This is a genomic window from Notoacmeibacter ruber (assembly GCF_003668555.1).
GTDB lineage: Bacteria > Pseudomonadota > Alphaproteobacteria > Rhizobiales > Rhizobiaceae > Notoacmeibacter > Notoacmeibacter ruber.
Genome location: NZ_RCWN01000001.1, coordinates 1,311,785 through 1,369,455 on the forward strand (window position 1 = coordinate 1,311,785; position 57,671 = coordinate 1,369,455).

The 57,671-nt window shown below is 59.4% G+C and carries 51 protein-coding genes and 1 tRNA gene (2 of these 52 running past the window's edge); 11 read left to right on the plus strand and 41 right to left on the minus strand.

Annotated features, from left to right (window positions below; genetic code table 11):
• Window positions 1-2,268, plus strand: partial view of a bifunctional proline dehydrogenase/L-glutamate gamma-semialdehyde dehydrogenase PutA gene (gene putA / locus D8780_RS06215; protein ID WP_121644824.1) — the 3' portion only. Its footprint begins 1,185 nt before the window's first position; only the last 2,268 of its 3,453 coding nucleotides appear in the window; its start codon lies off the left edge, out of view; the stop codon is at window positions 2,266-2,268.
• An 88-nt stretch (window positions 2,269-2,356) separates the two neighbouring features.
• On the opposite strand, the gene D8780_RS06220 is transcribed toward putA, so the two are convergent.
• Together D8780_RS06220 and D8780_RS06225 are read right to left on the minus strand one after the other, a co-directional pair.
• Complete coding sequence (locus tag D8780_RS06220) at window positions 2,357-3,322, minus strand: DUF3137 domain-containing protein (protein WP_121644825.1); 966 nt, start codon at window positions 3,320-3,322, stop codon at window positions 2,357-2,359.
• Between the two features lie 244 nt (window positions 3,323-3,566).
• A tRNA-Ser gene (locus D8780_RS06225) sits at window positions 3,567-3,656 on the minus strand.
• A 254-nt stretch (window positions 3,657-3,910) separates the two neighbouring features.
• Between D8780_RS06225 and D8780_RS15995 the strand changes: the two genes are divergently transcribed.
• The 7 genes from D8780_RS15995 to D8780_RS06260 all read left to right on the plus strand — a co-directional run bounded on the left by D8780_RS15995 (window position 3,911) and on the right by D8780_RS06260 (window position 11,095).
• Window positions 3,911-4,861 (plus strand): septal ring lytic transglycosylase RlpA family protein, encoded by a 951-nt coding sequence (locus D8780_RS15995; protein ID WP_121646409.1) that lies wholly within the window; start codon window positions 3,911-3,913, stop codon window positions 4,859-4,861.
• On the plus strand, window positions 4,858-6,039 hold the full coding sequence (locus D8780_RS06235; RefSeq protein WP_121644826.1) for a D-alanyl-D-alanine carboxypeptidase family protein: 1,182 nt from the start codon (window positions 4,858-4,860) through the stop codon (window positions 6,037-6,039). Before D8780_RS15995 ends, D8780_RS06235 begins: the two co-directional genes overlap by 4 nt.
• A 64-nt stretch (window positions 6,040-6,103) precedes the next feature.
• Window positions 6,104-6,772: a dTMP kinase gene (tmk, locus tag D8780_RS06240; RefSeq protein ID WP_121644827.1), complete on the plus strand. Its 669-nt coding sequence runs from the start codon at window positions 6,104-6,106 to the stop codon at window positions 6,770-6,772.
• Window positions 6,769-7,830, plus strand: a complete 1,062-nt coding sequence (locus tag D8780_RS06245; protein ID WP_121644828.1) for a DNA polymerase III subunit delta' — start codon at window positions 6,769-6,771, stop codon at window positions 7,828-7,830. The genes tmk and D8780_RS06245 overlap by 4 nt, the downstream gene beginning before the upstream one ends.
• A 90-nt stretch (window positions 7,831-7,920) precedes the next feature.
• Window positions 7,921-9,486 (plus strand): methionine--tRNA ligase, encoded by a 1,566-nt coding sequence (gene metG / locus D8780_RS06250; RefSeq protein ID WP_121644829.1) that lies wholly within the window; start codon window positions 7,921-7,923, stop codon window positions 9,484-9,486.
• Window positions 9,483-10,277 carry a TatD family hydrolase gene (locus tag D8780_RS06255; protein ID WP_121644830.1) on the plus strand — a complete coding sequence of 265 codons (795 nt, stop codon included), beginning with the start codon at window positions 9,483-9,485 and terminating at the stop codon, window positions 10,275-10,277. Before metG ends, D8780_RS06255 begins: the two co-directional genes overlap by 4 nt.
• 26 nt (window positions 10,278-10,303) lie before the next feature.
• Window positions 10,304-11,095 carry an MBL fold metallo-hydrolase gene (locus tag D8780_RS06260; RefSeq protein WP_121644831.1) on the plus strand — a complete coding sequence of 264 codons (792 nt, stop codon included), beginning with the start codon at window positions 10,304-10,306 and terminating at the stop codon, window positions 11,093-11,095.
• A 259-nt stretch (window positions 11,096-11,354) separates the two neighbouring features.
• On the opposite strand, the gene D8780_RS06265 is transcribed toward D8780_RS06260, so the two are convergent.
• Both D8780_RS06265 and D8780_RS06270 read right to left on the minus strand, forming a co-directional pair.
• Entirely contained in the window at window positions 11,355-12,530 is a 1,176-nt protein-coding gene (locus tag D8780_RS06265) for a M20 aminoacylase family protein (RefSeq protein ID WP_121644832.1), read from the minus strand.
• Between the two features lie 17 nt (window positions 12,531-12,547).
• On the minus strand, window positions 12,548-12,904 hold the full coding sequence (locus D8780_RS06270) for a DUF423 domain-containing protein (RefSeq protein ID WP_245412278.1): 357 nt from the start codon (window positions 12,902-12,904) through the stop codon (window positions 12,548-12,550).
• A 125-nt stretch (window positions 12,905-13,029) separates the two neighbouring features.
• On the opposite strand from D8780_RS06270, the gene mazG reads away from it, so the two are divergent.
• Entirely contained in the window at window positions 13,030-13,878 is an 849-nt protein-coding gene (gene mazG / locus D8780_RS06275) for a nucleoside triphosphate pyrophosphohydrolase (protein WP_121646411.1), read from the plus strand.
• Here mazG and hflX read toward each other — a convergent pair.
• The 8 genes from hflX to D8780_RS06315 form a co-directional block, all read right to left on the minus strand.
• Window positions 13,867-15,252 carry a GTPase HflX gene (hflX, locus tag D8780_RS06280; RefSeq protein ID WP_425373622.1) on the minus strand — a complete coding sequence of 462 codons (1,386 nt, stop codon included), beginning with the start codon at window positions 15,250-15,252 and terminating at the stop codon, window positions 13,867-13,869. The two genes, mazG and hflX, sit on opposite strands and share 12 nt — an antisense overlap.
• Window positions 15,253-15,495 (minus strand): RNA chaperone Hfq, encoded by a 243-nt coding sequence (hfq, locus tag D8780_RS06285; protein ID WP_121644833.1) that lies wholly within the window; start codon window positions 15,493-15,495, stop codon window positions 15,253-15,255.
• 218 nt (window positions 15,496-15,713) lie between these two features.
• Entirely contained in the window at window positions 15,714-17,090 is a 1,377-nt protein-coding gene (gene trkA, locus D8780_RS06290; protein ID WP_121644834.1) for a Trk system potassium transporter TrkA, read from the minus strand.
• A 15-nt stretch (window positions 17,091-17,105) separates the two neighbouring features.
• The gene (ntrX, locus tag D8780_RS06295) at window positions 17,106-18,467 is read right to left on the minus strand and encodes a nitrogen assimilation response regulator NtrX (RefSeq protein ID WP_121644835.1); all 1,362 of its coding nucleotides are present in this window, start codon (window positions 18,465-18,467) and stop codon (window positions 17,106-17,108) included.
• Complete coding sequence (locus tag D8780_RS06300) at window positions 18,457-20,712, minus strand: sensor histidine kinase NtrY-like (RefSeq protein ID WP_121646413.1); 2,256 nt, start codon at window positions 20,710-20,712, stop codon at window positions 18,457-18,459. Before D8780_RS06300 ends, ntrX begins: the two co-directional genes overlap by 11 nt.
• A gap of 103 nt (window positions 20,713-20,815) precedes the next feature.
• Entirely contained in the window at window positions 20,816-22,270 is a 1,455-nt protein-coding gene (ntrC, locus tag D8780_RS06305; protein WP_121644836.1) for a nitrogen regulation protein NR(I), read from the minus strand.
• Window positions 22,267-23,406 carry a two-component system sensor histidine kinase NtrB gene (locus D8780_RS06310; protein WP_121644837.1) on the minus strand — a complete coding sequence of 380 codons (1,140 nt, stop codon included), beginning with the start codon at window positions 23,404-23,406 and terminating at the stop codon, window positions 22,267-22,269. Before D8780_RS06310 ends, ntrC begins: the two co-directional genes overlap by 4 nt.
• Entirely contained in the window at window positions 23,403-24,419 is a 1,017-nt protein-coding gene (locus D8780_RS06315; RefSeq protein WP_121644838.1) for a tRNA dihydrouridine synthase, read from the minus strand. Before D8780_RS06315 ends, D8780_RS06310 begins: the two co-directional genes overlap by 4 nt.
• A gap of 140 nt (window positions 24,420-24,559) precedes the next feature.
• On the opposite strand from D8780_RS06315, the gene D8780_RS06320 reads away from it, so the two are divergent.
• Together D8780_RS06320 and D8780_RS06325 are read left to right on the plus strand one after the other, a co-directional pair.
• The gene (locus D8780_RS06320; RefSeq protein WP_121644839.1) at window positions 24,560-25,759 is read left to right on the plus strand and encodes a bifunctional 2-C-methyl-D-erythritol 4-phosphate cytidylyltransferase/2-C-methyl-D-erythritol 2,4-cyclodiphosphate synthase; all 1,200 of its coding nucleotides are present in this window, start codon (window positions 24,560-24,562) and stop codon (window positions 25,757-25,759) included.
• Window positions 25,756-26,253 (plus strand): CinA family protein, encoded by a 498-nt coding sequence (locus D8780_RS06325; RefSeq protein WP_281004562.1) that lies wholly within the window; start codon window positions 25,756-25,758, stop codon window positions 26,251-26,253. The genes D8780_RS06320 and D8780_RS06325 overlap by 4 nt, the downstream gene beginning before the upstream one ends.
• Window positions 26,254-26,290: 37 nt before the next feature.
• Here the strand turns inward: D8780_RS06325 and D8780_RS06330 are convergent, their stop codons facing one another.
• From D8780_RS06330 to choX, 29 genes are all read right to left on the minus strand, one after another.
• Window positions 26,291-26,758 carry a type II toxin-antitoxin system RatA family toxin gene (locus D8780_RS06330; protein WP_121644840.1) on the minus strand — a complete coding sequence of 156 codons (468 nt, stop codon included), beginning with the start codon at window positions 26,756-26,758 and terminating at the stop codon, window positions 26,291-26,293.
• 14 nt (window positions 26,759-26,772) lie between these two features.
• A complete protein-coding gene (gene lipA / locus D8780_RS06335) occupies window positions 26,773-27,738 on the minus strand; it encodes a lipoyl synthase (protein ID WP_121644841.1) in 966 nt (321 codons plus the stop codon).
• Window positions 27,739-27,855: 117 nt separating this feature from the next.
• The gene (locus tag D8780_RS06340) at window positions 27,856-28,104 is read right to left on the minus strand and encodes a GlsB/YeaQ/YmgE family stress response membrane protein (protein WP_121644842.1); all 249 of its coding nucleotides are present in this window, start codon (window positions 28,102-28,104) and stop codon (window positions 27,856-27,858) included.
• A 96-nt stretch (window positions 28,105-28,200) separates the two neighbouring features.
• On the minus strand, window positions 28,201-29,643 hold the full coding sequence (gene lpdA / locus D8780_RS06345) for a dihydrolipoyl dehydrogenase (RefSeq protein WP_121644843.1): 1,443 nt from the start codon (window positions 29,641-29,643) through the stop codon (window positions 28,201-28,203).
• An 11-nt stretch (window positions 29,644-29,654) separates the two neighbouring features.
• Window positions 29,655-30,308 carry an SGNH/GDSL hydrolase family protein gene (locus tag D8780_RS06350; RefSeq protein ID WP_121644844.1) on the minus strand — a complete coding sequence of 218 codons (654 nt, stop codon included), beginning with the start codon at window positions 30,306-30,308 and terminating at the stop codon, window positions 29,655-29,657.
• Complete coding sequence (locus D8780_RS06355) at window positions 30,305-30,901, minus strand: GNAT family N-acetyltransferase (protein ID WP_121644845.1); 597 nt, start codon at window positions 30,899-30,901, stop codon at window positions 30,305-30,307. The genes D8780_RS06350 and D8780_RS06355 overlap by 4 nt, the downstream gene beginning before the upstream one ends.
• 2 nt (window positions 30,902-30,903) lie before the next feature.
• Window positions 30,904-32,325, minus strand: coding sequence for a pyruvate dehydrogenase complex dihydrolipoamide acetyltransferase (locus D8780_RS06360; protein ID WP_121644846.1), 1,422 nt, complete (start codon window positions 32,323-32,325; stop codon window positions 30,904-30,906).
• 4 nt (window positions 32,326-32,329) lie between these two features.
• Window positions 32,330-33,823, minus strand: a complete 1,494-nt coding sequence (locus tag D8780_RS06365; RefSeq protein WP_121644847.1) for a pyruvate dehydrogenase complex E1 component subunit beta — start codon at window positions 33,821-33,823, stop codon at window positions 32,330-32,332.
• Between the two features lie 100 nt (window positions 33,824-33,923).
• Entirely contained in the window at window positions 33,924-34,910 is a 987-nt protein-coding gene (pdhA, locus tag D8780_RS06370) for a pyruvate dehydrogenase (acetyl-transferring) E1 component subunit alpha (protein WP_425373645.1), read from the minus strand.
• Between the two features lie 275 nt (window positions 34,911-35,185).
• The gene (locus tag D8780_RS06375; RefSeq protein WP_158598453.1) at window positions 35,186-35,494 is read right to left on the minus strand and encodes an FtsB family cell division protein; all 309 of its coding nucleotides are present in this window, start codon (window positions 35,492-35,494) and stop codon (window positions 35,186-35,188) included.
• Between the two features lie 125 nt (window positions 35,495-35,619).
• A complete protein-coding gene (gene eno, locus D8780_RS06380; protein ID WP_121646415.1) occupies window positions 35,620-36,894 on the minus strand; it encodes a phosphopyruvate hydratase in 1,275 nt (424 codons plus the stop codon).
• Between the two features lie 146 nt (window positions 36,895-37,040).
• Window positions 37,041-37,394 carry a PRC-barrel domain-containing protein gene (locus D8780_RS06385; protein WP_121644850.1) on the minus strand — a complete coding sequence of 118 codons (354 nt, stop codon included), beginning with the start codon at window positions 37,392-37,394 and terminating at the stop codon, window positions 37,041-37,043.
• A gap of 113 nt (window positions 37,395-37,507) precedes the next feature.
• Window positions 37,508-39,139: an alpha-D-glucose phosphate-specific phosphoglucomutase gene (locus D8780_RS06390; protein WP_199699564.1), complete on the minus strand. Its 1,632-nt coding sequence runs from the start codon at window positions 39,137-39,139 to the stop codon at window positions 37,508-37,510.
• Between the two features lie 117 nt (window positions 39,140-39,256).
• Window positions 39,257-41,092, minus strand: a complete 1,836-nt coding sequence (gene ilvD, locus D8780_RS06395; RefSeq protein ID WP_121644852.1) for a dihydroxy-acid dehydratase — start codon at window positions 41,090-41,092, stop codon at window positions 39,257-39,259.
• Between the two features lie 68 nt (window positions 41,093-41,160).
• Window positions 41,161-41,472 (minus strand): lipid-A-disaccharide synthase N-terminal domain-containing protein, encoded by a 312-nt coding sequence (locus tag D8780_RS06400; RefSeq protein ID WP_245412279.1) that lies wholly within the window; start codon window positions 41,470-41,472, stop codon window positions 41,161-41,163.
• A complete protein-coding gene (locus D8780_RS06405; protein ID WP_121644853.1) occupies window positions 41,469-42,227 on the minus strand; it encodes a glycosyltransferase family 2 protein in 759 nt (252 codons plus the stop codon). Before D8780_RS06405 ends, D8780_RS06400 begins: the two co-directional genes overlap by 4 nt.
• Window positions 42,228-42,232: 5 nt before the next feature.
• Complete coding sequence (locus D8780_RS06410; RefSeq protein WP_121644854.1) at window positions 42,233-43,765, minus strand: ArnT family glycosyltransferase; 1,533 nt, start codon at window positions 43,763-43,765, stop codon at window positions 42,233-42,235.
• Window positions 43,766-43,775: 10 nt separating this feature from the next.
• Window positions 43,776-44,405, minus strand: coding sequence for a CoA transferase subunit B (locus D8780_RS06415; RefSeq protein ID WP_121644855.1), 630 nt, complete (start codon window positions 44,403-44,405; stop codon window positions 43,776-43,778).
• A gap of 3 nt (window positions 44,406-44,408) precedes the next feature.
• A complete protein-coding gene (locus tag D8780_RS06420) occupies window positions 44,409-45,113 on the minus strand; it encodes a CoA transferase subunit A (protein WP_121646417.1) in 705 nt (234 codons plus the stop codon).
• A gap of 193 nt (window positions 45,114-45,306) precedes the next feature.
• Window positions 45,307-46,050, minus strand: a complete 744-nt coding sequence (locus tag D8780_RS06425; protein WP_121644856.1) for an adenine nucleotide alpha hydrolase family protein — start codon at window positions 46,048-46,050, stop codon at window positions 45,307-45,309.
• Window positions 46,047-47,246 (minus strand): electron transfer flavoprotein subunit alpha/FixB family protein, encoded by a 1,200-nt coding sequence (locus tag D8780_RS06430; RefSeq protein ID WP_121644857.1) that lies wholly within the window; start codon window positions 47,244-47,246, stop codon window positions 46,047-46,049. Before D8780_RS06430 ends, D8780_RS06425 begins: the two co-directional genes overlap by 4 nt.
• Window positions 47,243-49,186 (minus strand): (Fe-S)-binding protein, encoded by a 1,944-nt coding sequence (locus D8780_RS06435; protein ID WP_121644858.1) that lies wholly within the window; start codon window positions 49,184-49,186, stop codon window positions 47,243-47,245. Before D8780_RS06435 ends, D8780_RS06430 begins: the two co-directional genes overlap by 4 nt.
• A gap of 5 nt (window positions 49,187-49,191) precedes the next feature.
• Window positions 49,192-51,231, minus strand: coding sequence for an oxidoreductase (locus tag D8780_RS06440; protein ID WP_121644859.1), 2,040 nt, complete (start codon window positions 51,229-51,231; stop codon window positions 49,192-49,194).
• 11 nt (window positions 51,232-51,242) lie between these two features.
• Window positions 51,243-52,352, minus strand: a complete 1,110-nt coding sequence (locus D8780_RS06445) for an FAD-binding oxidoreductase (RefSeq protein WP_121644860.1) — start codon at window positions 52,350-52,352, stop codon at window positions 51,243-51,245.
• 16 nt (window positions 52,353-52,368) lie between these two features.
• Window positions 52,369-53,631 (minus strand): aromatic ring-hydroxylating oxygenase subunit alpha, encoded by a 1,263-nt coding sequence (locus D8780_RS06450; protein WP_121644861.1) that lies wholly within the window; start codon window positions 53,629-53,631, stop codon window positions 52,369-52,371.
• 420 nt (window positions 53,632-54,051) lie between these two features.
• The gene (locus D8780_RS06460; protein ID WP_121644863.1) at window positions 54,052-55,068 is read right to left on the minus strand and encodes a GlxA family transcriptional regulator; all 1,017 of its coding nucleotides are present in this window, start codon (window positions 55,066-55,068) and stop codon (window positions 54,052-54,054) included.
• Window positions 55,069-55,091: 23 nt separating this feature from the next.
• Window positions 55,092-56,135: a choline ABC transporter ATP-binding protein gene (gene choV, locus D8780_RS06465; protein WP_121644864.1), complete on the minus strand. Its 1,044-nt coding sequence runs from the start codon at window positions 56,133-56,135 to the stop codon at window positions 55,092-55,094.
• A 9-nt stretch (window positions 56,136-56,144) separates the two neighbouring features.
• Window positions 56,145-56,978 (minus strand): choline ABC transporter permease subunit, encoded by an 834-nt coding sequence (gene choW, locus D8780_RS06470; protein ID WP_121644865.1) that lies wholly within the window; start codon window positions 56,976-56,978, stop codon window positions 56,145-56,147.
• Between the two features lie 52 nt (window positions 56,979-57,030).
• Window positions 57,031-57,671, minus strand: the 3' portion of a protein-coding gene (gene choX / locus D8780_RS06475; protein WP_121644866.1) for a choline ABC transporter substrate-binding protein. Its footprint extends 283 nt past the window's final position; 641 of the gene's 924 nt are visible here — the last part of the coding sequence; the start codon falls outside the window, past its right edge — the gene reads right to left on this strand; it ends in the stop codon at window positions 57,031-57,033.

Sequence of the window (57,671 nt, forward strand, 5' to 3'; positions counted from 1 at the left end):
TTTGCCACTCACAATGCCCATACCGTGGCGGCGATCATCCGTATGACGCGTAATATTGCCAAGAGCGAATACGAGTTTCAGCGTTTGCACGGGATGGGTGACCGGCTGCACGACATCGTCAAACGACAGGAAGGCACGCAGTGTCGGATCTATGCGCCGGTGGGGGCCTACCGCGATCTGCTTGCCTACCTGGTCCGCCGCCTTCTGGAAAACGGCGCCAATTCCTCCTTCGTCAATCAGATCGTCGATGAGCGGATTCAACCGGAAGACGTCGCAGCCTGCCCGTTCGAAACGCTGAAGAAGGCCGATACGGTCGAAAATGAACATATCCGGCGCGGCCCCGAACTTTTCGATCCGCAGCGTAGGAATTCGATGGGATTCGATATCAATCGGACAAGCGAACTCTCAACTATCGATCTGGCTCGACGCAGTGCACAGATCACAAATGCAATGCCCATTCTTTCTGGAGAAGCCTCTCCACAAGAGGCCCGGGATCGCCATAATCCTGCCACCGAAAGCGTCTTAGGGGCGGTTGCCAATGCCAGCGATGCGGATGTCCAGGCCGCACTCTCCGCCGCCTTGCCTTGGGCTACCTCAGCAGCAGAACGTGCCGCTGTCTTGCGGCGCGCTTCCGATCTTTATGAGCGCGATTTCGGAGCGATCTTCGCCATACTGCAGAAAGAAGGTGGCAAGACGATTCTCGACGCGATCGGCGAATTGCGCGAAGCGGTGGATTTCCTCCGCTATTATGCAGCGCAGGCGGAAACATCCGAGCTTCCGCCGAGAGGGGTCTTTGTCTGCATCAGCCCCTGGAATTTCCCGCTCGCCATCTTCACCGGACAGATTGCCGCGGCTCTGTCGACCGGAAATGGCGTCATAGCGAAGCCCGCGGAACAGACACCACTGATCGCAGCCCACGCTATTCGCTTGCTGCATGAGGCGGGCGTTCCGCGAACCGCGCTCCAGTTCTTGCCGGGTGAGGGCGCAACGGTCGGCGCAGCTCTTACCTCGGATCAGCGGATTGATGGCGTCGCCTTTACCGGATCGACGGAAACGGCTCTGGCCATCCGCAACGCGATGGCCGAACATCTCGCGCCGGATGCGCCGCTGATCGCGGAAACCGGCGGCCTGAATGCGATGATCGTCGACAGTACGGCTCTCCCGGAGCAGGCTGTTCGCGATATCGTTGCTTCGTCGTTCCAGTCGGCAGGTCAGCGCTGTTCGGCGCTTCGCTGTCTCTACATCCAGAGCGATGTCGCCGAGGGGCTCGTCGAAATGCTGAAAGGCGCGATGGACGAACTCACCATCGGCGATCCTTGGTCTTATTCGACCGATGTCGGCCCTCTGATCGACAAGGACGCGCAGAAGGAAATTCAAGCCTATATCGACCAGGCCCGTTCGGACGGTCGGCTTATCAAACAGTCTGCCGCGCCAAGTCGCGGAAGCTTTGTCGGGCCGGCATTAATTCGCGTGGATGGCATTGGCGATCTGGAGCGCGAGGTTTTTGGGCCCGTCCTCCATATTTGCACCTTCGAGGCCAATGAGATCGAAAAGGTCGTCGACCGGATCAATGCGACGGGCTACGGCCTCACCTTCGGACTGCATACCCGCATCGATGGCCGGGTTCAGGCGGTGACGGATCGGATCGAAGCGGGGAACGCCTATGTGAACCGAAACCAGATCGGCGCGATCGTCGGCAGTCAGCCTTTTGGCGGAGAAGGGCTCTCCGGCACGGGTCCGAAAGCGGGCGGGCCGAACTATCTGCCCCGCTTCAGGCGAATGGCCGGCCAGGAGGTGAGCGGGCCTTGGGATCGGCCCATGGACCAACTGAAACTACAGAAAACCCTTAGGGACACGCGTCGCGGCCTTCCGATCGGCGTTGCCGATATGCCCGGACCGACGGGCGAGAGTAACCGTCTGCGCTATGTCAGCCGCCCGCCCATTCTATGCCTCGGCCCGGGTGAAGACGCGGCCAAGGCGCAGATGGTGGCCATCACCGAACTCGGTGGACACGCCGTAATGGTCGAGGGAGCGCTCGAACCGACCGCCTTGACCGAGCTCTCCGGCATCTCTGGCGCGATATGGTGGGGAGGAGCAGAGGAGGCGCGCGCATATGTTCGCGCCCTCGCGCAGCGGTCCGGGCCGATTCTTCCGCTGATCGGAGGCATGCCCGATTTCGGTCATGTGGCCTATGAACGGCACTTGTGCGTGGATACGACCGCCGCCGGCGGCAATGCTCAGCTTCTTGCGGAAACGGAGGGAATCTAAGGAGCGCCGATTTCGATTGAGCTTGTCAGATCCTTGTCGGGGTCGGCGAGTTAATCAGAGCATGCGGGCCGGGATCTGCGACAGACGGCTAGTTGCCCGGTTCAACGATCTCGGCGATTGAAGCGATCGACTTCAGCTCTGCCAGCAACTCATCGACGCGTTCGCGTGCGGGTGCCGGTTTCGAAAGGCCGCCGCCCTCGAACATGTTCTTCGTAACGCGGATCGAGATCAGCAGGCAGTTGTCAGAAAAGGCGGCATGGAAAGCCCAGGGATTGCCGAACCTGCCGGACAACTCCGTCGCCGCTTCCATGAAATGCGGCGTCAGCAGAGCGTGGGTCTCCACCGGATCGGTGGAGTAGACTTGGAATCGATCCCCGAACCGAGGATCGTCGAGCGCAACTGCCTCCATCGAATGACCAGCGCCATGATAGTGATTCCCCAGCCGTCCGAGATCGGGGACCAGAACCGTCCGACCGTGAAACGGTCTGGAAATTCTGTAGAGCAGCAGAAGGCCGTGAAAGACGTTTCGCTCTTCGCCACCGTCCTTCTTTTTCAGATGGGCTTCGCAGAGTTCGAACGGCACACCGTTCAACGTTCCTGCGATTCGGTCTTCCAATAGCCGCTCGCGGTGATCCGGAACGATAAAGGCATCGCGGAAACGCTCGACTGGGAAGACGAAATCTGTTGCCACGAAATCGAGCCCCAGAAATTCGCACGTCTTTCCGACCAGAATGGACTTCATCTTTCCACGGAAGCGGCCATGGATGCGAAAGGCTCGATAGAACCCGCCACCAAACAACGTGAAGCCGCCAAGTGCGAAAAGGCCGGGAAGAGGGGATTGCATCGTGATTGGCGGTCGTCCGCTATTGGCGAGAAGACCGATGACGATCAGCAGCAGGCCGAGCAGGCCTGCGGCGATGCCGAGTTTGAATTGCCGCGCCGCTTTCCGCCGTTCGACTTCCAGCTTCTCGAGTTCGGGCTTGATCTTTGCGGCATAGTTGGCCTCGAACCGGGCGAAGCGGCTTGATGACAAGGACTCACCATCGGTCGCCATGGCAGAAGCCGCTCCTTATCGTTGCAAGAGTGGACGCGGCAATTTTTTCGCCTCGCTTCGCTCCCTGCACTGAATGCTGGTCACGGCGAAGCCTATCGCCCCGCCCAGTCCCCCGCAACGGTAACGCACTTCCCGGTGGGCCTGATATCGACCGGGTGAGCGGCGTGGAATCCAGGTGCGGAGATCATCACCCGAAAATGCTTGCGAGCTGTCAGGGGCGCGCATACGCGCCAAGGTGCGAAAATGGCGGATGGGGTGGGATTCGAACCCACGGTACGGTCTCCCGCACGCCGGTTTTCAAGACCGGTGCCTTAAACCGCTCGGCCACCCATCCGCTTGCGAAGCGCTTCATAGGCGGGCTAAGACAAAGCTGCAAGCGTGTTCATTTGGTCACAGCTCTGCCACTTGAGCGCCGCATTGTGTCGTCACACCGGTTATGAAACGCAGAGGGTCGCCGGTGCGTCGCCGGTTCCATGGGGTAGGGCAAAAGATATGAATCGCTGGTTAGGGTGTGGAACAGCGTTGGCCCTCGTTCTTTCGAGCAACTGGCTGGCTGGATGCACTTCGACACATCAGGCAGCAAAGTCGATGACAGCGGTCGAAAGCACGGCTCGCGAAGGTGACGAGACATCTGCTGACGTCAAGCTCGACATCTCCGATCAGGCCGAAAAATCGGACGAAGATGCCGGCGACATGCGACTGGCGATGCTGGAGCCGGGCGAAGGCGATGGCGCGGCGGCCTTGGAAGCGGCAGTTCAGGAACCTGTCGAAGCCGGCGAGGACAAACGGACACGCCTGCGCCGCGGTGGCGGGGCCTACAAGATCGGCAAACCCTACAAGATCAAGGGCAAGCTTTACGTTCCGCGCGATGAGCCTGGATATGAAGAGGTGGGGCGGGCCTCTTGGTATGGCCCCGGCTTCGACGGACGGATGACGGCCAATGGTGAAGTCTTCGACCAGAATGCGCTGACGGCCGCTCACACCACTTTGCCTTTGCCGAGCTACGCCCGTGTCACAAATCTGAAAAACGGCCGATCCGTTGTTGTTCGAGTCAACGATCGCGGCCCCTATGCCAATAACAGGCTGGCCGACCTCTCAAAAAAAGCGGCCGTAATGCTGGGCTTCCATCGAGCGGGCCATACGGACATCAAGCTGGAATATCTCGGCAAGGCGCCGATCCGTGGCGGCGATGGAGAGCAATTGCTCGCCAGCTACAGCGAGGATAGCGATTCGCCCGCACAATTGCCGAAATCGAAGCTCGTCGAGCGCCTCGATGAAGGCGTGGCAGCCCTCCAGGATGGGGTGGAGAGCGTCAAGAAGAAAGCCAGCGAAGTTCTTCCCGGCGTGGCGTCGGCAAAGGACGAGCCAGCGCTTGAACACGCGACCCCGGGCACGAATCAACCCGTCCGCCAAACGATCGAAAGTGTGCGCCTGGAAAGCGCAGACGCCGATGATCCACTCGGATTTGCGTCGCAGACACCCACTCGGCAGATGGGCGTATTCGGACTGGTTTTGCGAGAGACGACTGGTCGCCAATGAAGCCGGTATTTTTTGCTGCGGCATGGCTGGCTGCATCGTGGGTTTTGCCCGCTTATTCCGCTCCGGTCGAAACACCGGCCCATCAGGTTCTTCTGATCGACGCCGCAGATGGAACGACGCTTCTTTCCCGCAATTCTCGTGAGAAAGTGGAACCCGCCTCACTGACCAAACTGATGACCGCCGAAATCCTGCTGTCGGAATTGAAATCGGGCAACATTCAGGAAGAAACGATATTCACTGTATCGGAGCACGCCTGGCGTACCGGCGGGGCGCCGAGCGGCTCCGTGGCGATGTTCCTGAAGCCCAAGGAAGAGGTTCGGGTCATCGACCTGCTGCGCGGCATCGTCGTTCAGAGTGGCAATGACGCGGCGATCGCGATTGCAGAAAATCTGGATGGATCGGAAGAGGAGTTTGCCGAGCGGATGAACCGCCGCGCCTCCGAGCTCGGCCTTTCCGATTCAACTTTTCGCAATCCGTCTGGCTTGAGCGATCCAGAGCAAGCCGTATCGATGGCTGATCTGATCAAGCTGGCGCAGCATATCTACAGCACCTACCCCGAATACTGGCCGATCTTTTCCGAGCCGGCGTTCGAGTGGAACAAGATTTTTCAGCGCAACAGAAACCCCGCCTTGTCAGAGCGGATTGGCGGCGACGGACTCAAGACAGGCCAGAACGAGTCGCTCGGTTTCGGGATCGTTGCCACCAAGTCGGAGAATGACCGCCGTGTCTTTCTCGCGATGGGCGGCCTCTCCAGCAAGGACGAACGCTTTCAGGAAACGCAAAAGCTGCTTGATTGGGGACTGAAGGAATTTGCCAGGATGCCGCTATACGGCAAAGAGGAGACGGTCACGACAGTGCCTCTTTATGGCGGCACCGAAGATACCGTAACCCTCCATCTGGCAGAAGCGTTTCAGCCACTTCTGCCGGTCGATGGCGCAGGCGTACATGCCGATATTCTTTATTCCGGCCCGATCGCCGCCCCCGTGGAAAAGGGACAGGAACTTGCCAGCCTGATCGTGACCGTCAATGAGCAGGAGACGATGAGGGTCCCGCTTCTGGCGGCGAGCGACGTCCCGAGCAAAGGGCTCTTTGCGCGTGCCGCGGACGCTCTGGAAGAGCTGGCGTTCGGCTGGATGAGAAATATTGAACTGCCCTGGTCGACCGCCGCCCAAGGCTAAGAATCTTCTGCCTCCCGTCGCTTTGTCATTGCGATGCGCCCGTTGGACGCTCTAAGTCACACCCATGGAGAAGACTGGATATTTCCTGACCTTTGAAGGCGGCGAAGGCTCCGGCAAGAGTACGCAGTTGCGCCGGTTGGCGAAGAACATGGAGCGTGCGGGGCGCAGGATCCGGGTGACGCGGGAGCCAGGCGGCACCCCGGCGGCCGAGTCGCTTCGTGTCGCCCTGCTTTCCGGTGTCGCCAAAGAGCTTGGTCCTCTGGCCGAAGCGTGCCTGTTCGCCAGTGCGCGCGCCGATCACGTCAGGCAATTGATCGCCCCGGCGCTCGCCGATGGCTACGACGTGATTTGCGATCGATTTTCCGATTCAACGCGTGCCTATCAGGGCAGGGCAGGGGTCTCCGCGAGCCAGCTCGATCTTCTGGAGGAATTGGCGCTGGACGGCCTCCGGCCCGATTTGACCATTCTTCTGGACATTGATGCCGAGCAAGGCATGAAACGCGCGGATGCCCGCCGGCAATCGGACAATGCTGATCGTTTCGAGGCAGACCGACTGCAGGAGCATGAAGCGCGGCGGCAGGCTTTCCTGGATATGGCGAAGGATGATCCGGACCGATTTGTCGTGATCGATGCATCCTTGTCCGCCGATGAGGTGGAGGCCATTATTGCAAAGGCAGTGACGGAACGGCTCGAAATCCAGTTCGCGCCAAAGCTGACACAGGTTTCGTCGTGATAGCGGAACAGGAGAGACTTGCGCCGGCCGCTCATGATGACCTCGATGGCGTTCCGTCGCCGGCGGAATCGGGCGCTCCGGTGGGGCATGACGCTATCTGGGAGACGCTTGCCGGCGCCTACGGAAAAGATCGTCTCCCGCAGGGTCTGATTCTCGCGGGACCGTCCGGGATCGGCAAGGCGACACTGGCCTTTCAATTCGCTCGCTACCTCCTTCTCAATCCCGTACCGCGTGAAGCGCTACAGACCGGTCCGCAATTCGATGTGCCGGAAAGCCTCTTCCGTCAGGTGGCAAGCGGGGCGCATCCCGGCATCTTGCATATCAGGCGGCCGTTCAATCAACGGTCCAAGACTTTCCGGACGCGGATCACCGCAGATGAAGTCCGGGCCATCGGTCGTTTTCTGAGCCATACAAGCGGTGATGGCGGTTACCGGATCGTCATCGTCGATCCGGCCGAGGACATGAATATTCATGCCGCCAATGCATTGCTGAAGATATTGGAAGAGCCGCCGGCAAATACGATTTTTCTCCTGATCGCGCATGCGCCGGGGCGGCTTTTGCCGACAATCCGGTCCCGCTGCCAGATGTTGCGGATGACTCCGGTCGATTCGGCGAGCATGGCGGAGGTTATGCGGCGCCTGGAGGTGCCTCAGCCGCCCAATGGCGACGTCGAACGCATCACGAACCTGGCGGAAGGCAGCGTCCGGCGCGCAATATTGCTGCTGGCTTTTGGCGGTCTCGATATTGCGGAGGCCATCGAAGGGCTGCTGAAGAATCAGAATTTCGACCTGCAGTCCGCACGGGCCGCGGCGGCGTCCGTCGGTGGGCGAGGCAGCGACGATGCGTTCGATCAGTTCAACCGGCTGATCGATGATACGCTGACAGAGTTCGCCCATCGTTACGCCATCGATGGGAACGGTGAGACGGCCAACCGCCTCGCCGGGTATCACGGCGAATTCAACGAGGCCGTAGAGTCTGTACGGACCTTCAACCTGGATCGGCGACACCATGTGGTGAAGACGCTTCGGGATCTCCACGGCATGTTGCATCGGAAGTAGCGATATCGATGACGCGCCAAGCCTTTCCAGCGGCGCACCCATGCTTTATCTGGACGCCCAGCCGACAAGGGCAGCGAACTGAGAGACACGATGAGCGATAATCGCTTCTATATCACGACCCCCATTTTTTATCCGAACGGCGTTCCGCATATCGGCCATGCCTATACCGCCGTCGCTACCGACGTTCTTGCCCGCTTTCAAAGATTGGACGGCAAGGACGTATTCTTTCTGACCGGTACCGATGAGCACGGCCAGAAGATGCAGCAGACGGCACAGAAGGAGGGCATCGCTCCGATCGAACTGGCCGATACCAACTCCGCTGTCTTCCGGCGCATGGTCGAGGTGTTGGGCTGCTCGAACGACGATTTCATCCGGACGACCGAACCTCGGCACCGCGATGCCTGCCAGGCACTCTGGAAAAAGATGCAGGAGCGCGGTGACATCTATCTCGACAGTTATGGCGGCTGGTACTCTGTCCGCCAGGAAGCCTTTTTCGACGAGAAGGAAACGACCCTCGGCGATGACGGTGTCCGCCGCGAACCGCTGGGCTCGCCTGTCGAATGGGTCGAAGAAGAAAGCTACTATTTCCGTCTCTCGGCCTACGGCGAAAAACTTCTGGACCATTATGAGAAGAACCCGAACTTTATCGGCCCGGCTGAGCGCCGCAACGAGGTCGTGAGTTTTGTCAAAGGCGGCCTGAAGGATCTTTCGATTTCGCGGACGACCTTCGACTGGGGCGTGCCGGTTCCTGACAATCCCGACCACGTTATGTATGTCTGGGTCGATGCGCTGACGAACTACATCACCGCAGCCGGCTACCCGGACGAAAGCGCCGACCGTTGGTCGTACTGGCCTGCCAATGTGCACATTATCGGCAAGGATATCGTTCGGTTTCACGCCGTCTATTGGCCTGCCTTCCTTATGAGTGCCGGCGTCGAGCTGCCTCGGCGCGTCTATGCGCACGGCTTTTTGCTCAACAAGGGCGAGAAGATGAGCAAGAGCGTCGGCAATGTGGTCGATCCGTTTAATCTGGTCGAGGCCTATGGACGCGATCAGCTCCGCTATTTCCTGATGCGTGAGACCGTGTTCGGTCAGGACGGGTCCTATAGCCACGAGGCGATCGTGGCCCGCATCAATGCCGATCTTGCGAACGATCTCGGCAATCTGGCGCAACGCTCGCTCTCCATGATCGGCAAGAATTGCGCATCCGCCGTTCCAAAACGCGGCGATTTGACCCCGGCCGATACCGCAATGCTCGAGCGCGCAAGGAGCGCCTTGAAAGAGGCCCGTGAAGCGATGGCGCATCAGCGTATCCACGCCGCGCTCGTTGCTGTCTTCGGGGCCGTTTCCGAAGCCAATCGCTATTTCGCGGCGCAAGAGCCCTGGGCGTTGAAGAAGAACGATCCGGACCGGATGGAGAGCGTGCTCTGGACGACGGCAGAGACGCTGAGAATACTGGCGATACTGGCTCAGCCTGTCATTCCGGAAGCTGCCGGCAAGCTGCTGGAACTTCTTGCGGTACCGGCCGATGAGCGCAGTTTTGCTCATGTCGATGTACGGTACGAACTTCGGTCCGGCGAGGAACTGCCCAAGCCAACTCCGATATTTCCGCGTTTCGTGGAAAAAGAGGACGAAGCGGGGAAGGGCGCGGCGTGACGCTTATCGACAGCCACTGCCATCTCGATTTTCCGCAGTTCCAGGAAGACTTTTCCGGCGTTCTTTCGCGCGCGGCCAACGCTGGCGTTCGCCGCATGGTGACGATTTCAACGAGGGTTCGGCAGATCGAAACGCTCCGGGCGATCGCAGAAGCCAACGACTGCATCTATTTCTCGGTCGGTACCCATCCGCACCAGGCAGCGAAAGAAACCGACGTGACGGTCGATGAGCTTCTGAACCATGCGGCGCATGAGAAATGTGTCGCCATCGGAGAAGCTGGTCTCGATTACTTCTATGATAACGCGCCGCGGGATGATCAGGAGCGGAGCTTTCGGATACATATCGATGCGGCGCGGCAGAGCGGACTTCCGCTGGTTATCCATGCGCGCGATGCCGACGAAGATGTCGCATCCATCTTGCATGAAGAGACAGGGAAGGGGGCTTTCCCCTTTATACTACACTGCTTTTCCTCCGGGCGTGCGCTGGCGGAGACGGCTGTCGAACTGGGTGGCTATGTCTCCTTCTCGGGCATTCTCACATTCAAGCGCTCAGACGAGTTGCGCGCGATTGCCGCCGATCTGCCTCTTGACCGTCTTCTGATCGAAACCGACGCGCCCTATCTGGCGCCGCAACCCTGGCGCGGCCAGACAAATGAGCCGGCCTACGTTGCCGAGACCAATCGCATCCTCGCAGAGTGTCATGGGATGGAGGCCTCGCAAATGGCCGCCCGGACGACGGAAAATTGCCTGCGTTGTTTTTCCAAGATGCCGCCACTGACGGAGGTTGCTTAGCCCTCGTGCCAAAACTACGTTTCACGATGCTCGGATGCGGCTCTTCGCCTGGTGTGCCGCGGCTCACCGGCGACTGGGGCAAGTGCGATCCCAAACAGCCGAAGAACCGTCGTCTGCGCGCATCGGCGCTTGTCCAACGCATCGCCGATGATGGCCAGATGACAACTGTGGTGATCGATACCGGGCCAGACTTTCGCGAGCAGATGATCAGCGCTGGCGTTACGGAACTGCATGGTGCGGTGTATACCCACGCTCACGCGGACCATCTGCACGGCATCGATGATCTTCGCGGCTATTGGCTGACACAGGGTGCGTTGGTCCCAACCTATGCCGATGAGGCAACATTCGAGCGTATCTATGATGGCTTCCGCTATGTGTACGAGACGCCACCGGATTCAGCCTATCCACCCATATTGAGCCGCAATGAGATCCAGGTGGGCGTTCCGTTCCAGATCGATGGTGACGGCGGGCCAATCTCTTTTCTGCCGCTCCATCAGGAGCACGGCTCGATCCATTCGCTCGGCTTTCGCATCGGTCCATTGGCCTACTGCACGGATGTTTCGGCCTGGCCGGAGGAAACGGTCGAGCAGCTTCATAATCTGCAATTGCTGGTCGTCGATGCGCTTCAATATCGTCGACACCCCAGCCATTTCAGTCTGGAGCAGGCGGTCGAGTGGGTCGATTACCTAAAGCCGGAGCGAGCGGTACTTACTCACATGCATACGCTGCTTGATTACGACACGGTGATGGCTGAAACGCCAGGCCATGTGGAGCCTGGTTTCGACGGGCTGACAGTCGAGCTTCACATCGACGATTGATCTTGAGCCCGATAACGCCCGGTCGGATTGCGATCGGCCGCGATTAGAGGTCCCAACCCAAACAGCAATCCAAGCCTCAATGGTCGTCTGGCTGCCTAATGAGCGGTCAGGTGACCATTTTCATATTCCATTCAAATCCGAACAGACCGAGCCTCGTACTACACTAGGTTCCATAATCAATATTATGCCAATTATAGATCGGCGTTTCAGCTTGTACACTGGGAATTGGACGCGTCCTGCCCTGCGCTTCGGCAATATCTTACCCGGTTAGCGGCAGCGCTGTTTCTGCGAGCTGGATCCAGTAGCGAACGCCATGAGGGATCGCATCATCGTTGAAATCGTAGTTCGGGCTGTGCAGGCCCGCGCTATCGCCATTACCGACAAAAATGTAAGCGCCCGGCCGCGCTTCCAGCATGTAGGCGAAGTCTTCCGCGCCCATCAGTGGTGGATGATCGGTGAACACGTTTTCGTTGCCGGCCACACGCTGTGCGGCAGTCGCTGCCACCATGACCGCATCGGCGTCATTGACCGTCACGGGATAACCACGCCGATACTGAAACGTGGCCTGGACACCATACGCGGCAGAAATGCCATCGACGACGCGCCGTATGGCAGCCTCCGTTTCTTCGCGGATACGTGGCGACAGCGTCCGCACCGTTCCTCCGAGCTTCACCCGTTCTGGAATGACGTTGAAGGCCGAACTATCGGCTTCCAGCTTTGTGATGGACACGACGTTGGCTTCAAGCGGATCAGTATTGCGCGACACGACTGTCTGCAGCGAGACGATCATCTGGGCAGCAGCGACCATCGGGTCGGCGGTACTGTGCGGAATAGCGGCGTGCCCACCCTTCCCCACGATTTCGATCAGCGGATAGTCGGCCGATGCCATGATCCCGCCGTTTCGCATGCCAAATTGCCCGATAGGCAGCCCCGGCAAATTATGCATGCCGAAGATTTGCTCAATGGAAAAGCGCTCCATGAGACCGTCTTCAACCATCACCCGACCACCAGCGCCGCCTTCCTCAGCCGGCTGAAAGATTACGGCGACCGTTCCGCCGAAATGACGCGTGTTGCAGAGTTCGCGGGCTGCGCCGAGCAGCATCGCTGTATGGCCATCATGCCCGCATGCGTGCATCTTTCCGGAGTTTTTAGAGGTCCAGGGCACGCCGCTTGTTTCGCGGATCGGCAGCGCGTCCATATCGGCACGGAAGCCGATGACGCGGCCCCCTGGCCCGTGACGCCCGTGAATGAGACCGACCACGCCGGTGCGACCGATCCCGGTGACGACTTCATCGCAACCGAAGCTCCTCAACTGATCGGCAGCAAAGCCGGCTGTCCTTTGGACATCGAAGAGCAGTTCGGGATGCGCATGGATATCTTGTCGCCATGCGGCGATCTCCGAAGCGCGATTGGCTAGATTGTCGGTGAGGGCCATTGGCCGTTCCTATCAGGTCAGCTGGAGCGCGGGCGCAAGAAGCCGGCAATTATGACGGTGAACCATGCCACCATAAGCGTGGAACCGCCGAGCGGCGCAGCGTAAGGAAATAGTCCTGACTGCCCCACTGCCCTCAACATGACGTCGCAAGAGAATAGCCCCGCCCCGAGCGCCATCAAAATCGCGGCAACCGCCACAATACGAGAGCGTGACAGGTGACCGGCAAGTGCGATCAGAGCCGGAGCGTGAGCCAGGAGGATAAGCGCCACGGCAGACGTCAATCGCGCATCGGCTGATCCGTGCGCCGAATAGGCAGCGGTCGCAACGCCTAGCAGTCCAAAGACGCCTGCCAAGGACATGATAATGCTGTTCACGATGCCTTCTCTCCCGGTTTGAATTCGGCCATAGCTGTGGACGAAATTGATCTAGTGCGCAAACCGCTTCCGATCAGGGTTTCGCCACTACGGTGTCGCGCAAAAAACGGATGGAGCCCTTCGTCATGAGAGCCACGAAAGAAATAGCCCACCTCCTGCAGATCATGAAGCGCCTTCGCGACCCGGTAACCGGTTGTCCCTGGGACATAGAGCAGAATTTCCAGTCCATCACGCCCTATACGATCGAGGAAGCCTACGAGGTAGCTGATGCGATCGAACGCGGCGATATGGTGGACCTGAAAGACGAACTCGGAGATTTGCTGCTCCAGGTCGTCTATCACGCACAGATGGCGTCCGAAGACGGGCAATTCGGTTTTGGCGACGTGGTGGAGGCCGTTTCGCGAAAGATGATTCGTCGCCACCCTCACGTCTTCGGCGACACAGGTCCAAGGCCTGTCGATGAGGTCAACAGGATGTGGGATGTAATCAAGGCCGAAGAGCGTGCTGAGAAACGCGAGGCCAAGCTGGCCGCCGGCCTTCCAGCAGAAGCAAGAAACGGCCCCTTGGGAGAAGTGCCGAGTGCCCTGCCCGCCTTGTCACGCGCCGAAAAATTGCAAAAACGTGCCGCGACATTCGGCTTCGATTGGCCGGATGCCCAGCAGGTTCTGGACAAGATCGAGGAAGAGATCAGCGAACTCCGCATCGCGATCGAAGGCAGAAACAATGCGGAGAAAAAAGATGAATTGGGTGACGTGCTCTTCGCGGTGGCAAATTTGGCGAGGCATCTGAAGATCGACCCGGAAGATGCGTTGCGCGGAACGAACCGGAAATTCGTTCGTAGGCTCGAAGGGGTCGAACTGAAGATGCAGCAGGCGGGACGTTCTCTGAACGACGCAAGCCTTGAGGAGATGGAATCGGCCTGGACGCAGATCAAGAACGAAGAAAAGAAGGACCGAAATTTCTCAGACCAATGACCTACCCAGGCGTCGTTGAAGGGTCGCCATGGCGTCGGCCGTCATCTTGAGGTCGAGCGAGACGCTGCCATCCTCTTCGTCGACCCGGCGCACCACCTCTCCGTTGGAATAGATCCAATCGAGATGCCGCAATTCGTCCGGAGCTAGACGTAAGGCCACGTCGCGAACGGCGCCGGCAAGCCGCTTTTCGATCGCCTTCAGAAGATCGTCGATTCCCCTGCCCTCTCTGGCAGAAATGGCGACGATTTCAGAACTTTCAGCCTGCTCCTCACGCTGGCGGCGCGTCTCGTCCGGCAAGAGATCCATCTTGTTCCAGACTTCGAGAACCCTCTGCGGATCGTCGGTCTGGACGCCTAGATCGGACAGGATCGCATCCACATCTTCAGCCTGTGCGGCAGCGTCCGGATCGGACATATCGCGCAGATGGATGATGAGATCAGCCTCCACTACCTCTTCCAGGGTCGCACGAAATGCGGCGACCAAATGCGTCGGCAATTCGGAAATGAAGCCCACAGTGTCTGAAAAAATTGCATCGGTACCATGCGGGAGCTTCAGCCGGCGCAGTGTGGGATCGAGAGTCGCGAAAAGCATGTCCTCAGCGAGCACCCCTGCCCCGGTCAGCGCATTGAAAAGCGTAGACTTTCCGGCATTGGTATACCCCACTATCGACACGATGGGATAAGGGACCTTGCGGCGCTTGGCACGGTGCAGTTCGCGTGTTCTGCGAACCTGTTCCAGCTCTTTTTTCAGCCGGGCGATCTTTTCCCGCAAGATGCGGCGGTCCGCCTCGATCTGCGTTTCGCCGGGACCACCCAGAAAGCCGGCGCCGCCGCGCTGGCGTTCAAGGTGCGTCCAGGAACGGACCAGCCGCCCTCGCTGATACTCCAGATGCGCCAGTTCGACCTGGAGCGTTCCCTCCTTCGTCCGGGCGCGTTCACCGAAAATTTCGAGAATGAGCCCGGTGCGGTCGAGAACCTTGGCTTTCAGTTCGCGCTCGAGATTGCGCTGTTGAACCGGCGTCAACGGATGATCGATCACAACGACCTCGACGTCCGCTTCGACGACGTTTGCGGCAAGTTCTTCGATCTTGCCGCTGCCGAGCAGCGTGCCGGGACGCGGCTTGCTGACCATGACGATCTCACTCTGATGCACATCGAGGCCGATGGCGCGCGCGAGCCCGATCGTCTCTTCCTGACGGGCCGCCGGCTGACGGGCATTGGCCGTTTCGGCGCCCTCGGTCGGTCGCTGCTTGGGATTTGTGAGAACCGGTGTGATCGTTATTGCGCGCGTCGGCGACTGGTCATTGACGATCTGGAAGGCGACAGGTCCTTTCCGGGCGCCTTCTTCCGCTTTTTCTGAGTCAGAGTCGGTCAATCAGTCTTCATCCACTTCCCCAGTGAAGAGCTGCACGGGCTGACTGGGCATGATCGTGGAAATGGCGTGCTTGTAGACCAGTTGGGAGTGGCCATCCCGCCGCAAGAAGACGCAGAAATTGTCGAAAGACGTGACAACCCCGGTGAGCTTCACGCCATTGACCAGAAAGATTGTCAGGGATGTTTTGTTTTTACGGACGGTATTGAGAAATACGTCCTGAAGATTTTGCGACCGATCAGACATTTTTTTCACTGTAATCCTACACGTGCCCCCTCGATGACGCCGTCGATAATGGCGTTTCTCCATTCGGACAACAGATTATTTCCGACTGCTCGCGGTTATCAAACTGCCACCGGTTCCGCAACTATGGCACATGATGGTGTGCAACGAAGCAGGGGCCGGAAAACCGCGGAGCGAGGCCTCTTCGCGCGCCTCTCATCCGAAAGAATGACGAACCGGGATCAGAAGAATTCAAGACTGACACGAAACACTTGCTCGACCTCCCGAACGGACTCCTGCATCGAAAGGATGACAACGCGATCGGAGGGCTTGATCTTGGTATTGCCTGTCGGGCGAATGACCTGATTGTCCCGGAAAATCGCACCGATCCGCGCCCCCACGGGCAGGTTGGCCTCCCGAAGCGGAGTGCCGACCAGCGGCGACGTCTCAAGAGCTTCGGCCTCGATGATCTCGGCAGCCCCCTTTTGAACGGAATGAACCGCTCGGATACGCCCACGGCGAACATGCTGCAAAACACGGCTGATCGTAACGGATCGCGGATTGACGAAAGCGTCGATCCCCAGCAGGCGCGAAAACTCGTGATAGGATGGGTTGTTCATCAAAACGAGATTGGAGCCACACCCGACACGTTTCGCCATGACGCCCGAGAGAATATTCACCTGGTCGTCATTGGTCAGCGCTACGAAGAGGTCTGCGTCGGCCACATCGGCTTCAACCAGCAGGTTCTGATCGAGCGCGCTTCCGTGCAGAACGACCGTTCTCTTCAATTGGTCTGCGATCATGGCGGCGCGATCGCGGTCTGATTCCATGATCTTCACACGCGCGCCGGTGCCACGCGTCTCGATGGCCTTGGCGACATAAAGGCCGATATTCCCACCACCGCCAATAACGATCCGCCTTGCGGCGGGTTCTTCATGGCCAAACAGCGCCAGCGTGCGTTTGACCTGGGTCGTATCAGCGACCACATAGGCCGTATCGCCTGCATACATCTGGTCGGAGGAATGGGGTATGAAGAGCCGTTCGCCGCGCTGGATACCCACCACGGTGCTGCGAAGATCAGGAAACAGGTCCGAGAGCTGGCTCAGCGGCGTATTCACCACCGGGCATTCCTCGGCGCACTCGATCGCCACCATGACGACCTTGTCATTTGCAAAGCGGACCACATCGGTTGCGCCAGGGATGGCAATACGGCGAAGCACCATCTCGCCGACTTCCTGTTCCGGCGAGATGATCACGTCGATCGGCATGTGATCGCGCGAAAATAGGTCCTGATAGGCGCCCTGCCGGTAAGACTGCGACCTGACGCGAGCAATTTTGGTCGGTACGTCGAAAAGCGAGTGAGCCACCTGGCAGGCGACCATATTCACCTCGTCGTGCAGCGTGACGGCGATCATCATATCCGCATCGGCGGCGCCGGCCTGCTCAAGAATATCCGGATGCGAGCCGTGTCCGACGACGCCACGGGCATCGAGTGTGTCGCGGACCTGGCGTACCAGATCCATCGCCGTGTCGATCACCGTGACATCGTGTTCTTCCGCGGAGAGGCGTTCGGCGATGCCATAACCGACGCGGCCAGCGCCGCAAATAATGATACGCATGAAAGAAAGTCGCCTTTAAACGCCCAGGGATTTCAACTTGCGGTGCAGGGCCGAACGCTCCATGCCGATAAACTCTGCGGTCCGCGAAATATTTCCGCCAAAACGGTTGATCTGGGCAGCCAGATAATCGCGCTCGAACATTTCACGGGCCTCGCGAAGCGGCAAGGTCATGATATGCGTTTCCGACGACGTCGGCGTGCTTGGCAGCATTTCGCCGATCTCGGAAGGTAGCATTTCGGCGCTGACGACGTCCTGCCCATCCGTCCCTCGCGCAAGGATCATCAGGCGTTCGATGTTATTGCGCAGTTGCCGTACATTGCCCGGCCAGTCGTGACTTTGCAGTACAGCCATAGCGTCATCGCCGATGCGGCGGGGTTTGATGCCGGTCTGCCGTGCGATCTGGCCCATGAAATACTCAGCCAGATAGGGAATGTCCTCGCGGCGCTTGGCCAGTGAGGGGACCTGCACCGGCACCACAGCCAGCCGGTGATAGAGATCTTCCCGAAACAGCCCTTCCGCGATCATCGCCTCAAGGTTCTGCGAGGTGGAGGAAATGATACGGACATCGACCTTAACGCGCCGGGTGCCACCCACGCGCTCGAACTGCTGATGTGTCAGCACGGAAAGGATCTTGTTCTGGGTCTCGCGCGGCATATCGGCAATCTCGTCGATATAGAGCGTACCCCGATGGGCCTCTTCGAGCGCGCCGACCTTGCGCTCACCACCATTGCTCTCGGTGCCGAAAAGTTCGATCTCCATCCTTTCCGGTGTCATCGCACCCGCATTGATGGTGACAAACGGGCCCCTTGCCCGGCCCGAAGCGGCGTGGACTGCGCGCGCCGTCTTTTCCTTACCGGCGCCAGAGGGGCCGATGATCATGACGCGGCTATTGGTTGGCGCGACGCGTTCGATGGTCGCCCGCAAGGCGTTCATAGCCGATGATTGACCGATCAGTTCCACGCTCTCACCGGAGCGCTTTTGAAGTTGATCGACTTCGCTCCGTAACTTGGAGGCTTCCAGGGCGCGCTCCGCGATCAGAAGCAGCCGGTCGGCCTTGAAGGGTTTCTCGATGAAATCATAAGCACCGCGCCTGATCGCTGAAACGGCGGTCTCGATATTGCCGTGACCGGAAATCATCACCACCGGCAGGTTGGGGTGCAATTTCTTGATTTCGTCCAGCAAAGCCAGGCCGTCGAGTTTCGAGCCCTGCAGCCATATGTCCAGAAAGACCAGCCTGGGGACGCGGTCATTCACGGCAGCAAGCGCGCTTTCGCTGTCATGCGCCTGACGGGCTTCGTAGCCCTCGTCTTCCAGTATGCCGGCGACGAGTCCGCGAATATCCTGTTCATCGTCAACTACGAGAATATCAGCTTTCATTGTCTACCTCGGCATCTCTTCCGCCGGCGAGCTGTTCGGTTTCGCTCGTCGGCAACTGTATTACGATCATGGCCCCCCGACCGTCATGAAACCTTTGGGGAGCGTCGTGCAGACCGAGCCTCCCGGAATGTTCTTCGACAATCTTTCTCACGATAGCCAAACCCAGCCCCGTCCCCTTTTTTCGGGTCGTCATGTAGGGCTCCAGCAATTTCTGGCGATCAGCGCTTGGCAGGCCGCACCCATTATCGAGAACGCGAACCTCGATCGTTTCGCCGCGAAGCTCTGCCTCGACCCGAATCGCACCCTCGAGATCAGGCATCGTCTCGCGTGCAGTATCGATCGCTTCGGCGGCATTCTTGATGAGATTACCGAAGACTTGGCCCAGAAGACGGCGATCGAACGTGCCGATCAGAGAAGTTTCGCCGAGCGCCAGTTCGAATTCTATTTCATCGCGGCTCACTTCGACCAGAAATGAGGCCTCGCGGAGGACCTCTCTCAGATCGGCGGCCTCCATCTGTGGCTTCGGCATACGGGCGAATGCCGAGAACTCATCGACCATGCGCTTGATGTCGTCGACCTGCCGGATGATCGTCTCCGTGCATTGATCGAAGACCTCCCGATCTTCCGTGAGCTTCCGGCCATAGCGGCGCTGAATCCGCTCCGTAGAGAGCTGGATCGGCGTGAGCGGGTTCTTGATTTCATGCGCGATTCTTCGCGCGACATCGGCCCAGGCCGTGGACCGCTGGGCCTGCACCAGATCGGAAATATCGTCGACCGTGACGACCCAGGAGTGTCCCCTGTCCTCGCCCGCTTCCTCCATGGTGATCTGAACGTTGTAGGTGCGCTCCGTCCCTTGGCGGATGAAGGTCACGGTGTCACGAAAGACAGGCCGACCGGATCGGCGGGCGATTTCGAAAACACGACCGATACGGGGAAGAATATGAGAAAGATTCTGGCCGATAATGTCCTCGCCCAGTGAAAGGTTCTGCCGGGCGGCCCTGTTGGCGACGGTGACGTCGCCATCTTCGTCGATACCGATCACGCCTGCCGTCACACCAGCAAGAACAGCTTCAGAAAAGCGGCGGCGCTCGTCGACCTGATAGTTGGCTTCCAGAAGGTCGTTTCTTTGACTGTCGAGGCGGTGGACCATCTCGTTGAAGGTCTGGCCCAGATTGGCCATGTCCCCGTCCTCCGGGCGAACCGGGACGGTAATTCGAAGATTCCCGGCCTTCACCTCGTCCGCGGCGCCGATGAGCTGGCGGATCGGCCGCACCAGCCTGTCTGCAACCGCGATACCGGTCCAGATCGCGGAAAGAATGACCACGAGGGTGACGCCGAGATAAAGAAGGCCGAAGGCAATCTGCGATGTCGCGCGGTTGGCCTCAAGCGTACGGTATTCGCCGACATTGGCGCCGACGATCTGTCGGGCGCGAATGACCTGCGGATCGACCAGCCGAACCGTGAAAAGATAGAGGCCTTCCAGTTCGCGCAGCTTGATGATCGCGCCAACGATGTTGCGCAGACGGGGCTCGATCATGACCGGCATGCCGTCGGCGGCCCGGTCTACGGCCTCTTGCGGTGGAATTGGCATGGCGAAATTCGCCGTCGTCTCGGCCTGCATGACAAAAGCGCCAGTCGAATCGATCAATGCCGCATGCGCCAGCGCCCTGCCCTGGGCCTGCCGCGTCATCAGGGAACGGAAACCGGTCTTGTCCAGAATGAAGCTCGTCCGGTTGTCATCAAGCGACTCCGCCATGGCGAGGGTCGTGCCCTGAAGGTTGGCAGCGTTCTCCCGCACATAGGCATCGGCGATGGCAAGCGAGGAATTGACGATGGTTCGGGTTCGTATCTCGAACCAGCGGTCCAGCCCGATATTGAGCGTCACCGAGGCAAACACCGCAATCATGATCGCCGGCAGCGCTGCGACCAGTGCAAACAGTGCGACGAGACGGACATGCAGTCTTGCGGCCGCCCTGCCCCGTCGCCTTGCGGCTATGATTCGGATCAGTTCGCGGGCGATCAACCAGACGAGAAGGCCGACCAGCACCAGATTGATCACGATCAGAACAATCGTTGTATTGCGATCGGGATCGATCGGCGTCAGACCGGTCAGGATCGTGAAGCTCGTGAGCGCCACGATGAGCGTAAGGATGATGAGAGCTGCGCCTCGGCGCACGCTTACGCGCCGCCGGTCGCTCCAGCGCTCTCCCGAATCCTGCGCATAGTTCGACTCGACCAGCGTCATCCTCACCTCATATTCCGTGCCCATTGTGCAACAGCTGTGGCCAATGAGCAACGGATGCTCCGGCTCGCACTAAGGTTGTCGCGTGTCGGAAATGCGGCGAAACTCAGCTGGATTGGCGATTAGTACGATAGACGTTGACGCCGAGCTCACGGATTTTCTTGCGAAGCGTATTCCGGTTGAGACCGAGAAGCTCCGCCGCGCGGATCTGGTTCCCTCTCGTCGCCGTCATAGCCACCAGAATGAGCGGATACTCAACCTCGTGAAGGATGCGCTGATAAAGGCCAGCAGGCGGCAGGTCGTCCCCGAATTCCTCGAAATAGCGGTGCAGATACTGCTCGACCGCCATACCGAGATCGACGTTCTCGCTCATCTCCTGCGTGGCCGTCGCAGGGTTTTCCTGCTGCATCGGCGCCAGTTCCGATTCGATGATCTCGATCCCGATCGTATCCTGTGGATAGAGCGCAGCAAGACGCCGGACCAGATTCTCCAGCTCTCGCACATTGCCGGGCCAAGGATAACGCTTGAGCCGGTTCATCGCATCGGCGCTGATGCGCTTTTCGCTCAAACCCTGCTGACCGGCCTGCCGGAAGAAGTGGCGGATAAGATCCGGCACGTCTTCAGCCCGTTCGCGCAGCGGCGGCAAGCGCATCGGCACGACATTGAGACGGTAGAAAAGATCTTCGCGAAACAAGCCTTGAGCGATCGCCTGGCGAAGATCCTTATTAGTGGCAGCGACGATCCGTACATCTGTCTTGAGAGGGGTTCGCCCGCCGACGGTGGTATATTCGCCCTGCTGCAGGACCCGGAGCAGCCTTGTCTGAGCTTCCATCGGCATATCGCCGATCTCGTCCAGAAACAAAGTGCCGCCGTCGGCCTGCTCGAACCGGCCCGATGCCTTGCTGTGCGCGCCGGTAAATGAGCCTTTCTCATGACCGAACAGTTCCGACTCGATCAGTTCGCGTGGAATGGCGGCCATATTGACCGCGACAAAGGGGCCGTTGCGCCTGCGGCCATATTCATGAAGCGCTCGCGCGACCAACTCCTTGCCGGTGCCGGACTCACCGGTAATCATCACGGTCAAATCCGTCTGCATCATCCGTGCGAGCATGCGGTAAATATCCTGCATGGCGGCACTGCGGCCGACCAGCGGCATGTTTTCGGATGTCTCTTCAATGTTCTGCTCCGCCGGCTTTTTGGGCTCGGACAGGGCGCGCCTGACAATGTTCAGCATCTCCGTCAGGTCGAAGGGCTTCGGCAGATAATCGTATGCGCCCTTCTCCGAGGCGCGGATCGCCGTCATGAACGTGTTCTGCGCACTCATCACCAGGACCGGCAGGTCAGGACGGGCATTTCGGATGCGAGGCAGAAGGTCGAAGGCGTTTTCATCCGGCATCACCACGTCGGTGATGGCGAGATCCCCCTCTCCGGCTGAAATCCAGCGCCAAAGCGTCGCGGCATTCGATGTGACGCGCACATCATAGCCGGCGCGGCCGAGCGCCTGATTGAGCACCGTGCGGATCGCTGCATCGTCATCGGCGACAAGAATCGTATGCGTCATTGTGTGGTCTCCGCCTTTGTCTCTCCGGACAGAGGCTTGTCTTCTTTCCAGGCCGGCATCAGAACGCGAAACGTGGTGCCATTGCTGGAACTGTCGCATTCCACCACCCCGCCATGCTCGCCGACCAGCTTTGCGACGAGCGCAAGGCCGAGCCCGGAGCCGTTGATCTTGGAGGTAATGAAGGGATCGAAAATATAGGGGAACATGTCATCGGGCACCCCTGGACCATTGTCGTGAACGCAGAACTCCATGGGGAGTGAAACCTTCTCCTTGCTGCCGGGGACTGAAAGACGAATGCCCGGCCGGAACGCCGTGGTCAGGGTGATCCTTCCGTCCTTCCCCTTGCTGGAAACGGCCTCGGCCGCGTTCTTGATGAGGTTGAGGAAAATCTGAACCAGCTGATCCCGGTTCGCGAAAACCGGCGGCAGCGACGGGTCGTAGGAATCCTCGAAGCGGATCGTCTTGGCAAAGCCGTTCTTGGCAATGGCCCTGACGTGGTCGAGAACGACGTGGATATTGACAGGCGTCTTCTCCACGGGTCTCTCGTCGGAAAAAATCTCCATGCGATCGACGAGGCCGACGATTCTGTCGGTCTCGTCCATGATCAACCGCGTCAGGGACCGATCGTCCTCTTCGACGGAGGTTTCGAGAAGCTGCGCCGCACCGCGGATACCCGACAGCGGATTCTTGATTTCATGGGCCAGCATCGCCGCAAGTCCCGTCACCGATCTCGCTGCGCCCCGATGCGTCATCTGTCGTTCGATCTTGTCGGCCATCGAGCGCTCCTGGAAGACCACGAGAACCGTTTCTGGACGGTCCGGGACCGGACCGACATAAAGATCGACAAGGCGGTCGGCCCCGATCCGCGGCGACGAGATATCGACCCTGTATTCCGTGACGGGCGCGCCGTGTTGGCGCACCTGCTCGACCAGCGCTATCATCGGACTGTCAAAAGGCACGAAATCCGCCAGCTTCATGCGTTTCAGCACCGACGCACTGCTGCGGAAAAGGGCTTCGGCATCGGCATTCGCATAGGCGATCGAGCCATCGGCGTCGATCAGTGCGATCGGCTGCTGAATGGCATTGAGCAGACTTTCCGCAAGCGATGGATCAGCGACCTCCTTTTTCCGGGTCATGCTGCTTCTTCCATTGGAGTGGATGCGAAAGCCTCAGCCAGTCGCGCAAGGGTCTCTTCGGGCTCTTGAGCGGTCAGGATGGATTGTCGAAGGGCTGCGTCGGTGTGCGGCCGCAGACGATCGAGATACCATCCCAAATGTTTGCGCGCGTGGCGGCGACCGCGCTGGCTGCCATATTCGATCAGCATGTCTTCGTAGTGCTCGGCTATATAGTCGAAAAGAATGCTTGGCCCTGGCGCAAGGCCATTTTCGAGGAGATGGGCCGCCAGATAGGGCTGGCCGTAATGGGCGCGACCGATCATCACCGCATCGGCACCGGTTCTGTGGAGCATCCGCAAGGCTTCGCAACGGCTGGTCACATCGCCATTGGCGACGAAGGCAATCTCCGGAACGGCTTGTCGTACCCCAGCGATGGCGTCGATATCCGCGCGACCAGCATAGCGCTGCTCCCGGGTCCGACCGTGAACTGTAATCATGGAGACACCCGCATCTGCAAAACGCCGCGCCAACGCTGCCGCGTTCAGCTGGTCGTGATTCCAGCCGAGCCGCATCTTCACGCTGACCTGCGCGGTTCCGGCCGAAAACCGCACATGCTCGACGATCCGGAGCGCGCGGTCAGGTTCGGTCATCAGGGCAGCACCGCACGCGCCACCCGTCACCTTCTTGGCAGGGCATCCCATGTTGATATCGATGATCTGAATGCCTTCATCGGCCAGCCGCCGCGCCGCAATGCCCATTGTTTCGGCATCACGTCCAACCAGTTGCACAGCGCGAAGAGCTGAGCCCTGCCCCTTGATCCTGCGAAGCGACTCGGCACGGTCCCGCTGCAACTCGCCGCTTGCCACCATTTCAGCAGGAGCCAGACCAATCCCGGCGCTAATGGCCCGACGCCGGAAAGGCAGATCAGTGACCCCGCTCATCGGGGCCAAAAGAATGCGATTGGGTATCGTCAGTCCGCCCACCGAAAATGGGGAATCGAGACGGATATCTGAAGGGCGCGTACCTGCCGCCATTGACCAAGGACCTCTATCTTCTGCCTAAACCCTAACCACACCCAATATGTGCATCAAGAGTAGGCAGTGGTAGATTTTACTTTCCTTCCCCCCTGCCGTGGGCCTACACCCCCAAAGCCGTTCACGCAAAGAGGAAAACCGTGCCGAACGAGAGGGAAGTCACGATTGGAGTGCTCATCGTCGGCGCGGGCCGGGGAGAACGCGCAGGGGGCGCGACAAAGGGGCCGAAACAATATCGCTTGCTCGGTGGGGAACCTATTCTAAGACACACCGCAAGAGCCTTTCTCGACCACCCGGCGGTTTCGCAGGTCTTCATTGCGATTCACCCAGATGACCAGACGCTCGCCGAGAATGCGATGGCCTCGCTGCAGGACGAGATGGTTCGACTGGTCCATGGCGACAGGACGCGGCAACTCTCGGTGCTCGCCGGCCTCAGGAGTATGGCAGGCGCCGGACTCGACTATGTGATGATCCACGACGCGGCCCGCCCCCTTCTGACGAAGGACACAATCGATGCCATCGTGGACGTCCTAAGCCCCGATGAGGGCATCATTACCGGTCAGCCCATGACGGACACGATCAAACGGGTCGACACGACTGCGATTGTTGTCGATACGCTCGACCGGACCAAGCTTTTCCGGGCGCAGACACCTCAAACCTTCGCTTTTTCTAAAATCCTGGCCGCGCACGAGGCAGCCTATGCGCAGGGAACGGAAAACGCGACCGACGACGCTGCAATTGCTGAAATGGCCGGCATACCGGTGCGTATCGTCGAGGGTCGCTCAGCCAATCCGAAGATGACCTTCCAGGAGGATATCGATTTGGCCGAAAAGACGTTTTCATCCTTTCCGGATGTCCGGACGGGCAATGGCTACGACGTTCACCGTTTCGAGGATGGCGAAGCCGTCACCCTGTGCGGCGTCGCTATACCCTATCATCGGAAACTGTCGGGTCACTCCGATGCGGATGTCGGCCTCCACGCTCTGACCGATGCCCTTCTGGCGACGATCGGCGCTGGTGATATCGGCACTCATTTTCCGCCATCCGATCCGCAGTGGCGCGGTGCGCCATCGTCCATATTCATTCGGCGCGCGGTCGAACTGGTGCGCGAAAAAGGTGGCCGCATCGCCAATCTCGATGTGACGCTGATTGCAGAAGAGCCGAAAATCGGTCCGCACCGGCCCGCTATGACGGATCTCCTGGCACGGCTTGTCGAGATCGATCCACACCGTATCTCCATCAAGGCGACAACCAATGAGAAGATGGGGTTTGTCGGCCGTGAAGAGGGCATTGCGGCGATCGCGACGGCAAGCGTCGTCTATCCGGGAGAACTGGTTTGACTGATGAAAAGACGAAGGAACTGGTCGGCGAAATCCTGAACTGCGCCCAGAAGCGACGGCTCATGATCGGCACGGCGGAAAGCTGTACCGGCGGTCTGGTGGCGGCAACACTGACCTCGGTCCCCGGTTCTTCGACGGTCGTGGACCGTGCATTCATCACATATTCGAACGCCGCCAAAATGGATATGCTTGGCGTTGATCCCCTGACGCTGAGGCGCTGCGGGGCGGTCTCGGGCGAGACGGCCCGCGAAATGGCTTATGGCGCGAAACGACGGTCGGCAGCGCGACTTGTGGTCTCGACCACCGGGATTGCCGGCCCTGATGGCGGTACCGAAGAAAAGCCGGTCGGCCTGGTCTGTTTTGGTCTTGCCGCGCCAGGCGGCATCATTCGAAGCGAACAATGCGTGTTCGATGACGAGGGCCGAGAGGCGATCCGCGAAGCGGCTGTCCGCCACGCACTCAACATGCTGCTCAGTGCGCTTGAAGCGAGATAGAAGCGGGACGTCCCCCGTTAGACAACGGAATGTGTGATTAAACGTCAGCTTTCCTGTTCAAGCCGTAGAGCTTGTCGGCGCGACGCTCGAACGCTTCGGCAAAAGCGCGAAAGGCCCGATCGAACATGGTGCCCATGACCGCGCCGAGGATTCGGTTTCGGAATTCGTAGTCGATATGGAAATGGACGGCGCTCCGCCCCTCGCCGCGCTCTTCGAAGCGCCACTGATTATCCAGATAGCGGAAGGGTCCATCGACATAGGCGACATTGATGGTCTTTTCTTCGGGATTGAGCAGCACCTTGCTCGTGAAAGTCTCGCGGATGGCCTTGTAGCCGACCGTCATGTCGGCCAGCAGCAGGGTTTTTCTCTCCCGCTCCTTGCTGGAACGGATCCGCAGCGCCTCGCACATCGGCAAGAATTGCGGATAGGACTCCACGTCGGCGACAAGTGCAAACATCTCGTCGGCACTATGGTCGACGACCCGGGTTGTTTTGAAACTTGGCATAGTGCCTGCGGTCCTCAGGCCAGTTGAAGAGCCGCGTCACGCGCCGCTCTCGCCGCCTGCAATTTCGCAAAATCTTCGTCGGCATGATGGGAGGAGCGCGTCAGGGGACTCGCGGAGACCATTAGAAACCCTTTGGACCGCGCAGTCGTCTCGAGGCTCTTGAACTCATCGGGCGGAACAAAGCGAATGACAGGGTGATGTCGCCGCGTCGGTGCAAGATACTGGCCGATCGTGATAAAATCCACATCGGCAGTCCGCAGGTCGTCCATCAATTGCAGAATTTCGTTTCGCTCCTCACCCAGTCCGACCATGATGCCGCTCTTGGTAAACATCGTCGGATCGAGTTCCTTGACCCTTTGCAGCAGGCGAATGGAATGGAAGTAGCGGGCCCCTGGGCGAACAGTAAGATAGTTCGACGGGACCGTTTCGAGATTGTGGTTGAAGACATCGGGCTTGGCTGCGACGACTGTCTCAAGTGCGCCGTCCTTCCGCAGAAAGTCGGGCGTCAGAACCTCAACCGTAGTTTCCGGCGACCGCAACCGGATAGCCGCGATCGTATCGGCAATATGCTGAGCACCACCATCCGGCAGATCGTCGCGGTCGACCGAGGTAATCACCACGTGTTTCAAGCCCATCTGGGCAACGGCCTCGGCAACATTCGCCGGCTCGGCAGGATCGAGCGGCAACGGTCTGCCGGTCGTCACATTGCAAAACGCGCAGGCACGCGTGCAGATTTCGCCCATAACCATGAAACTGGCGTGTTTTTTCTGCCAGCATTCACCAATATTGGGGCATCCCGCTTCTTCGCATACCGTCACGAGATTGTTGTCGCGAACGATCGACTTCGTCTCGTTGTAACCCTTGGAGACCGGAGCCTTCACCCGGATCCAGGCGGGTTTTTTCTGCACCTCGTTTTCGGGCCGCTTCGCCTTTTCGGGATGGCGTGGGCGCTCAGCGCGAGTGTCGAGAACTGTGACCATGAACGATAACGTCTCCAATGCGGGGCAACCTTGTCGCCTTGTCCTCTCCACATAGCAAGAGCCGGGCGGATTTTGAATGTCCCGCCCGGCCCTTATCAGATCAGCTATGCAGTTTTGTTACCGCCGGAAAAGCCTCACGATGAAAATCAGCAGGCATGCGCCGACGAAGCCGGTCAGAAGGTATTCCCAGGAGAAGGAAGCGCCAGCGCCGCTGCCAAGACCCGAAACCTGCAGGATGAAGCTGAGTACGATAGCGCCGACGACACCGAGAATGATGTTCATCAGGATGCCCATGTCGCTCTTCATGACCTTCTCGGCCAACCAGCCTGCGAGGCCACCCACGATAATCGCTGCTAGAAAACCCATAAAAATTTCTCCTTGAAATTGGTTTGAGGCATTAGAGAATTCGTGCCTTGTTAATGCCCGATTTCGAGAATTGTTCCTAAGAGCGATGACTTACGCTTACGAATTCAACACTCGCCCATAGGCATCCAGCACGCTTTCCTTCATCATTTCGGAAAGGGTCGGATGGGGGAAGACGGTGTGCATCAGCTCCTCTTCGGTGGTTTCGAGGCCCATGGCCACCACAAAACCCTGGATGAGTTCGGTCACTTCCGCGCCCACCATATGCGCCCCGAGAAGCTGCCCCGTCTTCTTGTCGAAGATCGTCTTGATGAGCCCCTCATCCTCGCCGAGCGCGATGGCCTTGCCGTTCGCCGCGAAGGGGAAGCGTCCAACGCGAATTTCGTGCCCGACTTCCTTCGCCTTCGCTTCAGTCAGGCCCACGGAGGCAACCTGCGGATGGCAGTAGGTACAGCCCGGAATTTTTGATTTATCAAGGCCGTGGACGCCTTCGACGCCGGCAATCGTCTCGACGCAGATCACGCCTTCATGCTCGGCCTTGTGTGCCAGCATCGGCGGTCCGGCGACATCGCCAATGGCATAGACTCCTTCGACATTCGTCCTGCCGTAGCCATCCACCACGATCGAACCGCGGTCGATTTTCACGCCCAGATCTTCCAGACCGAGGTTCTCGCTGTTGCTTTGAACGCCCACAGCCGAAATGAGGTGCTCTACCTCCATCGTCTCCGACTTGCCCCCCTCGCCTTCCAGGGTAGCTTTTACGCCGCTCTTCGATTTTTCGACTTTGCTGACCTTTGTCTTCAGGCGGAATTTGATGCCCTGCTTTTCCAACTGCTTCTGCGCAATCTTGGAGATTTCGGCATCTTCCACAGGCATGATGCGGTCAACCACTTCGACCACCGTCACATCGCAGCCCATTGCATTGTAAAAGCTGGCGAACTCGACGCCGATGGCGCCCGAGCCCATGACCAGCATGCTCTTCGGCAGCGCTTTCGGCACCATCGCCTCGAAATAGGTCCAGATGCGCTCACCGTCCGGCTCGATGCCAGGCAGAACGCGCGGCCGCGCGCCCGTCGCAATGATGATGTGTTTCGCCGAATACTCACCCTCAGCTTTCACGCCTTTGGGCGACACCGGCTGCGGCTCCATCGGTTTTTTCTGAGGCTTGTCGACCTTGATCTTGCCCTTTCCGGTGAGCTTTGCTTCGCCCCAGATAACGTCGATCTTGTTCTTCTTCATGAGCATGCCGACGCCATTATTGAGGCGTTTGGAAACGGCGCGCGACCTGTCGACCACGGCGTTCACATCCGGCTTGACAGAGCCTTCCAGCGTGAGGCCGTAATCCTTGATATGGCTGGCATAATGCATGATCTCGGCGCTGCGGAGCAACGCCTTCGTCGGGATGCAGCCCCAGTTGAGGCAGATGCCGCCAAGGTGCTCCCGCTCCACGATCGCCGTCTTCAGTCCGAGCTGCGATGCACGGATCGCCGTTACATAGCCACCCGGCCCGGATCCAATAACAATCACATCGTAATCGGCCATAGGAGTGCTCCTCAACTCGTGCGTTTTTTAAAGATATCGCCGACAACCAGCGCCAGTGCCCTGCCGAGGGCGGCGGTGTTCTCGGCATCAAGATGAATGCCATCATGGGGGTCTGTCTTCGCAATGGCCCCGGCATCGAAGAAGTAACAGTCTCTTTCCAGCGCCAGATCTTCGTAGCGTCTGGCGAAGCTCTTGGAATCCTCGATCGCATCGGCAAAGGTGTCGCCGTAATCGGGATCATCCGGTTTCTGAATGGCAGGTGGCGCGATAATCATGATTGCAGGCTCTCTGGCGTCATCGACGGCTGACCACGCATGATGTCGCACCTGCTCCACAAGCCGGCCCATACCCATTGCAGCCCCACGCGCACCGGCCCCGGTAAAGGGCTTCAGGTCGTTCGTACCAAGAAACAGGATCACCAGATCGAGCGGCGCATGGCTATGTAGAAGCGTCGGCAGGATGCGCGCGCCATTACGATCGCAATCCGCCAGATGATCATCATAACCGGTGGTCCGTCCGTTCAGACCTTCGGCAATGACGTGAAAGCCCCCGCCTAGCTCCGACTGAAGCACATTGGGCCATCGTTTCTCGAACGGGTGGCGCGTTCGGGTGGGGCCGTCGAAGCCCCAGGTCAGCGAATCGCCGAATGCGAGTATCGTTTTCATGAGGCCTGCTTGCTCGCGGCGCGCATGGCATACCACTCACCGGATGTCTTGGTGCCGCCAAAGGAATGATAGCTCTGGCGAGCCACCGTTTCGAAACCGCAGCGCCGGTACAGAGAAAGGGCCGGATTGTCGTCTTCGACGCCCAAACCGATGCTGTCGAAGTCGGCGTCCAGCGCGCGTCGCCGCGCGCCTTCAATCAGCTTTTTACCAATCCCCTGCCCGCGAAAATCCCGATAAACCGCGAGCATGTTGATATACCAGCACGGGGCCAGATCATTTTCCAACAACAGCAATGAGGCTATGACCGCCCCGCAGCCGGCAATATCCTCATCGCTGTTGCGGTCGGTCAGTGGGTAATCGAGGATCATCCCAGCCACTTCATCGCCCACGATCGCGACCTGCATCTTCCGCCAGCTCATCGCATGATCGTCGGAGCGGACGCGATCACGCCCCACTTCGACGACGGACGAGAAGCCTTCCTTTTCGACCGCGCCGCGCCAAAACCACTGCGGCAGACCGTGACCGGCCATATCCGCAAGGATCGCGAGATCGGCAGCGTCCTCTCGACGCGCTGGACGGAACGTGACCGTCATGGTCACACCAGCATGCTCATCGGGTTTTCGACGAGACCGTGGAAGGCGTCGAGCAGTTCTGCGCCGAGCGCTCCGTCGACCGCACGGTGATCGACCGACAAAGTCACAGTCATCACAGTCGCGATTGCGATCGCGTCATCCTTGACGATCGGACGTTTCTCACCCGCTCCGATGGCCAGAATGGTGCCATGCGGCGGATTGATCACTGCCGAGAAATGCTTGATCCCGAACATGCCGAGGTTGGACACCGCCGTCGTACCGCCCTGATATTCTTCCGGCTTGAGTTTGCGGTCGCGTGCGCGCCTGGCGAGATCCTTCATCTCGTTGGAAATCGTCGAGAGCGTCTTCTGCTCTGCCTTGCGGATGATCGGAGTGATCAACCCGCCCGGAATCGCGACGGCAACACCGACATCGGCATGCTTGTGCTTGACCATGGCCTCTTCGGTCCAGGAAGCGTTGGCATCCGGAACGGCCTGCAGTGCCATGGCCATGGCCTTGATGATCATGTCGTTGACCGACAGCTTGTAGGCGGGCTTCTCACCTTCTTCGGCCTTGATCATCGGCGCCGCCTTGTTGATCTGGCTGCGCAGTTTGAGCAACGCATCGATATTGACGTCACGCGTCAGATAGAAATGCGGGACGGTCTGCTTGGCCTGAACAAGGCGCTTTGCGATCGTCTTGCGCATGCCATCATGCTTGACCAGCTCGTAAGAGCCTTCTTCGAAGAGCTTGAGCACGGCATCGTCTGCCATCGGCGCCGCGGAGGCAGAGCTTTGAGCGCTCTTCGGCGTATCGGCGGCCTTTGTCGTCTCGGCCGGTTTCGACTTCTCGACATCCGCCATGACGATACGTCCGTGCGGGCCGGTGCCGGTCACGGCCGACAGGTCGATGCCCTTCTGTTGGGCGACGCGCCGTGCCAGTGGCGTGGAAAAGATCCGTTCGCCATCTTTCTTCGGCGCAGGTCCCGCCTTGATGGAATCCGCCACGGCCGTCTTGGCACCATCGGTCTTGTTCGAAGAGGCTTCCGGTTGCGGCCTGCCATGGCCTGCCCCGCCATCGCTGGAGCTTTCAGAAACCTTGGCGTCGTCGCGTGCGGCAGCCTTGTCTGGATCGGGCAGGTCCTTTTCGGGCTCGGCCTTTTCGCTCTTGCCGCTACCGCCCTTCACATCGGCCGGGTCTTCGCCTTCCTCCGCGAGGAGCGCGATCACGGCATTGACCTTCACGCCTTCCGTGCCGGCTTCGACCAGAATTTCAGCGATCGTTCCCTCATCGACCGCTTCGACTTCCATCGTCGCCTTGTCGGTTTCGATCTCGGCAATCACGTCGCCGGGTTCGACCTTGTCGCCAACCTTGACCTGCCAGCTGGCCAGATTGCCCTCTTCCATCGTCGGGGAGAGCGCGGGCATTGTAATTTCGATAGCCATGGCGTCAGTCCTTATACGTCACGGCCTTAACGGCCTCGATCACTTCGCCGACATTGGGAAGTGCTAGTTTTTCCAGATTGGCGGCATAGGGCATCGGAACGTCCTTGCCGGCGATGGTGACGACCGGCGCATCCAGATAATCGAATGCGCGCCGCTGCACCTGGTTCGCGATGAAGTCCCCGACGGAACTCTGTGGGAAGCCCTCTTCCACAGTGACCAGCCGGTTTGTCTTCTTGACGCTCTCGATCACCGTCTCGAGGTCCATCGGGCGAATGGTCCGAAGGTCGATGACTTCGGCTTCGATACCCATGCCGGCGAGTTCGTCGGCGGCCTTGATGGCGTACGTCATTCCGATGCCGAAACTGACCAGCGTGACATCATCACCGGAGCGATGGATGCGCGCCTTGCCGATCGGCAGAACGAAATCCTCCATCTTCGGCACTTCGAAACTCTGGCCGTAGAGGATTTCGTTCTCAAGAAAGATGACCGGGTTCGGATCGCGGATGGCGGCCTTGAGAAGGCCCTTTGCATCGGCCGCACTATAGGGCTGGATCACTTTCAGACCGGGCACATGCGAATACCACGCGGCATAATCCTGGCTGTGCTGCGCGGCCACGCGGGCGGCGGCGCCGTTCGGCCCGCGAAAAACGATGGGAGAGCCCATCTGCCCGCCTGCCATATAGCGCGTCTTCGCAGCCGAATTGACGATCTGGTCGATCGCCTGCATCGCGAAGTTGAAGGTCATGAATTCCACGATCGGTCGCAGGCCGGCCATCGCGGCGCCCACACCGACACCGGCGAAACCATGTTCGGTGATCGGCGTATCGACCACGCGCTTGGAGCCGAATTCGTCGAGCAGTCCCTGCGTGACCTTGTAGGCACCCTGATACTCGGCCACTTCTTCGCCCATCACGAAGACACGGTCATCGTTGCGCATCTCTTCGGCCATGGCGTCGCGCAGAGCTTCGCGAACCGTGGTCTCCTGCATTTCCGTCCCTTCCGGAACTTCACGAAGCTGTGAGGGATCGGGTTTGCGGGGCTGGGGATGGACTTTCCCCTCGGCCGGCACGCGCCTCGCCTCGATATCGCTGACCGGATTGCCCTCGGAAGCTTTGCCCTCACCACCCGCGCCATCGGCTGTGCGAGCGGAATGGGGATCGGCATCACCTGATCCGGCGTCAGCGGCCTCTTCGGTGTCATCGGCCTGTGTCGACCCGGAACCGGAAGCGGCGCTATCCAGAGCGCTTTCGTCTTCGCCCTCTTCCAGAAGAATGGCGATGGGAGAATTGACCTTTACGTTTTCGGTCCCTTCATCGACGAGGATCTTGCCGAGAGTCCCCTCATCGGCAGCCTCCACTTCCATCGTGGCCTTGTCTGTTTCGATTTCGGCGATCACCTCGCCGGGTTCGATCTTGTCACCTACGGATTTGAGCCACTTGGCAAGGGTACCTTCCTCCATTGTCGGAGAGAGGGCGGGCATGGTCACTTCAATGGTCATCGGCGTTCCTCCCCTGCCACGGATATAGTTCCGGTTTTCGGCAGGACTGGCTGAAATGGCTTAACGGAATGATGGGATTGCAGCACGGAGCAGCGGGCCATTATGCGGCCTCGCTCCCATCTTCGGCATAGATGTCCGTCCATAGTTCGGAAGGATCCGGCTCCGAGTCGTTCTGGGCAAATTCTGCCGCATCGTTGACGATACCGCGGATTTCCTTGTCGATGGCTTTCACATCTTCCTCTGCCATGCCGTGATCTTCGACAAGCCGCGTCTTGACCCGCTCGATGGGGTCGTGTTCGCGGTCCTTCATCTTGTCGACCTCGTCCTTCGAGCGATATTTGGCCGGATCGCTCATCGAATGGCCGCGATAGCGATAGGTCTTCATCTCCAGAATGATCGGACCGTTGCCTTCGCGGACGAACGCCGCGGCCTCTTCCGCAGCCGCCTTCACCGCACGAACATCCATCCCGTCGACTTCCATCCCTGGAATACGGAAGGAAACGCCACGTTGGTTAAAGTGGGTTTCGGCCGAAGAGCGTGTCACCGACGTGCCCATCGCATACTGGTTGTTCTCGATAATGTAGATAACCGGCAGGTCCCAGAGCGAGGCCATGTTGAACGACTCGTAGACCTGTCCCTGGTTGGCCGCGCCGTCTCCGAAATAGGTGCAGCACAGATTGCCGTTTTCCCGATACCGGTTGGCAAAGGCGATCCCGGTGCCTAGCGAAACCTGCGCTCCGACGATGCCGTGACCGCCGTAGAAATGCTTGTCGCGGCTGAACATGTGCATCGAGCCGCCTTTGCCCTTGGAGTAGCCGCCCTGCCGACCCGTGAGTTCGGCCATGACGCCCTTCGGGTCCATACCCGTCGCGAGCATATGGCCGTGGTCACGATAGGCCGTGATGACCTGATCGCCCTCGTTGAGAACCATCTGGACACCGGTCACGACCGCTTCCTGCCCGATATAGAGGTGACAGAACCCGCCGATCAGGCCGCGACCGTAAAGCTGGCCGGCCTTTTCCTCGAACCGCCGTATAAGGAGCATGTCGCGATAGGCTTGCTTGTCCTCCTCGATACCGAACTTCATGGGCTCTGGTGGTGTTCGGACGAGGTCGGAGTTTTTGTCGATCTCTGCCGCACTCTTCGCACTGCTACGCGACGATGAGCGCCGAGCCGTGCCGGATTTGCCGGAGGGTTTCTTGTTTGCCGTTTCGCGACTGGATACCATGGACTCTCCCTTCGTCGGCGCATTACACGCCGAACCCTTTGCGGTTGCCGGTTACATAGACGAAACCGTCCACTCCTCCCATTCGGCCACCGAATATGAGCTATGCTGTCGTTTTTTTGGAATGTGGCAAGGGGTCAGGGACGGATTATCAGTTCATTCGGTCCGATAACGCCAAGTTGACGCCGCGCCATCTCGTCCAGCATGTCACGTGAGATCGTCCCATCCTGTAGCTGAACGGTGCGCTTTTCCAGCTCACTGTGGCGGTGCGTAAGGACTGCGAGTTCCTCGCGCAGGTCCGCCAACCGCGCTTCGTGGCGGGCATTGGCCTCGGTGCCGTAATTGCCCTGAACGGTATGATGAGAAAAATAGGCAAGGCAAAGCCCTGTCAGAACGGGCAGGATCAGCCCCTTCCAGCGCTTCTGTTTATATTGCCGGGTCCACATCTCCGGCTCCTGCCTCTTATGGATCATTAGACAACCAAGCGCGATTCGCACTTAATTTGAAGTTACCGCGCATGAAAAAGCCGGCCACGATGGGGCCGGCTCTTCCAGAACATGGCTAAGCCCGATCAGGCCTTCAGAATGGACCGTCCGGCAAAGGCGGCTGCGGCACCGAGCTGCTGCTCGATGCGGATAAGCTGGTTGTATTTGGCAAGCCGGTCGGAGCGCGCCAAAGAACCCGTCTTGATCTGCCCGCAATTGGTCGCGACTGCGAGATCCGCGATGGTCGAATCTTCGGTCTCGCCGGAGCGATGGCTCATCACGGCAGTATAGCCAGCACGATGGGCGGTTTCGACCGCATCGAGGGTCTCAGAAAGCGAACCGATCTGATTGACCTTCACAAGGATGGAATTGGCTGCGCCCTTGGCGATACCATCCCGCAAACGCTTCGAATTCGTAACGAAAAGATCGTCGCCAACCAACTGGACGCGGCCGCCGAGTGCCTGCGTCAGCGCGGTCCAGCCGTCCCAATCATCTTCATCCATGCCATCCTCGATCGAAATGATCGGATAGCTGCCGCAAAGGCGCGCCAGATAGTCGACCTGTTCTTCGGAAGAGCGCGTCTTGCCTTCTCCGGCATAGACATAATTGCCGTCCTTGTAGAATTCGGTCGCCGCGCAATCGAGCGCCAGGAACATATCCTCGCCGGGCTTGTATCCCGCCTTCTCGACGGACTTCATGATGAAATCGAGGGCCGCTTCCGCGCTGTTGATATTGGGCGCAAAACCGCCCTCATCGCCGACCGAGGTGTTATGGCCCGCGGCGGAAAGATCCTTCTTCAGCGTATGGAAGACTTCCGATCCCATGCGCACGGCGTCGGCCAGCGTCTCGGCGCCAACCGGCATGATCATGAATTCCTGGAAATCGATCGGGTTGTCGGCATGTTCGCCGCCATTGATGATGTTCATCATCGGAACCGGCAGCACATGGGCGTTCGGCCCCCCAACATAACGGTAAAGCGGCATTGCGGCGGAATCGGCAGCCGCTTTCGCAACCGCGAGCGACACGCCGAGAATGGCATTGGCGCCCAGTTTGGCCTTGTTGTCGGTTCCATCGAGATCGATCATCGCCGCATCGATGGCGAGTTGCTCTTCGGCATCCATGCCGCCAATGGCATCGAAAATCTTGCCGTTCACCGCATCAACGGCTTTCTGCACGCCCTTGCCAAGGTAGCGGTCTCCGCCGTCGCGCAGTTCGACGGCTTCATACGCGCCTGTCGACGCACCGGAGGGAACGGCGGCGCGGCCAAAAGAGCCGTCTTCGAGGATCACGTCGACCTCGACGGTCGGATTGCCGCGGCTGTCCAGGATTTCTCGAGCAACGATATCGATAATTTCGGTCATGGATGTATCCACTGAGTAAGTGTCGAAAGGCGTCGCCATCTCTTAGGGGAACAGGTTGCGCCTTTCAACGCACCAGTATCACCGGACATGGAAAACCCGGCGGCCATTTCGGCCGCCGGGCAGGCAATCATTGTCAGCTTGTGCTTTTACCGCAAACCGTAATGGGTCATCGCAGTCGTGCGGGCCCGCTCGCCATCATCCTTGGTCAGTTCGTGGATGGTGTCCTGTGGCGCAGTCTCGAGCTGCTCCTTAGTGAAGGGCACGATATAGCCGCCCTGATTGTCCTCGTAGTTGAGCGAGGCCCAAGGGACGGCATGGTACTTCTCTCCGACACCAAGGAAGCCGCCGAAACCAACGACGGCAAACTTGATGGTGTCGGATGTCTTGTCGAGAATAACGTCTTCGACTTCACCAATCTTGTCGCCGGATGTGTTGTAGACGGCGGTACCGATGACGCGCGATGCGCGAATGGCAGTGGTGTGTCCGGTTGCTGTAGGCATGGGGCATATCCTCGTGTTGTTCCCAAAGTTGGAGAACGCGAGGGCCGCCGCACCGTTGCATAAACGTTTTCAACAAAGCTGATAAATCCCAGCGGAGAGCACCCTCGAGACAATTAGGTGATAACGTCAGGCTCCATTCGCCCAATCGCCCGCCGATAGCCGACCAGCGCATCGACGGCCTCGATCAGAGGCTCAAGCATCTCCGCCACATCGCGATCGAGCCCCTCCGAACCCGGTTCGAACCGCTCCAGATAGACACGCAGCGTCGCGCCGACCGTCCCGGTTCCAGAGAGGCGGAAGACGACGCGGCTGCCGTCCTCGAAGCGGATTCGAATGCCTTGATGTTCGGTGATGGAACCGTCGATCGGGTCCTTATAAGCAAAATCGGTCGCTGACTGGACCTGGAAACCCTCCGCCGTTTTGCCGCCGAGCTGCGGCAACATCGCTCTCAGATCGCTCATGAACGTTTCGGCGACCGATTTATCGATCTCCTCGAAATCGTGGCGGGCAAAGTAGTTCCGCCCGAACTCGAGCCAATGCTGTTCGACGATCTCGCGAACGCTCTGCTGCCGGCTGGCGAGAATGGCAAGCCAAAGAAGAACCGCCCAGAGGCCATCTTTCTCGCGCACATGGTCGGCCCCCGTCCCGGCGCTTTCCTCACCGCAAATGGTGACGTAACCCTCATCCAGAAGATTGCCGAAGAACTTCCAGCCGGTCGGTGTCTCGTAATGCGGCAGCCCGAGCTTCTCGGCAACCCGGTCCGCAGCCGCGCTGGTTGGCATGGAGCGTGCCACGCCCTTCAGCCCGTCGGTATAGGCTTTGGCGTGGGTCGCATTTGCGGCCAGAACAGCAAGACTGTCCGATGGCGCGACGTAAATACCTTTGCCGATAATGAGATTGCGATCGCCATCCCCATCCGAGGCTGCGCCGAAGTCGGGCCCGTCGCTCTTCATCATGGTATCGTAAAGCGCCTTGGCATGAACGAGGTTCGGATCGGGATGGTGGCCGCCAAAATCCTCCTTCGGCGTGCCGTTGCGCACCGTGCCCTCCTTGGCGCCCAAACGTTTTTCCAGAATTTCATGCGCATAGGGTCCGGTCACGGCATGCATTGCGTCGAAGGCCATGGTGAAGCCTGACGAAAAAAGATTGCGGATCTTGTCGAAGTCGAACAGCTCCTCCATCAGCGCAGCATAATCCGCCACGGGATCGATCACCTCGATCACGAGATGCCCGAGATCGGTTTCGCCGATCGTGTCGATATCCGCTTTAACCTCGGGGTCGATCCGATATTCCGATATCTGCTTCGTGCGTTCATAGATCGCGTTGGTGATGTTCTCCGGAGCCGGACCGCCATTGGATGTGTTGAACTTGATACCGAAATCCTCGTTCGGACCGCCGGGATTATGGCTGGCCGATAGAATGATTCCGCCAAAGGCATTACGCTTGCGAATGAGGTTGGACGCCGCCGGCGTCGAGAGAATGCCGCCCTGCCCGATTACGATACGCTCACAATCGTTGGCAGCGGCCATTGCGACGACCCGTCCGACAACCTCGCGATTGAAGTACCGCCCATCACCGCCGATGATCAGCGTCTTCGAGGGCTCTTTCGGAGCGACATCGAAAATCGCCTGCACGAAGTTCTCGACATAATTTTCCTGCTGGAAATGAGGCACCTTCTTGCGCAAGCCCGATGTGCCGGGCTTCTGGTCGTCATAGGGGGTGGTCGCACGCGTTTCGATGGTCACGCTCTCGTCTCCGCTGGCTTTAGCAATCATCCTGCAAGCAGATGCGGCAGCACAACAAAATGAAAAGGCCGGTCGCTCCGGACCGGCCTTTCCGTTCGACGATAATCAAGCTTCCGTTCAGTCCTCGACGACCCGCACCGCACCCTTGGCCGCGCTTGTCGTCAAAGCCGCATAGGCTTTCAGAGCCGTGGTGATCTTGCGGGTCCGTTTCTCGACCGGCTTCCAGCCCTTCTCGTCCTGCTCCTGGCGGCGCGCCGCCATTTCATTGTCATCGATCGCCAGATGGATCGTGCGGTTCGGAATATCGATCTCGATCGTATCCCCTTCCTGAACCAGACCGATGGCGCCGCCCTCCGCCGCCTCCGGTGAGCAGTGACCGATGGAAAGACCGGAAGTGCCGCCGGAGAAACGGCCATCGGTGATGAGCGCGCAATCCTTGCCGAGGCCCTTGGATTTCAGGTAGCTCGTCGGATAGAGCATTTCCTGCATACCCGGTCCGCCGCGCGGTCCCTCATAACGGATCACGACAACGTCGCCCTTGACGATCTTGTTGGTCAGAATCGCGGAAACGGCACTATCCTGACTTTCGAAGACGCGCGCCCTGCCGGTGAATTTGAGAATGCTCTCATCAACGCCGGCTGTCTTCACGATACAGCCATCCTTGGCGATGTTGCCAAACAGGACGGCCAGACCGCCATCCTGGCTGAACGCGTGCTCCTTGGAGCGGATGACACCGTTTTCCCGGTCGGTGTCGACGCTCTCCCAGCGCTGGCTTTGGCTGAAGGCGGTCTGCGTCGGCACGCCACCCGGGGCGGCGCGGTAGAAATCATGCACGTTCTCAGCGTCGGTCCGGGTCACATCCCACCGGTCGAGTGCCTGTCCGATTGTTTCGGCATGAACCGTCGAACATTCCGTGTTGATGAGGCCAGCCTGCTCGAGCTGGCCGAGAATGCCCATGATACCGCCTGCCCGGTGCACATCTTCCATGTGGACGGTCTGAATGGAGGGAGCGACCTTGCAGAGAACCGGCACTTGGCGCGACAGCTTGTCGATATCGGCCATGGTGAAGTCGACCTGGCCTTCATAGGCGGCCGCAAGAAGGTGCAGAACCGTGTTCGTGGAGCCGCCCATCGCGATATCGAGCGTCATCGCGTTGGAAAACGCGTCGAACGTTGCGATCGAGCGCGGCAGAACCCGCTCATCGTTCTGTTCGTAATAGCGGCGTGCAAGGTCCACGATCAGATGACCGGCCTCGACAAAGAGACGTTTGCGGTCGGCATGGGTCGCCAGGGTGGAGCCGTTGCCGGGCAAGGCGAGGCCGAGAGCTTCGGTGAGGCAGTTCATGGAGTTGGCGGTGAACATGCCGGAGCACGAGCCGCAGGTCGGGCAGGCGCTCTGTTCTATCGCGGCGACTTCCTCGTCGGAAACGCTGTCATCGGCAGCGACGACCATAGCGTCGACAAGGTCCAGTTTGCGGGTCTCGCCGTTCCAGACGACCTTGCCAGCCTCCATCGGCCCGCCAGAGACGAAGACGACGGGAATATTCAGCCGAAGCGCCGCCATCAGCATGCCGGGCGTGATCTTGTCGCAATTGGAAATGCAGACCATGGCATCCGCACAGTGCGCGTTGACCATGTATTCGACACTGTCGGCAATGATCTCGCGGCTCGGCAGGCTGTACAGCATGCCGTCATGACCCATCGCGATTCCATCGTCGACCGCGATGGTGTTGAACTCCTTGGCGATGCCGCCCGCGCTCTCGATCTCGCGGGCAACCATCTGGCCAAGGTCTTTCAAATGCACATGACCCGGCACGAACTGCGTGAAGGAGTTCACGACGGCGATAATGGGTTTGCCGAAGTCTCCTTCCTTCACTCCGGTAGCGCGCCAGAGGCCGCGAGCTCCGGCCATGTTGCGGCCGTGCGTGGTGGTGCGTGAACGATAGGTCGGCATGGGATGTCTCCCGTTTAACTGCTGGAACCGGGGGTTGTGGGGTCTGTCGCCAAACTTTGCAAGAGGTGTCAGCGGCGGCCGCTATTCTCCTGACGGATCAGCCAAAGGTTGCGGGCGTAGATGAAAACGCCCAGCGACTGGCCTAGAATGAAGACGGGATCCTTTCGCCAGATGGAATAGAGAAGGAGCATCATGCCGCCGCCGATCGAGAACCACCAGAAGGCCACTGGCACGACAGATTTATGAACCCGTTCAGACGCCAGCCACTGCACGAGAAAACGACCGGTAAACATGAGCTGGCCACCGAGACCGACGATCACCCACCAGAATTCGCCCCAATTCGTAACGTTCAGGAAGCGCAGAATATCGTCGGGATTCACGTTTCGGTCCCCTCGCGGGACTGTGTCGTCAGTATGTCGGCCATCGAATTGCGGGTTTTGCGGCGCCTGATAAGCCAGGCCACCGCGATGAGATCCGGAATCCCGACCAGAGCGCGCTGAAGGTTGGAATAGTTCGATCGTCCCTCCCCTCGTGAGCGATGCGATACATCCACATGGCCCACCGACCAACCATCTCTGGCAAACAGAGCCGGCAGATAACGGTGCATGTGATTGAAGAAGGGAAGCGCCAGAAAGGCATCACGTCGAAACGCTTTCAGGCCGCAGCCGGTATCTCGGGTTCCATCTTTCAGGACACGGTTTCTCAGCCCGTTGGCGAAGCGGGAGGCATATTTCTTGGACCAGGTATCCTGCCGTCCGACCCGCTGCCCAGCGATGAGCCCGAGGCGAGAATCACGATTCGGATCAAGGAGGGGCGCGATCAGTTTGGGAATCTCTGACGGAGGGTTCTGCCCGTCTCCATCCAGTGTGACGATGAATTCGCCTTCCGCGATCTGAACACCACTATGAACCGCTGCGCTCTGGCCAGCACTCTCGTCGTGTCGCAACACCCGGACCGGACGACCTCCGGCGGTCAGCCCGCGAGCGATCTCTCCGGTTTCGTCATCGGAACCGTCATCGACAATCACGAGATCAAAGGCCGGCAGGCTCCGGCACGCCTCATCGATTTCCTCGACCAGGCGACGCACATTGCCCGCTTCGTTCTTCATGGGGATGACGATGGAAAAGACTGTCACGATACCTACTCGTCCGATTGTGAGGAACCGGTCGGGCAGATCCAGATAATGGACAGATCGAGCCTACGCCGGTCGGGTTCGCTCTCCTGCGTATCGATCTGCAAGTCAGGCCGGTCGGGGCAAACTCCGTAATCTGGACCGAACCTTTCGGACCACTGGCGAACGTCCTTAGGATCATTGTCGATGACGAGCAAGAAGGGGCGATCACCCTCTTCCGAAAAACGCAGAAGCCGGTAGTCGTCTACGACCCAGTCCGGACGGCGATGTTTCAGATTACCGGCGACCCATTGGAAAGGAGCGACGACGTAGGTCCCATTCTTTGCGCCACTGCTTGCCATGCCCTCGACGACAGACCCGAAAGGTGCGTGGCCCCGATCCTTCCAGTAGCGGCTCTCCAGAGGATGACCCACCAGAACGGCCGCGGCGATCAGCAAAGACACCCCGACCAGTATGGCTCTGCCTTTGTCCGAGATGTGGTGCCAGATCAGGAGAACCATAGCCGGTCCCGCGAAACTGAAGGCCGGCAGAAGCCAGCGATCTCTCACATTACCGATGCCGGCGATCAGAACACCAAGAAAGAGAATCACGGAAAAGCAGATGAGATAACGGAGCAAGAACCGCCCCAGACGTTCCGCAGCTTTCGCCTCCTCAACTTCACCCTGTATCGGCGTCTGACGGCGGGGCATCAGCCACATCAGCAGGGCCGCGAGAACCAGGGACAGGCCGCCATTCGACAAAAGCGCCATGGCGAGTTCCGCAAGCCCGCTCAGCCTTGCCATGAGCGGATTGTCAGCCGCCATCCGAAGGGACCCGGAAGCACCCGTCGCGAGGGTCAGGTGACTGATGATCCACTGATAGGGGAAGGCGACCAGTGCCGCCGAAAGCGCGAACGCGGCGAGGACCTTCGTCCAGGGGAGCCGCATGCGCAGATCCCTGTCCGAGACGGCAGCAACAACAAGAACAAAGGGGATGAAGAGGAAATTGTATTTCGAAAGAAGGCCGAGTCCGGTCACGAGCCCGAAGGCGAGCCAGCGAAACCAGGAGCCCGGTCTCTGAAGCGCGAGCCAGAAAATGAAGACGGTCAGAAGACCGAGGAGAATCGCCGAATTATTATGAGAGAAGGCGCGCTGGGCGTACCAAGCAAAATGAATGTTCAGCTCAAGAGCAAGCGTTGCCGCAAAAGCCATGGTCGGCCGGCCGACCTGTCTTGCAAAGGCATACATGACCGCAGCGGATGCGAAGCGCACCAGATCACGACCGAGGGAGATCGAGAAGATCGAAATTCCGAAGAGTTGGAAAAGCGCGTTCTGATACCAGTGGTAGAGCGGCAGTTGCGGGCCGTAGCCCGGCCGATAAAGATTGACCGCGACTGGCAGTTCGGCATCGTCCCAGTTGAGAGAAACGCCACCGAAGACGACCCGTGCCACGATCAGGGCCGCGAAATAGAGCAGCAGACAGAGCAGCCAAAACCAATCGGCCCCGAAAAGAACAGCCGCGCTTTTGCGCGGCTGTTCTGTGTTACTTTTGGTATCGATCATTTAGAGCCGATCAGGCGACGATCGTCGCTTCGGTCGCGGCCCGCAATTCATCCTCGCTGACTCCATCGGCCAGATCGACGATTTTGAGGCCACCCTCGACGACGTCCAGCACACCGAGATTGGTGATGATGCGATCGACCACTCCCTTGCCGGTCAGCGGTAGGTCGCATTCCTTCAGGACCTTGGATTCACCCTTCTTGTTCTGGTGATCCATCACGACGATGACCCGTCCGACGCCAGCAACGAGATCCATCGCGCCGCCCATGCCCTTTACAAGCTTGCCGGGGATCATCCAGTTGGCCAGGTCGCCGTTCTCAGCCACTTCCATGGCGCCGAGAATGGCCATCGCGATCTTGCCGCCACGGATCATGCCGAAGCTCATGGCGCTGTCGAAATAGACACTGTGTGGCAGTTCCGTGATCGTCTGCTTGCCCGCATTGATCAGGTCGGGATCTTCCTCCCCCTCATAGGGATATGGGCCCATACCCAGCATACCGTTCTCGCTCTGAAGCGTCACGTCGATGCCGTCCGGAATATGGTTGGCGACAAGGGTGGGAATCCCGATGCCGAGATTCACATACATGCCGTCTTCGAGTTCCTTGGCTGCCCGTTCAGCCATCTGGTCACGACTCCATGCCATGGTTCAGGCCTCCTCGCGCTGGCGGATGGTCCGCTGTTCGATCCGCTTTTCGTGTTCGCCCTGAATAAGGCGGTGGACGTAGATACCGGGAAGGTGAATGCAATCCGGATCGAGCGAACCGGTTGGTACGATCTCCTCCACCTCGGCCGCGCAGACCTTGCCGCACATAGCCGCCGGCACGTTGAAATTGCGCGCGGTCTTGCGGAAGATCAGGTTACCCGTTTCGTCGGCTTTCCATGCTTTCACGACTGCGAGATCGGCAAAGATGCCGCGTTCCATGATGTAGGTTTCGCCGTCGAAATCCTTGTGTTCCTTGCCCTCGGCCACCATCGTGCCCACACCGGTCTTGGTGAAGAAGCCGGGAATTCCCGAGCCGCCAGCCCGCATACGTTCGGCAAGTGTTCCCTGCGGATTGAATTCGACCTCGAGCTCCCCGTCGAGATATTGCCGCATGAATTCGGCATTCTCGCCCACATAAGACGACATCATCTTCTTGACCTGCTTGGTGTGGAGCAGGCGTCCAATGCCGAAATCGTCGACACCGGCATTGTTCGACGCGAAGGTGAGGTCCTTCACACCGCTGTCGCGGATCGCTTCAATCAGCAATTCCGGAATGCCACACAGGCCAAAACCGCCGGCGGCGATCAGCATTCCGTCTTGGAGGAGGCCCTCAAGCGCCTCTCCGGCCGAACCATAAATCTTTTTCACAAATTCCTCCTTCGCACGTGCGAACTGAGCCATTCAATGCCGCGATTTTTATGTCAAGGCAATGTCGTCGGGGCAGAAATGCAGCAGAGTTTCGCCCAACAGCGAATTCAGTTGTCCCTGTCGCATTTTGCTGGGATGACGCATTATCGGACATAGCCGATGCTGGATGATGGCGGCCCGCCTGAAGGGGAAACTATAAATCGCGGCTGTTTGTATTGAAGGAACGCACACCCGTCCGTTCCAGATAATCAAGGATCATGCGTGCTGCATCGTCTGGATCCGGATTGACGAAAACGCTTTCTCCGCCTTCGCCGGCGCTGCTCGCCTCGCGCATCAGCTTGGGACGGGACCGGCGGGGCCGCTCTTCCAGGGCGAATGCCTCGTCAGGCTCCGACGTTCCCTCGAAACGCTCGATCACTCCACGCCTCGCTTGCGCATAGGCGAAAGGTACGGGAGCGGGTGCGAGCGGATGCACGGTTGCGACAACCGGCAGACGAACTGTCACTCGTCGTTTGGCCCCTTTCGGCAAAGCCTGCTCCATATTCGCAACGCCGGGTTCATCGCCATTTGCAAGGGAGGTCACGTCTGCCATGAGAGGCACGCCAAGCGCCTCTGCCAAGGCATAGGGAAGGAGCCCGCTATCCTCCCCGCCCTGGCCCCGCCTCCCGGCCAGGATCAGATCAGGCATATCCCGGGAAAAGTGATCGCGAAGCCCGGCAAGAGGATCGGCATCCTCTGCAACCTTCAAGCAATCGACCCTCGAAAGCCCATGCCCCAACGCATCGTGGACGGCGACTTCGCTTTGCCCACAATGCAAGCCTGACAATTGCGCGCTTACTTCCGATGCAAGCGAAATGGCCTGCGCTTCGAGCCGCGGCAGCATCGCCCTGCCGCTGACAGGATGCCGGCCCTCGGAAAGGAGAATGACGATCTTCACGCGTTTCGCTCCCCAAGAATGCGAAGGAGAGCGGGCATCACTTTCTGGGCATCCTGGACGATCGCCAGACCCGCCCGCTCGACCATGGCCGCGTGAAGGTCGGTGTTGACGGCAATAACGTGCTCGCACCCTGCAATGCCTTGCAGATGCTGAGGCGCGCCGGCGATACCCATCGCAAGATAGCAATCCGCCGAAAGAACCGTTCCCGAAGCCCCGACCTGCGCCTCACGCGGCATCAGGCCGGCATCGCAAACGACACGGCTCGCCCCGGGCGTCGCTTTCAATGCGTGCGACAGCTCCCTGAAGGCTTCAAAATCGGTAACGCCGTTGCCTGCGGAAACGACAAAATCGGCTTCCGCCAGAGACATGCTGGACGGATCTGCAGGTACGACCTCGCTTTTCAAGATCGAATTATTTTGCTCGGGAGCAAGAGTAACGATTTCGATCGGGCGTGCTTCACAGGGGCGGTCCATGTAGGCCGCAACGCGGTCTTCGCCGATACTCATGAGCCTTGGCGGGGCACTGGCCTGCTCCCCTCTTCCGCCCCCGCAAGCTCTGACCGACTGGCGCGCGGTCAGGTGCTCCACGTCACTCATGAGACGTTCGCCCGACCGCATGGCCAACCGACGCGCCAGATCGCCGCCTGAAAGGCTCTCGGGAAACAGGATGTGTCGAGGTTCGAGCTCGTTCATGACGGAGAGGATCTGGGAGGCGCGGCAGGAAGCATCGACATCCGTTTCGCCCAGAACAACCAGCCGATCGGCGCCGGCCTGACCCAGATTTTCGGCATCGCCCCCAACGAGCGCGACCACGGCCCCGCCGCCATCCTTCGCATCGGCAAGCAGCCTTGCTGCTCCGAGAACCTGCCGGTCGAAGCGCGACAGCCGGCCTCCATCAGCGTCCAGAACCGCGAAGACGAGGAATGCGGGCTCCTCGACAATCCGGATCACCGGCGTCGCGGGTTCGTTTTTGACTTGAGGACTGACGCCTGAGACCAGCGGCACATGCTGGCTGCGGTCGATCCGCACGCGCCCCTGCCCCGGAACTCGAGCTGTGGCGAAGATGGTACGCGGATCGCGACGCGGTCGACCGGACGACCGGACTTGCCGCGCACGGTCGTAGCGGGGGCGCGTCGCACCAACAGGGACGAATTGCGCGATCTTCTCGGCGCGGGGGTCTCTGCGATCGCGGCTCACGCGGGCACCGCCGACTTCAGCCGATCTCGGTGGTTAGCCGCGTCTGGCGCTTTCTGGTTCTCCACTGCTTCCAGAACAAGTTCGGCAATATCCCGCACATCCGGCCTGTCACCGACAACGCCTTCCAGCATGGCGGTGCATCCCGGGCAGGCGACGGCGACGATCTGCGCGCCTGTGCCACTCGCCTGTTCCATGCGGATATCGGGAATACGCGTATCACCGGCAATATCAGTAATCGGCGCCCCACCGCCGCCGCCGCAGCACATGGCGCGGCGTGCGCTCCGGGCCATTTCCCGACTATCGGCGCCAATACGAGCCAGCACATTGCGTGGCGCGTCGAATTCTCCGTTATAGCGGCCGAGATAGCAAGGATCGTGATAGGTGATCGGTCCGTGCGGAAGGATACCGCCAAGCAGCTTTCCCTCTGCCATCAGTTCGTCGAGCAAGGCAGTGTGATGAACGACCTCGAAGCGCCCCCCAAGCGCCGGATATTCATTTCTCAACACGTGAAGGGCGTGCGGGTCTGCAGTCACGATTCGGTTGAAGCGATATTGCGAGACCGCTTCGATATTGGCTCTGGCGAGACGCTGAAACGTTGCCTCGTCGCCGAGACGCCGCGCTACGTCGCCGCAGTCCCGCTCTTCCTCGCCAAGCACGGCAAAGCTCACATCGGCCTTCTGTAATAGACGGACCAAAGCCTTGAGGCTGCGCTGATAGCGAAGATCATACGCGCCCTGCCCCAGCCAAAGCAGCAGATCGGTCTCGCCCGTTTCCGACAGCACCGGCAAATTGAGGCCCGCGAGAAAATCGGTGCGGGCGGACAGAGCATAGCCGTTCTGTTCGTCACACCCTCGCAGATTGTCGATGGGGTCGACTGCTTTCGGCGGTAAGGCACCAAGTTCAAGCGTCTGGAATCTTCGCAAGTCGACGATAGCATCGACATGCTCGATCATCATGGGACATTCTTCGACACAAGCCCGGCACGTCGTGCAGGACCAGAGCGTATCCGGATGGATCATGCGCTCCGCGCCGATCAGCGGCAGGTCCATTTCGCCTTTCTCGGCGACAGGTCGCGCGTTCGGATAGGGCGCGCCGCTATAGGGTTGCGTCGCTCCCTTTGGCTGTGCGCGGGCAAGATCGGCGATCAGATGTTTGGGACTAAGGGGCTGACCGGCCGCAAAGGCCGGACAGGCTGCCTCGCATCGCCCGCACTGGATACAGGCATCGAAAGAGAGGAGACGGTTCCAGGCAAAATCCGACGGTGTCTCGGCACCAAGTTTCGGCGCATCGAGGTCGAGAGCGCGAAGCGCAGTGTCCCGGCCTTTGTCAAACCTGTCGGGCCGAGGGTGAGCGACGAGGTGAAGACTACCCGCCAGGGCGTGACGCATCGGACCGCGCGCCACTTCGAGCGCCAGGCTGATGCCGCCGAGCGCGGCGAGAAAGAGCATGACCAGCGACAGTGCTGGCATCGGGTCGCCAAACGCCCCGAGCAGTGCAGTCAGAAAGCCACCGCCCGCAAAGGCGAGAAGCAGAACCGGCAAGCCCTGAAAACGCCCGGCTGAAAGGCGTGGAAGTTTTGCCGGATATCGGCGTGCCACGACAAGGCTGGCACCCAGGATCATGACTAGGAAAGCGAATGCAACGAGCGCGGCCCAAGAAGCCGACCTGCCGATGGGCGGGATGATGCCTATCAATGAGAGCCCTGAGGCCGCAACCAGACCTGCCGCCACCGGCACGTGCATGCGAGACGCGCCCCTATCTCGATCGACGACGTGGTGGACGTCGACAAGATAGCGTTTTGGCAAAGCCTTGAGGCCGCCAATCCAGTCGATTGGCGCGGACCGCCCCTTCCGCCACAGAAGCACGCGACGCATGATTTGCAGCGCCGCGATGGCAATCATTGCGATGATGAGCCACGGCAGATAGATCGCGGCCACCATGATATTCAGAGATCCTTGCAGAGCCGCAGCGCGTCATACATCGCGGCGTGTATGTTTCGGCCCGCAACCGCATCACCGATCCGGTAAAGCGCATAGCCCTCCCCGTCCGATGGTTGTGGCATTCCCGCGACGAGCGCCTGCTGGTCGGTAAAGCCCTTGTTCGACGATGTATCCTTCAGTGCGAAGTGCAGATCGTCCTGCGCCAGCGTGCCGTATTCGACGATGACGTGATTGACCACTCGCTCCTCTTCCTCATCCGTCATCGTATTGCGGAGCGCGGCGATCAGGCGATTGCCCTCGGGATAGATTTCGATGAGTTCCATATTCGGGGTCATGACCACTCCGAGCTTGTAGAGCTCGCGCATATGAACAGGCTGGTTCGTAGTGCCGACTTCCTGAGCGATGATCTGATCGTGAGTCGCCATCTCGACGAGGCAGCCTCGCTTGGCGAGCACTTCTGCAGTCGAGGCCGCATTGTGCTGCCCCATTTCATCGTAGAGAAGAACCGTGCCGGATGGTTCGACCTTTCCGGTCAGCACGTCCCATGTGGTAACGGCGTGCTCCTCGGACCCTTTTGCGTGCCCCTTGCTCGGAAGTCCGCCCGTCGCCACGATCACGATGTCCGGCTCCAGCGCGGCGACCACGGATTCATCTGCCATCTCCCCGAGGCGCAGTTCGACGCCCAGCTTCTCGACCTGACCGATCAACCAGCGTGGAATACCGGAGAGCGCCTCGCGCCACGTCGCCCTGGAGGCGATGTTGATCTGCCCGCCGAGGCGCTCTTCTTTTTCGAAAAGCGTGACCGCGTGACCGCGCGATGCCAGCACGCGTGCTGCTTCAAGCCCGCCGACTCCTCCACCGATCACCACTGCTTTCTTCGTGGTTTCCGCCTTCGGAATGATGTGGGGCATCGTCGCTTCGCGGCCCGTCGCCGCATTCTGAATACACAGCGCGTCGTTGCCGACATAGATCCTGTCGATGCAATAGCCTGCGCCGACACATTGGCGGATGTCGTCCGCGCGACCGTCCGCAAGTTTGTTGACCAGATGAGGATCGGCGATATGCGCGCGCGTCATCGCAACCATATCGACATGACCTTCATGTACGGCGCGGGCGGCCGTCGCCAGATCCGTAACCCGCTGCGCGTGGAAGATGGGAACGTCCACTTCGCGCTTGATGGCCGACGGAAGCGAAAGAAAGGGCGCGACCGGGAAGGCCATATTGGGAATGGAGACCGCGTGTGCGATATCGTCCCGCGCCTGACCGCCGATAATATTGAGAAAGTCGACGAGTCCACGCGAAGCGTATTCCGAGGCGATTGTCACGCAATCCTCATGCGTCAATCCGCCTTTGAGCATCTCGTCGCCCGACATGCGAATTCCGATGACATAATCGTCCCCGGCGGCTTCACGCATCGCGCTCAGCACTTCAATGCCGAACCGCATCCTGTTTTCCAGGCTTCCGCCATATTTATCGCTCCGCTGGTTGACGGAAGGCGACCAGAACTGATCGACGAGATGGCCGTGCGCTGCGGAGATCTCGCACCCATCCAGCCCGCCATCCTTGCAGCGACGTACCGCCGCGGCAAAATCGCCGATGATCCGTGTGATCTCCTCCTCCTCGAGTTCCTTCGGGATCGAGCGCGAGGCGGGTTCGCGGTAAGGCGACGCCGATTTGACCGGCAGCCAGTTATCGGTGTCCCACCGGGTCCGGCGACCCATATGGGTCAATTGGATCATCAGCTTGGCGCCGTGCCGATGAATCCGGTCGGAAAATTCCTGGAAATGCGGCACCACGCTGTCATCGGCAACCGAGATCTGGTTCCAGGGTGTTGCGGGGCTGTCCAGCGCCACGGACGAAGAGCCGCCGAACATGGTCAGGCCGATACCGCCTTTCGCCTTCTCCTCGTGGTAGAGCTGATAGCGCTCCTGCGGCTTTCCGTCCTTCCCGTAGGCGGGCGCATGCGACGTCGACATCACCCTGTTGCGGATCGTCAGTCCCTTGATCGTCAAGGGCTTGAGAAGAGCTTCGGCGTTAGCGATCATCGCACCCCTCCTTACCGGTCAACGACAAGATCGCTGGTCGGTTTGGCGCAGCATAGAAGAGCCTTGCCCGCATCGATCTCGCGCTGGCGGATGCCGCCGCCATGTTCCATCACAACATCGCCGGAGATGATCTGCGTCTTGCAGGTCCCGCAGAGACCCTTCGCGCAGGAAAACGGTAGCCGCATACCGGCGCGCCGGGCCGCTTCGAGAACGGTGATGTCCTCGGGGCAATAAACGACACGATCGGTCTTCTTGAACTCGATCTTGTAACGTTTGACGTCCGAATCCAGGTCGCCTGTGGCTTCGGTGATCGTCTCCTGCGTCTCTTCGGTGAAGTCGTCGAAATCGAAGCTCTCCTGGTGATACTGCTCCATATCGAGACCGGCTTTCTCGAGCATTTCCTTTACGGCGCCCATGAAGGGTCTTGGTCCGCAAACGAAGATTTCGCGCTCGAGAAAATCGGGGCAGATGACCTCCAGCATCGACTGGGTCATCCGTCCACGGTAGCCCGACCAGCCATGGCCCGAAGCATTATCTTCAACGGTGAAGTACGGCTTGATGGAGCGGTTGCGCCGCGCCATGAACTGGAGCTCGTCATGGAAGATGATGTCCGATGGCGTCCGCGCGGCATGGACGAAACAGATGTCGGTGATCAGTGCCAGATCATATGCGCTACGCGTCATCGACATCAGGGGCGTTATTCCCGAGCCGCCGGAAAGAAACAGATATTTCGGCGCCTGCATGCCGGCCCAGGAGAAGACCCCCATCGGCACAGTCGACTTCAGCATCATGCCGGGCTGGAAATAGTCGTGCAGCCAGTTGGAAACCGGGCCGCCGGGAACGCGCTTGACCGTGATCGATACCGTGTCTGGCCGGCTCGGCGGCGACGATATCGTATAGCAGCGATGATACGTCTCCCCTTCGATCTCAAATTCCAGTGTCAGAAACTGGCCCGACACGAATTCGAATTGGCGCTTGAAGCGGGGCGCGAAGACGAAGCTCTTTACATCGGGCGTTTCTTCGCGAACCGCACGGCAGATCAGAACGTCGTCTTCGTCCGGCTCCCAGCGATAATAGCCGGTGGGTACCGGATTGGGTGCGGGCAGTTCGCTGATTTCCATCCGATACCTCTAAGGCTCAAGCGGCGGCTGAAGATGCGTCGGAGAGATGCGCCAGCATCCGACCGACATACCAATTGGAGAATTTCTCGACGAGCATTTCGGTATGCGGGGAATACGGGCCCGGCACGTAGCCTTCGCCCCTCACACCCTGCTGGCAGAAACCGACGAGGTCGGAATCCTGCTGGTTGGTGGCCATCCAGACGCCGATCAGATTATCCAGATCGTAATCCACACCCTCAACGGCATCCTTATGGACCAGCCATTTGGTGCGCAGAAGCGATCGCTCCGCATCGAGAGGCAGCACCGAGAAGACGATGGCATGGTCACCAAGGAAGTGGTGCCAGGAATTTGGCTGGGTCCAGAAGTGGAGACCGCCCGCCCTGGCATTCGTGAGATTGCCGAGCAGCTTCTTGCAGGCTCGTTTGGTGTCGATGGTGTGGCTCTCTCCGTCGCCCGCGAGCGGCAGCCTCTCCGTACGGAATCCGGTGACCATATCGTCGAGGTGATCAACCTCCTTCGACGGCAGACCGATCCCTTCCCAGTCCTTATGGCTGTCCTTGAGCGTGCAGGCATACTGATCGGCATGCTCGCGCTCCGTATCGCTCAGTTCTTCCGGTGCGAAGCCGAAACCGTACGCGAAGAGCGGAACAGTCAGTTCGGGGTGGTTCGCGCCACAATGGTAGCACTCACGATTGTTCTCCATCGTGAGCTTCCAGTTTCCCGGCTCAATCAGATCATGCTGATAGGCGACCTTCGTATTGCGGATGTTGTGGGGCGCGATGTAAGGCGCCATCACCTCGGCCATCTTGTCGAAATCTTCGGGCGGCTCGTCGGCAAGACAAATGAAGAGGAGACCTTCCAGAGAACGGATATGAACCGGCTTCAGGCCGTGGCATGAGTGGTCAAACCCTTCTCCCATATGCTCGGCGTGGATCAGTTCACCGGAGGTGTTGTACACCCACGCATGATAGCGGCACATAATATTGCCGACGACGGTCTTTTCTTCATGAAGCAGCCGCGCGCCGCGATGGCGGCAGACATTGTGGAAGGCACGCACCTCTTCATCATCGTCACGCAGAATGATGATCGAGTTCTTGCCGATGTCCACGACCATCGCGTCCCCCGGCTCGGCGACGTCCGGCTCGACGCCGACGAAAAGCCAATGACGTCCGAAGATGACGTCCATATCGGTGTCGAAGACGTTAGGGTCGGTATAGAACGGCGCCTCCAGCGTGTAGCCTTTTTGCCTGTTGCGCAGTCGAGAGATCAGATCAGACATGAAGGGCCTCTTTGCTGGAAAGCCGATGCTCGAATAGGGTGAAGATATGCCGAGACGCCCTGCCTGACATCGCGGCGATACTGCGAGCCGAGATCGTGAAGCGGGCGTCAATGCAATCTGATTGAAGCGCGGCATAGCGGAGCAGAAGCGTGAGCGCTTCTCTGGAAGGACCTGCCGTTCTAGCGCCGTACGCCATGATCCCGAACTCCTGCCAGAGGGGGAAACCGCTATCTGCAGTATGAATGATGACCACTCATCTCTGAGCTACGCTTGATTTGTACCGACGCTTTTCGGGATAAAAGCGACATTGATGCCAATTTTAAAGTCATGCACGTAGAATAAGCAAAGCCGTGTTCTCACGCGGCTGACTGGCTTCATTCATCTCGACGGCGCAGTGTGTTTCTTCGGCAGCCGTGGGTCTCATTCCAGAGGCGCGGAAACCGCGGCTTGCGAGGACCGGACACGACGCGGCGGCTCACCGAAATGGGCTCGAAACTGCCGTGCGAAATGAGCCGCATCGCAAAAGCCGGTTTCCACCGCAATGTCGGTGACGCTCTTTTCCGTGAGCAACAAAAGCTGACGGGCGTGCCGCAGTCTGATCTGCCGGTAAATCGTTGCCGGGCTCATCCCGACAGCATCACGGAAAAGCCGTTCCAGTTGGCGGCTCGATATTTTCAGGCGCAACGCGATCGCGTCGACGGTCATCGGCCGCGAGACGCTCTGCTCCATTAAAAGAACGGCACGCCTGACGCGGCTATCATCACTGATCGCCGGCATCGCGTGGGGCTGTGCGTCCGTGCCGGGACGGTCCGAACGGAGCTGTAGAATATGCATGCTCTTCTGGGCTGCGGTCGTATCGAGGTGGCGGCGGATGAGATGCGCCGCCAGATCGGCAACGCCCCCGCCCCCAGCACAGGTGATCCTGTCGCCGTCGTCGATGAAGAGACGATCGGCATCGACATCGTGGTCCGGAAACTCGGCCGCGAAATCATCGCAATGGAACCAGCTCACGCAGCAGCGCCGCCCCTCCATGAGCCCGGCCCGGGCGAGGATGAACGAGCCTGTACAGACACCGACAAGCGGAACGCCGGCTTCGGCACAGCGCTCCAGATAGAGGAGGCTCGGCTTGTCCATCTGTGCGCGGTTGTGCAGCAGGCCGCCGACAATAACGAGATAGTCGAATGCCTTGGGATCGATCAGCGCGGCCGTCGGCTCAATGGACAGGCCTGCACTGGACCGGATGGGACCTGGCCGCGAAGACAGAATCTGCCACTCGCAGCGGATCGGTCGAGACCGGTCGCCCTCATCGGCCGCAAGACGAAGCGCATCGATGAAAAGAGACATGGCCGAGAGGGTGAAGCCGTCGGCGAGAAGAAATCCGACACGCAGATTCGGTGAGTTGCTCGCATTGATCCGAACTCTCACCGTTTCGTTCATCCGCGTCTCCAATACTTAAGAACCTAGGAAGCGTGGCTTGGCGGCGTCGATTGCAATGCTGCCACGATTTCCCTTTCGCTGATCGTCCCGATAGGCTGGCCTGCACCGTCGGTGACCTGAACGAGCGGCGCGCCCGCCGCAAGCTTGTTTATCACATCACCGACCGGAGTATCTCCGGCAACTGTGGCATCCGAAGGGCCGTTCACCTCGGCTCTCATCACGTCACAAGCGCGAAGAACCGTCAACGGATTCATGTGCGCGACGAAATCTTCCACATATTCGTTGACGGGATTGGCGATGATATCCTGATGGTTGCCGCTCTGAACGACCCGGCCGCCTTCCATGATCGCAATGCTGTTGCCGAGTTTGAAGGCTTCGTCCAGATCGTGGCTGACGAAGACGATGGTGCGTTTCAAACGGGCCTGCAACTCCAATAGCTCGTCCTGTAGGCGGTTGCGGATAAGTGGGTCCAGCGCTGAAAACGGTTCATCCATCAGCAGAATGGGCGCTTCCGTCGCAAAGGCTCGGGCCAAGCCGACGCGCTGCTGCATGCCGCCGGAAAGCTCCGCAACCTGATAATCGGCCCAGTCTCCAAGGCCGACCAGATCGAGCTGATCGCGGGCCTTCTCCTCCCGCTCCTTGCGGCTCAGTCCGCTGAACTCCAACCCAAGCGCAACATTATCAAGAACATTGCGCCACGGCAGGAGCCCGAATTGCTGAAAGACCATCGCGACATAATGGCGGCGCAGCTTCAGCAGATCGCGCGCGCTGCATGTCTTGGGATCGAAGGTCTGACCATCGGCGGTCACGCGCACCGATCCACGCACGACGGGGTTGAGGCCGTTCACCGCGCGCAGAAGGGTCGATTTGCCGGAGCCGGACAGGCCCATAAGCACCAGTATCTCTCCCTCGCCGACAGAGAGGGAACAGTCGTGAACGCCGAGGATCTGTCCTGTTTCCTGCTGGATGTCGGCGCGGCTCATGCCCTTGTCCATCAGTGGCAGGGCCTCTTTCGGCCTGTCACCAAACACGATGCTCACATTGTCGAAAACGACAGCTTTTTCCATGGTGTTGGCTTATCCCTGATTGAGGCGGAGCATGCGGTCGAGGATGATGGCGATCACCACAATCACGAAGCCGCTTTCGAAGCCGAGGCTGGTATTGACCTGGTTGAGGGCGCGGACGACCGGCACGCCGAGGCCATCGGCGCCAACGAGTGCTGCCACGACGACCATGGATAGCGAGAGCATGATGGTCTGGTTCAGCCCGGCCATGATCTGCGGAAGGGCATAAGGTAGCTCGACCTTCCAGAGTTTCTGCCGTTTCGTACCGCCGAACGCATCCGCCGCTTCCAGAAGCGGGGTCGGGGTCGAGGAGACGCCGAGATAGGTCAGACGGATTGGTGCAGGTAGCACGAAAATGACGGTTGCGATGAGGCCCGGCACCATACCGATTCCGAAAAACACAATTGCCGGAATAAGATAGACGAAGGTCGGCAAAGTCTGCATCAGGTCGAGAATCGGCTGAATAAATCGGTAGAGCTTCGGTCGGTGCGCCGCCGCGATACCGATCGGCACGCCAACGGCCATACAGACGATGCAGGACGACATGACGAGCGTGAGGCTCTCCGTCATCGTCTCCCAATAGCCCTGATTATAGATGAACAGGAAGCCGAAGAAGACCAGAAGACAGGTCGAAATGCGGCGTTGAAGCCACCATGTCAGGCCAACGAAAACCGCGATGATGACCAGCGGATGGGGGGTCTGAAGCAGCCAGAGAAGCCCGTCGATCAGACTTTCGGCCGAGTCCGCCAGGACATCGAGAAGCGGTGAGAAGTTATCCGTCAGCCAATCGATCAAATCGCTGGCCCATGCGCCGATCGGTATCTTGTACTCTGTCAGCCAATCCAAATGTCGTCCCCTTCAAAATAGATCGGCCCGCCAGAAGCGGGCCGATTCGCACTCAAAGCTCGAGTTCATTCTTGACGGCGGCAGCGCCGTCTTCACCGTCGATGGTCTCGACACCGTCGAGCCAGCCGAGAACAGCGTCGGAATTGGCCTGCATCCACTCGAGCGTTGCCTTGTCCGGCTCCGCGCCATCATCGAGAATCTTGCCCATGATCTCGTTTTCCATGGCGAGCGAGAACTTCACGTTCTTCAGCAGCTTCCCGACATTGGGGCATTCCTCGACATATCCCTTGCGCGTCACGGTATGGACGACGCCCTCGCCGCCGAAGAAATCCTCGCCGCCGGTCAGATACTTCAGGTCGAAATTGGCGTTCATCGGATGCGGCTCCCACCCCAGGAAGACCACGTCCTCATCGTCTTTCACGGCGCGACCGACCTGGGCGAGCATACCCTGCTCCGAGCTTTCGACGACCTCGAATTCGCCTAGGCCCATCTTGTTCTCTTTGGTCAGACCGACGAGGTAATCATTGCCCTCGTTACCAGGCTCGATGCCGTAGATCTTGCCGTCCAGTTGTTCCTGGAACTTGGCGATATCGGCAAAGCTCTTGAGCCCTTTTTCATAGGTGTAGGTCGGCACGGCCAGCGTATATTTCGTGCCTTCGAGATTGACGGCGACGTCTTCGATCTCGCCGCTCT

Coding starts and splice junctions, on each gene's coding strand:
- D8780_RS06440 (WP_121644859.1), bottom strand. CDS start 51,231: ATGATCGCTAACGCCGAAGCTCTTCTCAAGCCCTTGACGATCAAGGGA.
- choV (WP_121644864.1), bottom strand. CDS start 56,135: ATGGAAAAAGCTGTCGTTTTCGACAATGTGAGCATCGTGTTTGGTGAC.
- D8780_RS06435 (WP_121644858.1), bottom strand. CDS start 49,186: ATGGTGGCCGCGATCTATCTGCCGTGGCTCATCATCGCAATGATTGCC.
- lpdA (WP_121644843.1), bottom strand. CDS start 29,643: ATGGCCGATTACGATGTGATTGTTATTGGATCCGGGCCGGGTGGCTAT.
- D8780_RS06220 (WP_121644825.1), bottom strand. CDS start 3,322: ATGGCGACCGATGGTGAGTCCTTGTCATCAAGCCGCTTCGCCCGGTTC.
- D8780_RS06350 (WP_121644844.1), bottom strand. CDS start 30,308: ATGAAAACGATACTCGCATTCGGCGATTCGCTGACCTGGGGCTTCGAC.
- D8780_RS06330 (WP_121644840.1), bottom strand. CDS start 26,758: ATGCCAAGTTTCAAAACAACCCGGGTCGTCGACCATAGTGCCGACGAG.
- D8780_RS15995 (WP_121646409.1), top strand. CDS start 3,911: ATGACAGCGGTCGAAAGCACGGCTCGCGAAGGTGACGAGACATCTGCT.
- D8780_RS06385 (WP_121644850.1), bottom strand. CDS start 37,394: ATGCCTACAGCAACCGGACACACCACTGCCATTCGCGCATCGCGCGTC.
- ilvD (WP_121644852.1), bottom strand. CDS start 41,092: ATGCCGACCTATCGTTCACGCACCACCACGCACGGCCGCAACATGGCC.
- lipA (WP_121644841.1), bottom strand. CDS start 27,738: ATGGTCACAGTTCTCGACACTCGCGCTGAGCGCCCACGCCATCCCGAA.
- D8780_RS06235 (WP_121644826.1), top strand. CDS start 4,858: ATGAAGCCGGTATTTTTTGCTGCGGCATGGCTGGCTGCATCGTGGGTT.
- hfq (WP_121644833.1), bottom strand. CDS start 15,495: ATGTCTGATCGGTCGCAAAATCTTCAGGACGTATTTCTCAATACCGTC.
- D8780_RS06315 (WP_121644838.1), bottom strand. CDS start 24,419: ATGGCGGCAGGTACGCGCCCTTCAGATATCCGTCTCGATTCCCCATTT.
- D8780_RS06450 (WP_121644861.1), bottom strand. CDS start 53,631: ATGTCTGATCTGATCTCTCGACTGCGCAACAGGCAAAAAGGCTACACG.
- D8780_RS06355 (WP_121644845.1), bottom strand. CDS start 30,901: ATGACGGTCACGTTCCGTCCAGCGCGTCGAGAGGACGCTGCCGATCTC.
- D8780_RS06415 (WP_121644855.1), bottom strand. CDS start 44,405: ATGGCATGGAGTCGTGACCAGATGGCTGAACGGGCAGCCAAGGAACTC.
- pdhA (WP_425373645.1), bottom strand. CDS start 34,910: ATGAAGTTCGGTATCGAGGAGGACAAGCAAGCCTATCGCGACATGCTC.
- D8780_RS06460 (WP_121644863.1), bottom strand. CDS start 55,068: ATGAACGAAACGGTGAGAGTTCGGATCAATGCGAGCAACTCACCGAAT.
- mazG (WP_121646411.1), top strand. CDS start 13,030: ATGAGAGCCACGAAAGAAATAGCCCACCTCCTGCAGATCATGAAGCGC.
- trkA (WP_121644834.1), bottom strand. CDS start 17,090: ATGCGTATCATTATTTGCGGCGCTGGCCGCGTCGGTTATGGCATCGCC.
- D8780_RS06410 (WP_121644854.1), bottom strand. CDS start 43,765: ATGATCGATACCAAAAGTAACACAGAACAGCCGCGCAAAAGCGCGGCT.
- ntrX (WP_121644835.1), bottom strand. CDS start 18,467: ATGAAAGCTGATATTCTCGTAGTTGACGATGAACAGGATATTCGCGGA.
- D8780_RS06360 (WP_121644846.1), bottom strand. CDS start 32,325: ATGGCTATCGAAATTACAATGCCCGCGCTCTCCCCGACGATGGAAGAG.
- D8780_RS06260 (WP_121644831.1), top strand. CDS start 10,304: ATGCTCGGATGCGGCTCTTCGCCTGGTGTGCCGCGGCTCACCGGCGAC.
- ntrC (WP_121644836.1), bottom strand. CDS start 22,270: ATGACGCATACGATTCTTGTCGCCGATGACGATGCAGCGATCCGCACG.
- D8780_RS06310 (WP_121644837.1), bottom strand. CDS start 23,406: ATGACCCGGAAAAAGGAGGTCGCTGATCCATCGCTTGCGGAAAGTCTG.
- D8780_RS06365 (WP_121644847.1), bottom strand. CDS start 33,823: ATGACCATTGAAGTGACCATGCCCGCCCTCTCTCCGACAATGGAGGAA.
- D8780_RS06340 (WP_121644842.1), bottom strand. CDS start 28,104: ATGGGTTTTCTAGCAGCGATTATCGTGGGTGGCCTCGCAGGCTGGTTG.
- tmk (WP_121644827.1), top strand. CDS start 6,104: ATGGAGAAGACTGGATATTTCCTGACCTTTGAAGGCGGCGAAGGCTCC.
- D8780_RS06375 (WP_158598453.1), bottom strand. CDS start 35,494: ATGTGGACCCGGCAATATAAACAGAAGCGCTGGAAGGGGCTGATCCTG.
- eno (WP_121646415.1), bottom strand. CDS start 36,894: ATGACCGAAATTATCGATATCGTTGCTCGAGAAATCCTGGACAGCCGC.
- D8780_RS06265 (WP_121644832.1), bottom strand. CDS start 12,530: ATGGCCCTCACCGACAATCTAGCCAATCGCGCTTCGGAGATCGCCGCA.
- D8780_RS06445 (WP_121644860.1), bottom strand. CDS start 52,352: ATGGAAATCAGCGAACTGCCCGCACCCAATCCGGTACCCACCGGCTAT.
- D8780_RS06300 (WP_121646413.1), bottom strand. CDS start 20,712: ATGACGCTGGTCGAGTCGAACTATGCGCAGGATTCGGGAGAGCGCTGG.
- metG (WP_121644829.1), top strand. CDS start 7,921: ATGAGCGATAATCGCTTCTATATCACGACCCCCATTTTTTATCCGAAC.